Genomic DNA, 54327 nt, shown 5'->3' on the forward strand with positions numbered 1-54327 from the left:
GCGCGCTTCTACGACCACGGTGCGGTCGACCTCAAGGGCGTGCTGCGCGCGCTCAACCGGAACGCGCAGGAGGGCGGTGTCGCCCAGGGCGCGTCGACCCTCACCCAGCAGTACGTCAAGAACGTCTTCGTGGAGGAGGCCGGCGACGACCCCGACAAGGTCGCCCGGGCCACCCAGCAGACGCTCGGCCGCAAGGTCCGCGAGCTCAAGTACGCGATCCAGGTCGAGGAGGAACTCGGGAAGAAGAAGATCCTCGAGAACTACCTCAACATCACCTTCTTCGGTCAGCAGGCCTACGGCATCGAGGCGGCGTCCAAGCGCTACTTCTCCAAGTCCGCCAAGGACCTGAAGCTGGAGGAGGCGGCGCTGCTGGCCGGCATCGTCCAGTCGCCCAGCCGCTACGACCCGGTCAACGACAAGGAAGAGGCCACCAAGCGGCGCAACACCGTGCTGCAGCGCATGGCCGACGTCGGTGACGTCGCGCAGGAGACCGCGGACGAGGCGAAGGCCAAGCCGATCAAGCTGAACGTCAGCAGGCCGAAGAACGGTTGCATCACGGCGGTCGACGGCGCGGGCTTCTTCTGCGACTACGTACGCAAGACCGTCCTCTCCGACCCCACCTTCGGCAAGACGGCCGAGGAGCGGCAGGAGCTGTGGAACCTGGGCGGTCTGACCATCAGGACCACGCTCGACCCGCGCGCCCAGGAAGCCGCCAACGAGGCCGCCACCTCGAAGGTGAACAAGGACGACAAGGTCGCGGCGGCGGTGGTGCAGGTCGAGCCGGGCACGGGCAAGATCCTGGCGATGGGTCAGTCGCGCCCGTACGGCCTGGACCAGAAGCGCCACGAGACGGTGCTCAACCTCTCCGTCGACAACAAGATGGGCGGCACGACGTACGGCTTCCAGGTCGGCTCGACCTTCAAGCCGATCACGGCCGCGGCAGCGCTGGAGAAGGGCATCAGCCCGGCCCAGAGCTTCTCCACCGGCTCGAAGATCGTGCTCCCGATGAGCTCCTTCACGACCTGCTCGGGATCCCCCGCCGGCTCCGGCATCTGGGACCCGCAGAACGAGACGGAGGAGGAGACCGGCACCTGGGACATGACGAGCGCGCTCGGCAAGTCGATCAACACCTACTTCGCGAAGCTCGAGCAGATGACCGGGCTGTGCGAGACGGTCGAGATGGCGAAGAAGATGGGTTACGAGCGGGGCGACGGCAAGAAGCTCGGCGAGAATCCGTCGATCACGCTCGGCGGCGAGGAGAGCACTCCGCTCTCCATGGCCGCCAGCTACGCCACGTTCGCCAACCGCGGCACGTACTGCACGCCGGTCGCGATCTCGTCGATCACCACCGCGGACGGCGCCACCGTCAAGGTGCCCGAGTCCGAGTGCTCGCAGGCGATGAGCGAGCGGACCGCGGACACGATCAACCAGATGCTCAAGGGCGTGGTCGAGGACGGCACCGGCACCAGGGCCGGCCTGAGCGACCGGGACAACGCGGGCAAGACGGGTACGACGAACGACCGCAAGGACGCCTGGTTCGTGGGCTACACGCCCAACCTCTCCACGGCGGTGTGGGTCGGCGACGACATCGGTGAGAAGACGCCGATGTACAACATCAGAATCGGCGGCCAGTACTACGACAAGGTCTGCGGTGGCTGCCTCCCGGGCCCCATCTGGAGGATCGCGATGACGGGGGCGCTGGACGCCTCCGACACGGACTCCTTCTACCCCATCGACGTGCCGCGCGGAGAGCGGCCGGACGAGGACGAGGACGACGAGGACCGGGACAAGCCCGGCCACGACCGCGGCAACGACAACGGCGGCAACGACACGGAGGGCGACGCCGGTCAGCCGTTCCCCGGCATCTCGTTCCCGCCGGGCTTCGTCGGCGGAACGGACGGCGGACGGACCAACGGCGGCGGCGGGCGGAACTGACCTCGCCTCTACTGGCGCCTGGGCCGCCTGAAGCAGGGCAGCGCATCGGGCTGGACCGCGAAGGTCCTGACGGGAACGAACTGCACACGCACGCCGATGTACCACAACCCGTCGATGGACATGCTGGACGCGTGCCTCGAGTACAGGTCGGGCACGCCGAAGTGCACGCCGTGGTACTGAGCGGGCCCGTGAAGTGAGGAGTGCCGGCCACCTGGACCGAGCGTGGATCGGTCCGGGTGGCCGGCACTTGCCGGTTTTCGCCGGTTCTCGCGACTCTCGGCTTCGCGGGCCCGGTCGGCCTCGGACGGGGCCGGGCCACGGTCTGGCCCGGCCTGACCTGGCCTCAGCCCGCGAGCAGCTTCTTCACCGCCGCGGCGACGCGGCCGCCCTCGGCGCGCCCGGCCACCTTCGGGTTCACGATCTTCATGACCGCGCCCATCGCGCGCGGGCCCTCTGCGCCCGCCGCCCTGGCCTCCTCGACGGCCTGCGCCACGACGTCGTTCAGTTCGTCGTCCGACAACTGCTGGGGCAGGTAGGCGTCGAGGATCTCACCCTCCGCCTTCTCACGGTCGGCCTGCTCGGCGCGACCGCCCTGGGCGAAGGCCTCGGCCGCCTCGCGGCGCTTCTTCGCCTCCTTGGCGATCACCTTCTGCACTTCGTCGTCGGAGAGCTCGCGCGCCGCCTTGCCCGCGACCTCCTCCTTGGTGATCGCGGCGAGGGTCAGCCGGAGCGTCGAGGAGCGCAGCTCGTCGCGCGCCCTGATCGCCGCGGTGAGGTCTTCCTGCAGCTTGGACTTGAGCGTGGTCATGCCCTGATTGTGGCAGCTACGCGGCGCGCGCCGCCCGCGCATTTCGCTCGGGGCGCGCCCCGGCCGCGGCCCGAGCACGGTCCGCACCCACCCCGACCACTCGTTGATCCCCTCCAGCCGTAACGCTCCGGACACATCGTGGCCGTTCCGGAGTGGGGCCCATGTCGGCTTCCGGCCATCGTCCGTTGACAGCCTGCCCACATGCCGGCCATCCGCGTTCCCGTCGACACCCGCCACGTCCAGTTCCTCGGGCTGACCGGCTCGGCGGTGCTCGCCGCCTGCGGGGTGGCCGTGGGGGCCGTACCCGTACGAGAGGTGCTCGCACCGCGCTCGGAGGCGGCCGTGCTCGGGCTGGCCGGGGCGTATTTCGGCCTCGTTCTGCTGATCGCCGCCTGGGCACTGCTCGGGCGGGCGATACGCGGGCCCGAGCCACCGGCACCCCGCACACTGCTTCTCACGCTCGCGCTCTGGGCGGCGCCGCTGCTGGCGGCGCCGCCGCTGTTCAGCCGTGACGTGTACAGCTATCTCGCGCAGGGGGCGATGGTCGATGCGCGGATGGACGTGTACGCACAGGGCCCGGCCCATCTCGGCGGTCCGCTGACCTACGAGGTCGCACCGATCTGGCAGCACACCCCGACCCCGTACGGCCCGGTGTTCCTGGCCTGCGCGGCCGCGATAGCCGGGTTCGCACGGGCGGAGGTGTCCACCGGCATCCTCGGGATGCGGCTGGTGGCGCTGCTCGGGGTCGCCCTGATGGTGTTCTGCCTGCCGAGGCTGGCACGCCGCTGCGGCGCCGACCCTCGCACCGCGCTGTGGCTCGGCGCGCTCAACCCGCTCCTGCTGCTGCACCTCGTGGCGGGCGCCCACAACGACGCGGTGATGCTGGGCCTGCTGGGCGCGGGACTGGTCGCGGCACTGGGCTGGTGGCCGGTCGCCGGCGCCGTGCTCGTCACCCTCGCCGCGCTGGTGAAGGCCCCCGCCGCACTGGGGCTGCTCGCGGTCGCGCTGCTCTGGGCCCGACGGCTGGACGGACGGTTGCCGCGACTGCGGGCCGTCCTCGCCGTGACCGGCGTCTCGGCCGCCACCACGGCCGCCACGACCGCCCTCACCGGCACGGGCTACGGCTGGATCGCCGCGCTCGACACGCCCGTGTCGCCGCAGAACTGGTCACTGACCTCGTCACTCGGCAGGATGACGGGCGCCGCGCTGACAAGCCTCGGCAGCAGCCTCGCAGAATTCGCGCTTCCGGCCTGGCACACGGCCGGTATCGCGGCTACGGTGCTGGCCATGATCGCCTTCTGGCGGCGGCACCACCTACGCCGCCCGGTCTACGCGCTCGGTCTGAGCCTGACCGCAGTCGCCCTCCTCGGACCGGCGATACGTCCTTGGTACGTCCTGTGGGGCCTGTTCCTGATCGCCGCGGCGGCGCCGAGCGGCTCGATACGGCTGCGCCGGGCCGCAGCTGTGGCCAGTGGCATGCTCGCCCTGGCCGTACTGCCCAGCGGATTCGCCCCGGACGGAACCCAGTTGCTGCTCGCGGTGGGCGGAGGTGCTGCCGCGGTGCTCGTGCTGTGGTGTGCGTATCAACTGAATGCCCGCGGCTCCTCGTCGGGCCGCGGCCGCACGGAACCCCTGGGGAGCCCCGTGTGAGGCCCCCGACGACGACCCTGGGCAGAATCACCGTGACCACGGGACTGGTGGTCGCCGTCACGGCCTTCCTGATCTTCGTCCCGCTGCACCGCCACTGGTTCGACCTGCACGTGTACTACGGCACCGTCGGCTACTGGATGGACGGCGGCCGGATCTACGACTACCTCAAGCCGGGCACGCACTACGGCTTCACGTACCCGCCGTTCGCCGCGCTCGTCATGCTGCCGATGGCGATGGTCGGCTGGTACAGCGCCATAGCGATCAGCCAACTGCTGAACATCGTGGCCGCGGCAGCCATCCTCTATATCTGCGCCGATGCGACGATCCGCCGGGAGGGCTGGACCCGCTGGTTCGCGTACGCCGTGCTGGCCTGCCTCTTCGCCTGGCTGGAACCGGTACGGGACACGGCGAGCTTCGGCCAGGTCAATCTGCTCCTGCTGGCGCTGGTACTCGCCGACGCCTGGCTGCTGACGTCGGACACCGCACGGGCCCGGCGCCTGGACCGGATCGCGGGCCTCGGCATCGGCCTCGCCGCCGCGATCAAGCTCACTCCGGCGATCTTCATCGTCTATCTGCTGGTCACCCGGCGGCTGCGGGCGGCCGGGGTCGCCACCGCGGTCGCGGGCGGCGCGACCGTGATCGCCGTCTGGGCCGACCGGGAGGCGTCGCGTACGTACTGGACCGAGGCGATGTGGAACACGGACCGCGTCGGCTCGCTCGCCTACGTCTCCAACCAGTCCTGGCAGGGCCTGCTGGCCCGGCTCACCGAGCCCGCCGCCGAGCCGAGCCGCGCGGTGTGGGCCATCGGCGTCCTGCTGCTGCTCTGCGTCTGGGCCTGGCGGGCGCGTCGCGCCGTCGCCGCCGGTGACGAGCTCGCCGGCTTCGCCCTGACCGGCATCGCCGCCTGCCTGGTGAGCCCCGTGACCTGGGTGCACCACCTGGTGTGGCTCATCCCTGCCCTCGTGATCCTCGCCGACTCGGGACTGCGCTCGGCAGTGGGCGGGCAGCGGCGCAAACGGCTGCTCTTCTGGGCCGGGACGAGCTATGCCCTGCTGTGCAGCAGCATCGTCTGGCTGTGGCGGTGGAACGACGGGGGCGCACCCGGATTCCTCGGCAGCAACGCCTACGTGTGGATCTCGCTGGGGCTGCTTCTGCTGCTGCCCTTCCGCGGGGTTCGGGAGGAACGGGCAGGGGACGGGCCGTATGACCTCCCGGGCCCGTCTGCAACGATGGGCGCATGCGCGCACGCTACGGAGCCCCTCTCAAAATCGGTGCCGGCATCGCAGCCGTAGGCGCCGTCGGCATCGCCTACGCCGCCGGATTCGAAGCCCGCTCGTTCCGGCTCCGGCGGGTGACGGTCCCCGTCCTGCCGCGCGGGATGCGCCCGCTCCGCGTACTCCAGGTCTCCGACATCCACATGGTCCGCGGCCAGCGCAAGAAGCGCGCCTGGCTGCAGTCGCTGGCGGGTCTGCGCCCCGACTTCGTCGTCAACACCGGTGACAACCTCTCGGACCCGGAGGGGGTGCCCGAGGTGCTCGACGCGCTGGGCCCCCTCCTCGACCTCCCCGGCGTCTACGTCTTCGGCTCCAACGACTACTACGGCCCGAAGCTGCGCAACCCCGCCCTCTATCTGCTCGAGAAGACCCAGGGCCGCCACGGCCTCAACGGCAACGCCCCGGCGGTCGGCGTCGTCCACAACCCGTGGGAGGACATCCGCGACGCCTTCGACGCGGCCGGCTGGGTGGACCTCAACAACGCCCGCGGCCGGCTCAAGCTCGAAGGCCTCGACCTGGCCTTCACCGGCCTGGACGACCCCCACATCAAGCGCGACCGCTACGACGCGGTCGCGGGCGGCCCGGACTGCGATGCCGACTTCTCGATGGCCGTCGTCCACGCCCCCTACATCCGCTCCCTGGACGCCTTCACGGCCGAGGGCTACCCCCTCGTCCTGGCGGGCCACACCCACGGCGGCCAGCTGTGCATCCCCTTCTACGGCGCCCTGGTCACCAACTGCGACCTCGACACGGACCGCGTCAAGGGCCTGTCCACCCACGAGACCGCGGGCCGCGTCTCGTACCTCCACGTCTCCGCAGGATGCGGCACCAACCGCTACACCCCGGTCCGCTTCGCCTGCCCCCCGGAGGCGACGCTGCTCACACTGACGGCGCGGGACTGAGCGGGGGCCGGCTGCCCCTGGGGCCGGGGGCCGACTGCCTCTGGGGCGGGGACCGGCTGCCCCGGCGGTGAGGGCCGCCGAGCAGCGGCGAGACCTGCGGCGGCGGGGTCCGCGAGCCGCCGAAAACCGGATTTCGTCTCCGGGCGCGCGTGGGCTAAAGTAAACGACGTCGCCGCGAGAGCGGATGACATCGGGGTGTAGCGCAGCTTGGCAGCGCGCTTCGTTCGGGACGAAGAGGTCGTGGGTTCAAATCCCGCCACCCCGACAGCTGAAGCACCAGGTCAGGGCCGGTTTTCCCTCACGGGAGACCGGCCCTGACGCGTTCCTCGGGGCCTCTGGGGAGTGAACGGGGGAGTGGATCAAGGAAATCCACTCCCAGTCGTCACCGCTGACGCGCTCGGAGCAAAGCATCGAGAGCACGCACCGGCGACCGCGGATGCATGGCCAACCGTGTGTCCAGCGCCTCCTCCCACTGTTCGGTCAGTTCGTCCATGAGCCGATTCCTCATCCGTGCGGTGATGTGCGAGTAAACGCGCCTGCACCGAGCCGTCTTCGTGCCCCAAGCGCTCATCCGTGAGCTTGGGCGGGATCCCTGGCCGTCAGTGACGATCATGGATGCCACACTGCTGAGCGTGCTCGAAGATCACCTGGGCACACTGCTTACGGCTCGCCGCATTGGCCCACTCGCGCCCGAAGCCGCGGCAGAGATGGCTGCCATCTCTCAGACCCTGGCGAAAACAATGCCCCCACGCCTACCGTTCTGCGTACTGATGGCCGGGCTCCCCGGCTCTGGCAAGACCACGCTCTCCCGTGCTCTCACCGCTCGGGGGTTCGTGCGCCTCTGTCCGGATGAGGAGATGTGCACCGCCACGGCGTGTACGGGGTGGACTTCCCCCGGGGCACCTTCCCCGCTTGAGCAACGGTCCTTGAAGATGTGGCGGTTGAACTTCGGGAGCAACTCCAGGCCGGGCACGACGTCGTGGTTGACCATGGCTTCTGGACCCCGGACGACCGCACCCGATGGCGAGCCAAAGCAGGTTCAAGTAACCGAACCGCGAGGGGCGACGACCGAGGAGGCGTTCCACCTGCGATTCCTCGCCCAAAGCGCCGTGCCGGACGCCTACATGGCCACGGGGGTCCGATCACGCACTGAGCAGCGGACGGTGGGAGCGCCGGAGTCGGACTCCTGGGCGGGGCCCGGACGTCCACGCGCGCGTGGGCCCGACGGCAGCGCCGCTCGCGCTGCCGCCGGGCCCTTCCCCTTGCGCCTGCCCCGCCCCCACGGGCGGCGCGCCCGGGGTCCACCCCGCTCTCGGCGGACTCGGAGACCATGTGCCCTCAGTTGGTGAGGTGGACTACTCGTCCGCGTGGTGCAGGCGGATGTCGAAGCCGTCCACTCCGGCCCCGTTGACCTGCAGCGCGCTCGCCACCGGCGGGTAGCCGCTGGCGACGATCGAGTATTCACCGGCGACCAGGTCGGTGAAGGCGTACGCGCCGCCCTCACCGGTGGTGGCGGTGGCGACCACATGACCCGCCGCGTCCACCAGCGTGACCCGTGCATCCGGCAGCGGCCGGCTCTCCGCGCCCGAGCCCGCACACACGATGCCCCGCACCGACCCGCCCGCCGGACCGCTCGCCCCGGAGAGCACGATGTCGTGCAGCACCTCCTCGCCGACAGCGATCGTGGACGCGTGCGGCTGGTGCCCCTCGGCCGCCACGATCACCACGTAACTGCCGGACCCGGGGGCATTCACCGCGTACGAGCCGTCGGCCTGCGCCACAGAGCGGCCCAACTGCCGTCCACTCGGCGAGATCAGCGTCACTGCGGCACCCGCGACGGCCACACCGCTCGCGTTGCGGACAGTGCCGCGAATGCCAGAGCCGTTCGACCCGTAAGGCCCCTCACCCGAACCGGCTGCCGTACTGGCCAGGGCCTGCCCCTGGAGCTCCTGCACCGGCGCGAGCCCGGCATCGGATCCGGACACGGCCACCCCCACGGCCACCGGCTCGCGCACGGCGACGGGCACGGTGTCGCCGGAGGCCGGGAGGGCCGTGCCCATGGGCTCCGGGTCGGGGTTCTTCGAGGTGTCGTGGGTGTCGCGCAGGCCCTCGCCCTCCACGTCGACGTTCGGCAGCGCGCGGTCGAGCCACTTCGGCAGCCACCAGGCCGCCCTGCCGAGCAGCGCCAGGACCGCCGGGACGATGGCCATCCGCACGATGAACGCGTCGAAGAAAACGGCGATCGCGAGACCGAAGCCGATCATCTTGACCATCGACTCGCTGGAGCCGATGAAGCCGGCGAACACCGCGATCATGATGACGGCCGCGGCGGTGACCACCCGGGCCCCGTGCCGGAATCCGGTCACGATGGCCTGACCGGGCCGCTCCCCGTGCACGTACGCCTCTCGCATACGCGTGACCAGGAAGACCTCGTAGTCCATCGCCAGGCCGAAGACGACGCCCACCATGAAGATCGGCATCGTCGACATCACCGGGCCGGTCTCCTCGACGCCCATGAGGTCGGCGAGCCAGCCCCACTGGAAGACGGCGACGACGGCGCCGAGCGCGGCCATCACGGAGAGCAGGAAGCCGAGCGCGGCCTTGAGCGGCACCAGAATCGAGCGGAAGACGACGATCAGCAGCACGAAGGCCAGACCGACGACCAGCGCCAGATACGGGAGCAGCGCGTCGTTGAGCTTCTGCGAGATGTCGATGTTCATCGCGGTGGAGCCGGTGACCAGCACCTTCGCGTCGGTGTCGGCCTTGATGTCCGTGCCCGCGTCGCGGATGGCGTGCACCAGGTCCTCGGTCCCGGCCGAGGACGGCTTGGAGTCCGGCACCACGGTGATCATCGCGGTGTCGCCGGCCTTGTTGTACGTCGCCGGGGTCACCGCGGCCACGCCGTCGAGGCCCTTGATGGTCGTGGCCACTTCCTTGACGGCCGTCTTCGGGGCGTCGCTGGACTTCGCGTCAACGACGACCATCAGCGGCCCGTTGAAGCCGGGCCCGAACCCCTCGGAGAGCAGGTCGTACGCCTTGCGCCGTGTGGTGCTGGTCGGCTGCGAACCGTCGTCCGGCAGACCGAGCTCGAGCGAGGCGGCCGGGACCGCGGCGGCACCCAGGCCCACGACGCCGAGGAGCAGCACCGCGACGGGGCGGCGGACGACGAAGCGCGCCCACCGCGTGCCCATATTGGGCTTCTCCGCGCTGTGCCCGCCGGACTCGCCCTTGGCCTTCTTGCGGCCGCCGCCGAGCAGCTTGCTCTTCACGCCCGCGGGCCGCACCTTCCTGCCCGCGTATCCGAGGAGCGCCGGGATGAGGGTGAGCGCGATGAGGACCGCGATGACGACGGTGCCGGCGGCCGCGATGCCCATCTTGGTGAGCACGGGGATGTTGACGACGGAGAGGCCCACCAGCGCGATCACGACTGTGAGACCGGCGAAGACCACCGCGGAGCCCGCGGTGCCGACGGCCCGTCCCGCCGCCTCCTCGCGCTCACGGCCCTCGGCGAGCTCGGCGCGGTAGCGGGAGACGATGAAGAGGGCGTAGTCGATGCCGACGGCGAGGCCGATCATCATCGCGAGGGTGGAGGTGGTGGAGCCCAGCTCGAGCGTGTTCGCCAGCGCGGTGATCGTGGAGATACCGATGCCGACGCCGATCAGTGCGGTGAGCAGCGGAAGTCCAGCCGCGATCAGCGAACCGAAGGTGATCACCAGCACGACCGCGGCGACGCCGATGCCGATGACCTCGGTGGCGCCCGTCTCGGGGACCGTCTCGAGCGCGTCACCGCCGATCTCGACGGTCAGCCCCGCATCCCGCGCCTCCTGCACCGTGCCCTCGAGCGCGTCACGCGAGGAGTCCTCGAGCTCCCTGCCGGAGACCTTGTACGACGCCTGCGCATAAGCGGTCGTACCGTCCTGGCTGACGGCCTTGACCTGGAACGGGTCGGTGACGGCGGCGACCTCGGAGCCCGAGCCGAGCTCCTTGACGGCCTCCTTGACGACGGCCTTGTTGTCGGAGGAGGTGATCTTCTCGCCGTCTGGCGCCTTGAAGACGACGCGCGCGGTGGCTCCGTCGGCGCTGGCGCTGGGAAAACGATCCTCCAGTAGATCGAAGGCCTTCTGCGCCTCAGTTCCGGGGATCGAGAAGGAGGTGGAGCCCGCCGCGGGCGCCTGTGCGGCGCCCGCACCCGCAAGGGTCAGCAGAACCACCCAGACGAGGGCGATGAAATGTCGCCGCCGGAAGGAGAGCCGGCCCAGTTTGTAGAGCAATGTGGCCACGAGGAGGTACTCCCGGGTCAGGTCGTGGGGTCTTATGGGCAGGTGTCATCGGCGGACGACGTGAGCGGCCGCGTCAGGTGCTGCGAGAGGGGTGCGGGGCCCCCGGGTGTCAGGCGCCGAGGGCGGGGAGGACCACGGCGTCGATGTACGAGGTGAGGAAGGCCTTCGTGGGCGGCTGGTTGTCGATCAGCCCCCGGACGACAAGGGCGCCGACCAGCATGTGCGGTACGTACTCCAGCGCGGGGTTGTCCGCGCTGATCTCGCCCCGCTCCACGGCCCGCCTCAGCATCCGGTCGAGGCCGGTCATCTCCGGCTCGAACAGCAGCTCACGCAGGGCGCGCAGAAGATCGGCGTTCTCGTGCACCGCCATGGCCAGGCCCCGCATCAGCGAGGTGTCCCGGTCCATCTGGCAGTCGTCGGACTGCGAGACCATCTCGTGGAAGTCGCCGGGCAGGCTCCCGGTGTCGATCTCGCCTATAGTCACCGGCTTCTGGTGCCTGAGCGCCTTGACGACCAGCTCCGGCTTGCTCCCCCACTGGCGGTAGAGGGTGGCCTTACTGGACCGGGTGCGGGCGGCCACGGCATCCATGGTCAGGGCGTCGTAGCCGACCTCCCGAAGCAGATCGAGCACGGCCGCGTAGAGCTCGGCCTCGCGCTCGGGCGTGATCCGGCTGCGGCGCCCCGTTGCGGCATCAGCCATGCTCATCCACTCCCCGTCGAACGAAACGGTTTCGTACAGAGGCGAGCTTAGCCCGTAGATCTATCGAAACGAAACCGTTTCGTACGTGCCCTAGGTCACGCCTGCCCTCGAAGCCCCCGAATCACGCCCAGAAGTCCGCCCGACAACAACCCTCTCTCACCCCGTGGACGCAGGTCGTCCACTGGGTCCCTTGAGCGAAGTCCCCTACCGCCTGGTGGCCCGGCATGCGCCATCAACACCATGGCGAAGCGCGAGAGTTGAGACCAGGCGCTCACGCCTCACTCCCTGGGAAGTGACAGCCTGAGATGACTGCCACCGGGGGCCAAACAGGGGGCCAAACGAGGAGGCCGCGGCAAGACGGTCCCGGACCGTAACGGACGCTGCCGGGTCTGCGCCTGCTGGTCAGCGCCCCTGAGGTGAGGTCAGAAGAGGGTCTAATCGCGTTCGGGACAAAGAGGTCGTGGATTCAAATCCCGCCACCCCGACAGCAGCCTTTCCTGTCTGGTTTGCTCACGTCGGCCAGAGGCGCCTGTTCGGGCCGACTGAGCGCTCGGCTCAGGCGCTGTGGTCGGGTAGCCGGATCACTGTCCTGTCTCACTGAAGTTGGGTCACGTCTCATGAAGTTCGAGCGAGTACTCCTACTCAGGTGAGTACGCGTACTCAAGTGCAGGGGGCGGCTCGATCAGAGACTGTGTGCATGAGACGAATCCTTGCTCCGACCAGGCCGGTTGCCCCCTTCCCGCGCCGCCCGCGGCTCACCCTCGCGATAACAGCCCTCGCCGCTCTGGCGCTCGTCGCCTGCGGCACCGAGAAGACAAGCGCCGGCGGATCGCAGAGCAAGCCCGCGGACACCGCCGGAGCCCGGTCCGGCGCAGCCTTCACGGAGATGCTGGACAAGGTCGCGCAGTCGTGCCCCTCGGGCGCCCTGGGCGCCCTGCACTCAGGCCCCCCGCACGGACCGCAATCGAACACCCCGGCGGAGGAGCGGCCGACCGGTCCGGTGCAGACACCACCAAGCGACGCGATCAAGCCCATCGCCCCCACGACAGGACCGGAAGTGGAGTTGAACGCTCGCGACTGGTGCGCGAGCAAACACCATGAAGAGCGCATCACCCAGGCGCTCTGGGACCTGGCGGATCCCAACCCCACCAACGTCAGGAAGATCCTGAACGACCTCGGCTACGTCGACGAGCGCATCCACGACCTCAAGCGGTCCGGCGCGACCACGCGGTTCTTCCTTGACTTGCGTGACAGGGGCGGACGGCTCTGCCTGGAGGGCTCGGCGGAGGGCGAGAAGACCGTCGTCGAGTCTTTCGCAGGTCCCGAGACCGGCCCGTTCACGCCCGGAAAGCGGAACTACTGACCACCGGCTCGGCGTGATCGGAGGATCGGAGCCCGGCATCACTGGCCACTCGAACTTCGGTGAGACGAACCTACTGGTCATCAATCTCCGGTGACGACGATCAGCCTTCGTTGAGACGGGACAATCACAGCGGGAGGTCGAGCGGCGCGTCTACGTCCCCTCGAAATTCGAACAGGAGTACCATTCCGACCGTGGCCGATACCTTCCCTCCCGAGCTGATCGACGCCCAGCGGCGCCTCCACCAGGCCAACGCCGAGTACAAGGCCCTGTGCCAGGCCCTGCCCTGGTCGGTCGAGCCCTTGCAGGGCCGGCCCGGCGAAGAGCACCCCCACACCGGCGTCGTCACCGGCGGCCGGCCGGACAGCCCCGGCTACACCGACGAGCAGAAAGTGGAGGAGACCCATCTCTGGGCCCTGGTTCGGGAGCTGTCGATCGAGGTGTCGACGCACCCGCACTGGAACGGCCTCGAGGGCGAGGCGCGGGTGAAGGCCCGGATGGCCCTCAAGCACCACCCCGACGCCGTGCCGGCAACGGCCGAGTCTGTGCCCTAGGGACCAGGGGAGGACGTCGTGATGGATCACCTGAGCCCGAGGCAGGAGGCAGCCCTGGCCTGTGTCCGGGAGTGGATCGCCGAGACCGGTGAGGGACCCACCCTCCGGGAGATCGGGCACCGGGTCGGCCTGTCCAGCCCGTCGTCGGTCGCCTATCAGCTTGGACAACTGGAGGAGCACGGAGTTATCGCCCGCAGCGGCCGGCGCCGGCGTTCCTGCCGTCCGGCCTGAGCGAACGGGCCCGCCATGCGCGAACCGGTGGCGCAACCCGGAGGACGATCTGCCGCCGGACTTCGAGGACAACCGAGATGTGCACTACGACGCGATCCGCCGGCCGCAGGACCCGGAGAAGTTCATCGAAGCCCTGGAGAAGAGGCTGCGTGAGGCCCTGACCACTTCGATACCGCGCTGGAGCTGGGCACCACGGGCGGCGTGGACATCGTCCGACGGCACGGCGCGGGGTGATCCTCGGGAACCTTCGGGCGCAGGCCGCGAAGAGGGTCGGCGGTAGCTGCGGTCACGGGCCGCGGCGCCGCTCCTGGACGGCCTTCATGAGGCCCTCGATGGCGGACTGGGTGTCGCGGTCACGCGCGTCATCGATCGCTTCGAGAGCGGCGGCCGCGGCCTCACGAATGTGGTGGGGAAGCCCGTCGGCGGCCGTGAGGTGGTAGGCGGCTTTACGGCGCTGTTCCCTGCACACCGACGGCGAGGACGTCTTCGTCGTTGAGCGCTGGCTCCCCCCGAGGACCTCCCGGCCCTGACCCGTTGTGTGCAGCGGTACTGGCGCCTGCCGCCTCGCTGCCCAGACGCTCCTGCGAGAGGTCGTCGAGCACATTCACATGAGACCCTCGCACTCCGCGGCGAGCCCCGTCATCAGGTGATCGCGCATCGCCGTCAGGCGACCTTGAAGCTGATCGTGACGGGTGTTCCGGAGCGGCCGTAAACGTCGAGCGGGAACATGTCGACCCTGTAGTAGCCACTCATGGAGGGTGTCCAGGTGATGGTGTCTCCCATGACCTTCTGGTAGCCACTGTCCTGGCCACCACCGAAGATGCGCCACAGATAGCCTGCCGGCTTGCGGTCCGGTTCAGCCGCGTTGGGCAGCATGGTCAGCGTCACCGGGATCCTCGGCCCTCCGTGCGGCGTGCAGTCGTCTGCCGTGCACAGCGTGTACGGGGCCGCGATCCTGATCTGCGGGGCGAGCGGCGGGGTGGGGGTGGTCGGGGTGATGCGCTCGACGCTCACCACGGTCGAGGGTGCCGACTCCGCTCCTTCCCGGGTGACCGAGGCGACGTAGTAGTACGAGACTCCTGCGGGCGCCTCCGTATCGGCGAACTGGGTGGTGGAGACGACGTTCGTGGTGAGCCGGGTCCACGCCTCGTTGGTGCTGTGCTGGCGGTAGACGTAGTAGCCGTCCACTTCGGGGTCGCCCGGGTAGGCCCAGGAAACGGTGGTCTGGCCATCGCGGGGCTCGATGGTCACCCCACTCGGCACCGTGATCGGCGCGGGAACAGGACGGGTGGCTGAGGCGGTCGCGGCCGGCTGCGACACATTCCCGTACGCGTCGACGGCGTGGACCCGGTAGACGAAGGCGGTGTCCGTCGAGGCACCGGCATCGGTGAAGGAGTTGCCGGTCACGATGTCCGGTCCGTCGGCGTCACTCTGGCCCAAGGGCGACGCCCAAACCTCGTAGTGGACGGGCCACCGACAATGCTTCCGCGCACAGTGCTGACGAGCCGGCCGCGAGTTCCGGCAAGCCGAATTCCTCGGCGGGGCGTGGGTGCACGACGGGCGCTTGAGCCTCCGTGAACAGCCCACGCGGGGACAGGCAGCGCCAATGCCCCCTTCGCCGGCCGCACCCGCATCGGTGCGGGCCGGCAGATCTGCAACCGGATCCTCTGACACGGGACGGCACGGTGAGGGGACTCGGTACGGCGAAGCCCTGCCAAGCCCCTCACCGCTCCGAAGGCCCGGCCGCCGTCGACGCGCGCGCCGGCTACCCGTACCACCAGTCACCCTCCCCGGCGAGGGAGCGGTGCAGGTAGTCCTCCAGCTCACGTGCAGCCCACAGCCGACTGTCATTCTCGTGGTCCCAGACGAAGAGGTCCGGACGCTCGGGCGTGAGCACGAAGGCGAACTGGTCGCCCCCGCCGTTGTCGCCGAAGAACAGCAGCGGATCGAAGGGCATGTACAGGCCCGGGAACGTATCGGGAGACCAGAACAGCAGGTTCTGCTCCACAATCCGATCCAGGGACCACACGACGCCGGCCGCGTACGCACCGACCATCCCGTCGGTCTCCATCAGCAGAGCAGTCAGCTGCGCCGGCAAGCGTCGGCCGAGGCGCCGCTCCGCGTCGGCCAGGGCGGTCGCGTCGACGGGTGCCCTGAACTCGACGTCGGGCGAGGCGTCGGCAGCGGCTTCTCTCCACATGGGCGCAGCTTAGGCCGAAGGGCTGACAGCCGAATCATGTCGTTTGCGTCATCCGCACAGCGACAGCCCGCGGTGCCCTGATCGCATCACTGCGCCGCTGACCCCTGCGGGCCGGCCGCCGGCAGGTGGGCTCAGGATTGCACGGCCGATTGGTGCAGGATCCTTGCCAGTTCGCGTGGCTCGGAGAACATCGGCCAGTGACCGGTGTCCATCTCCACCAGCCGCCAGCGCTCGCTGGTCAGCAGCTTGGCCACGGCGTCGCTCGGCTCGGGGCCGTCGAGGAGGCACTTGATGTACGTCGCCGGGAGCTCGCCGAGCGGGCGGTGCAGGACGGCCGGCTCGGTAAGTGTGGTGCCCGGGTGGGGAGTCGAGCCGGAGACGATGCGGGCGATCTGGTCGTCGGTGAGGCCCTGGCCTGCGTAGTCGGGTGCGGTCAGGGGCGCCCAGAAGCCTCCGTTCCCGGCGATCGAAGCCTCGAACGCCGCCGGGCCCTCCCACCAGGCGGAGGCGAACGACTCGCCGTCCGCCGGGACGTTGGAGTCGACGAAGACCACGTGGAGCAGGCGGTCGCCGATGCGCTCGGCGGCCTGGCCGATCGGGATGCCCGAGTAGCTGTGGCCGACGAGGACGACGTCACGGAGGTCGTGGCGCTCCACCTCGTCCACGATGTCCTGGACGTGCGTCTGCCGGCCGGCCGGCAGACCCCGCTTGTCGGCGAGGCCGGTCAGTGTCATCGGGTGGGTGCCGTGCCCGGCCGCACGGAGGTGCGGCACCACGTCGGCCCACGCCCACGATCCGAGCCACGCGCCCGGTACCAAAACGAATTCCGCCATGGCGGCAACCTAGCGCGGCGGTCCGACAACCCGCCCGGTTTCAGGCTCGATCGTTCAGCTCTGTGGGGCAGCGGTCACGCCGACGGCTTCGTCGCCTTCAGCGAGTACATGAGCGGAATGCGCGGCCGCTCGGCCGGGAAGCGGTGGTAGCCGTCCTCGTGGCGCGTGAGCGAGCCCAAGCGCTCGAACAGCGAGACGTCGTGCTCGTGCAGGAACTCGATGCGCAGACCGGCCGCGGCGACGGCCGAGACGACCTCGCCGACCGGGCGCTGCCACTCGACGCTGCGGTTGTGGACGGTCGGCGCGTCGAAGTCGGCGTACGTCCCCGGCGTCTCGTCGACCCATGCGTCACGGGCGAAGTAGTCGTACGTGATCCGCGAGCCGGTCGCGTCGTCGAGGCCGTCGGTGAGCGGGTGGAACTCGGCGAGGTAGAGGAAACCGCCGGGCGCGACGAGGGCTGCGGCGGTCTCGGCCCAGCGGGTGAGGTCGGGGAGCCGGTTCAGCGCGCCGACGCCGGTGTAGACGATGTCGTACGAGGTGTCGGGTACGGCCTCGGCGGCGACGAACGCGGCCCGGTCGGGGCCGAGGCCGAGGTCGGCGGCGAGGGAGCGGGCGGCGTCGACGGCCGGTTCGGAGAAGTCGAGGCCGACGACGGAGGAGGCGCCGCGGCGGGACCACGAGAGTGTGTCCAGGCCTATGTGGCACTGGAGGTGGAGCAGGGAGCGGCCGGTGACGTCGCCGACCTCGGCGGTCTCGAAGTCGCGCAGCGAGTCCTTGCCGGCGCGGAAGGCGTCGAGGTCGTGGAAGTCGCCGGAGACGTGGATCGGGACACTCCCCCTTAGCCCTTCGGACATGGGAGGTGCCCCCACGTCCCAGCGGGAACGATGTGCCTCACGCCAGTCGGCCGGGGGCAGGGAGTACATGTCGCGGAGGTTATCCACAGGCTGCGGACGACGCGACCGGATTGTTGGCGGCGCAGCGCAGAATGGGGGGCATGACTGAGACCACCGAGTCCGCCACGGACTCCACCTCGGGCTCCGCGCCGGGCGCCGTGTCCGGCTCCGCGCCGGGCGCCGCCGCGGGCATGCCCGCCTGGGAGCAGCGCTTCCGGGCGCCCCGCGTCTCGCTGCCCGACTGGGCGGAGGACGCCCCGGACCGTTCGCTCTTCGTGTCGAACGCGACGGGGACGTACGAGCTGTACGCATGGGACCGCGCGACCGGCGAGCAGCGCCAGGTGACCAACCGGCCGAACGGGACGACGGACGGCGTGCTCACCCCCGACGGCGAGTGGATCTGGTGGTTCTCGGACCGGGACGGGGACGAGTTCGGGATCTGGATGCGCCAGCCCTTCGGCGGCGGCGCGGACGAGCCCGCAGCCCCTGGGCTGGACGCCTCGTACGGGGCGGGGCTGGCGCTCGGGCGGGACGGCACGGCGGTGGTGGGCCGCTCGACGGACGAGGACGGGACGACGATCCATGTCGTACGGCCGGGGGCGGATCCGGTCGAGATCTACCGCCACCGGGAGTCGGCCGGCGTCGGTGATCTCTCGCACGACGGCACGCTGATCGCTGTCGAGCACACGGAGCACGGTGACGCGATGCACTCGGCGCTGCGCGTCGTCCGGCTCGACGGGACGACGGTGGCCGAGCTGGACGACACCAAGGGCGGCTCGGTCGAGCTGGGCCTGGAGGTCCTCGGCTTCGCGCCAGTGGATGGGGACACCCGGCTGCTGGTGGGCCACCAGCGACGCGGCCGCTGGGAGCCGATGCTGTGGGACGTGGCGTCGGGCGAGGAGACCGACCTGGCGATCGACCTGCCCGGCGATGTCAGCGCCGAGTGGTATCCGGACGGCTCGGCCCTGCTGATCGCGCACAGCTTCGAGGCGCGGAGCGAGCTGTGGCGCTTCGACCCGGTGACGCATGAACTGACCCGGGTGGAGACCCCGGCCGGGACGGTCTCGGGCGCTTCGGCCCGGCCGGACGGGACCGTGGAGTATCTGTGGTCGTCCGCCGCGCACCCCCCGAAGGTCCGCTCCACGGCGGGCCGGGAGGTGCTGGACCCTCCGGGGATGGCGGCGCCCGGATCCGTGGGCGTGGAGGACGCGTGGGTGGACGGGCCCGGCGGCCGTGTCCACGCGCTGGTGCAGCGCCCGGAGGGCGAGGGCCCGTTCCCGACGGTCTTCGAGATCCACGGAGGCCCGACCTGGCACGACAGCGACGCCTTCGCGGCCGGGCCGGCGGCCTGGGTGGACCATGGCTATGCGGTGGTCCGGGTCAACTACCGGGGCTCGACGGGGTACGGGCGGGAGTGGACGGACGCCCTCAAGCACCGGGTCGGGCTGATCGAGCTGGAGGACATCGCGGCGGTCCGCGAATGGGCCGTGGCCTCCGGGCTCGCCGACCCGGCGAAGCTGGTCCTGGCGGGCGGCTCGTGGGGCGGCTATCTGACCCTGCTGGGGCTCGGCACCCAGCCGGACGCGTGGGCGCTGGGCCTGGCCGCGGTGCCGGTCGCTGACTACGTCACGGCGTACCACGACGAGATGGAGGCCCTGAAGGCGATGGACCGCACCCTGCTGGGCGGCACGCCGGAGGAGGTCCCCGAGCGGTACGCGGCGTCGTCGCCGCTGACGTACGTGGACGCGGTGAAGGCGCCGGTCTACATCTCGGCGGGGGTCAACGACCCGCGCTGCCCGATCCGCCAGGTCGAGAACTATGTGGACCGGCTCGCGGCCCGTAGCGCGGTCCATGAGGTGTACCGGTACGACGCGGGGCACGGCTCGCTCGTGGTGGAGGAGCGGATCAAGCAGGTGCGGCTGGAGCTGGCCTTCGCCGAGAGGCATCTGAGGGGAGGGGGAGCCCCGGGGGAGGAGTAAAGGGGGGCGTTCCGTACCGTGGAGGGGTGTACCGGTTCCTGCTGACTCCCCGCTGGTGGGGGATCAACGTCTTCGTCGCGCTGAGCATCCCCTTCTGCATCTTCATGGGCACCTGGCAGCTCGGCCGGTTCGAGGACCGCGTCGACACACACCGGGCCGCCGAGGCGCGGCCCGCCCCGGGCGGGCAGGCCTCCGCGCCGCTCGAGGAGCTGCTGCCCGTCGACAAGGAGACGTCGGGCCGGCAGGCATCGGCGAGCGGTCGGTACGGGGCGCAGTTCCTCGTGCCGGACCGCTGGCTGGACGGGAAGCGCGGTTCGTACGTGCTGACGCTGCTGCGCACCGACAGCGGCAAGGCGCTGCCCGTCGTCCGGGGCTGGCTGCCCGCCGGGGCGACGGCGCCCGCCGCGCCCGCCGGTGAGGTGACGGTGACCGGGGCCCTGCAGGCGTCGGAGACGTCGAGCACCGACGGGGTGAACACCGCGGGCGGGCTGCCGCGCGGCCAGGTGGGCATGATCAGCGCGGCGTCGCTGGTCAATCTGGTGCCGGACGACGTGTACGACGCGTGGATCACGCTCACCACCGCGTCGGACGGCATGAAGCCGGTGCCGGCCGCAGCGCCGCAGGGCAGCACGCTCGACCTGAAGGCGTTCCAGAACCTCGGCTACACGCTGGAGTGGTTCGCGTTCGCGGGCTTCGTGGTGTTCATGTGGTTCCGCTTCGTACGGCGTGAGGCGGAGGCGGCGAGGGACGAGGCGCTCGGCCTCGACCCGGCGTAACGCGCCACGCGCACACCGCGCCACACCGCGCACCCCACACACCGGGCCACACAGCGCTACCCCGCACACGCGCCGCACCCCGCGCCCACGTCGGACGCAGGTGCCAGTGCAGGTGCGGGTGCGGGTGCGGCTGTCCCGATGGCGGAAAACGGGCGGGCCGCATCGTCCGCGGCCCGCCCCACTTTGCTCTGTCCGGCGCCTAGGACGACGGGTTGAGGACGCTCGTGCGGTAGATCGTGCCCGCGCACGCGTTCGGGACGGTCGCCGATGCGGCCGGGGCACCGGCCTCCGGGGTGTGCGAGACCACGATGCTGCCGTCCGCCGTGCCATCCTCCGTGACGAGCTGGGTCTCGGTGGTGGTCGTTCCCGTGCCGTCGGTCGTGCCCGACGAACCGCCGTCCGTGGGCGACGGGTCGGGCGTCGGTCCGGTCGTGGGACATGTCTCCGACGGCACGAAGGCGAACTTCACCTCGTACGACGTCGACGGCTCCAGGAGCACCGCGCCGGCCTGGACACTCGGGTCGGGCAGTCCGGTCGCGGCGTCGCCCGTCGTGTGCTCGACCACGCTGATCTTCGCGGGGTCGGCGGCGCCCTGCGCCTGGAAGCCGACCGAACCGGAGCCGGTTACCGCACAGGCGGTGCCGGACACATTGGCGATGCGGAACGCGCCGTAGACCTTGCCCTCGGGGTCCGGAGCGCCGACCTCGGTCGCGTCCACGCCGAGCTGACTCGCCTCGCAGGTGGGCGTCGTGGCGGGGATGCTCTCGGCAGGATCGACCGGAGCGCCCGGCAAGTCGTCCGGGGCCTCGCTGCCCGGCTTCTCGGGCTTCTCCGACTCCTCGGACTTGCCCGGGGTGCCGGGCTCCTGGCCGGAGGGGTTGTCGCCGCCCTTCTGGCGCGCGTCGTCACCGGCCTTGGTGCCCGTGCCGCCCTGGGCCTGCTCGCCGTGTCCCGCGTTGACGGAGCGGTCGTCGGAGATGCCTCCGGAGTTCGCGACGTGGACGAAGGCGGGGATGGCGGTGCCGAGCAGGATCACCGATGCGGCCATGCCGACGAGGGCCTGGCGCTTACGGGCGCGCCGCGCGGGCACCGCCCTGCGGAGGTGGTCCAGAGCGCCTTCGGACGGTGCGAGGTCGTCGACGGCGTTGTGGAGCAGCCGTCGCAGAGCCAGCTCGTCACCGTCGAGCACCTCCGCAAGCGCGTCGCCGCCCAGCACGTCACCGCCCAGCACGTCACCGCCCAGGACGTCACCACCGAGGACCTCACCGCCCGGCGCGTCGCCGCTGAGCCCGCGGTCACGGCGGTGGTGCGTGTCCTGGTCCTTGCGGCCGTCCTCACGACCGTCCCTGCCCTGACGGCCGCTCAGGCCGTCGAGGCTGTTCCGGCCGTCGCGGCCGTCGCGGCCATCACGCCCGCCGCGTTCATCCGGCTTGTCGCGCTTGTCGCGCTTGTCGTGAAAGTCGTCAAGCGGCCCGTTGCTCACAATTCCGTTCCCAGTCCGGTCGTTCAACGGCCCGTCCGGCCCGTACAGCTCAGCTTCCTGCTCACGATCATGCCTGGGCTCGCGATCCGGCCCAAATCCGCGCCCGTGCTCATGCCTGTTCATGCCGAGGCCCCCATGGCGACACGCAGCGCCGCGATACCGCGCGAGCCGTACGCCTTCACCGAGCCCAGCGATATGCCCAGCGTCTCGGCGACCTGAGCCTCGGTCATGTCCGCGAAGTAGCGCAGGACCAGGACCTCTCGCTGGCGCCGCTGGAGCCCGCGCATCGCCTTGATCAGCGCGTCGCGCTCCAGCTGGTCGTACGCACCCTCCTCGGCGCTCGCCATGTCCGGCATCGGCTTGGAGAGCAGCTTCAGCCCGAGGATCCGGCGGCGCAGCGCGGAGCGCGACAGATTGACGACGGTCTGGCGGAGGTACGCCAGGGTCTTCTCCGGTTCCCGGACACGGTTGCGTGCCGAGTGGACGCGGATGAAGGCCTCCTGCACGACGTCCTCGCAGGACGCGGTGTCGTCGAGCAGCAGTGCCGCGAGACCGAGCAGCGACCGGTAGTGGGCGCGGTAGGTCTCGGTGAGGTGGTCAACGGTGGTGCCCGCGGCCGTCACGTCTTCAGCGCCTTGGCGCTGGGACGGTATGCGGGTGTTACGCGCGGCGGGCATGGGGGCGATCACCGGCATGCCGCCGGGCGTGCGGGGCCGCCGGAGCGGTCGCACCGCAGCGCCGCGCACCGGTGCCACGCCGACGGCGCGCACCGGAAGGCCGGCCGCGCCGATGCGGACCGGAACCACCGCTGTGATGTCGAGTACCTCTGCCACGCCTGTTGGACACGCTTCCCCCCGTCAGGGTTGTACGCGTGCGCCACGGCTTTTGACCGCGCACCGTATGCCCTCATGCGTACCCGCTCTTCCCCAATGCCCCATTTATCGCGGCACCGTGAAGGGGCGACCGCAAAGACGCCTACCGCCCGACCGCTGGTTGCAGGATGGCGGGAAAGCATCGTCGAACATGCCATCACCCCAGTTCAAGTGGTACATGCAGGCGACTTGACCACAGGGTGTTCACAGATCCTACAAAGATCTACGAAGTCCGGCGCTCAGAATTCCGCGACGACCCCGGTGAGGACTCCCGCAATGGACTCGGCGATCTGGGCGGTGTTCAGCGCGGCGCCCTTCCGGAGGTTGTCGCCGCACACGAAGAGCTCGAGCGACCGGGGGTCGTCCATGGACCGCCGGACCCGCCCCACCCATGTCGGATCGGTCCCCACCACATCGGCGGGCGTGGGGAATTCGCCCGCGGCGGGGTCGTCGAAGAGCACCACGCCCGGTGAGGTCGCGAGGATCTCGTGGGCCCGCTCGACGCTCACCTCGCGCTCGAAGCGGGCGTGCACCGAGACCGAGTGCGTTGTGACGACCGGCACACGGACACAGGTCGCGGAGACCCGGAGTTCGGGCAGATCGAGGACCTTGCGGGTCTCGGACCGGATCGCGAGCTCCTCGGAGGACCAGCCGTCCTCGCCGAGCGCCCCGGCCCACGGCACCACGTTGAGCGCCATCGGGGCGGGGAAGGGGCCCGTGCCGTCGCCGACGGCACGGCGCACGTCGCCGGGGCTCGTGCCCAGTTCCGTGTCCGCGACCAGCGCGAGCTGCGCGCGCAGCGCATCGACGCCGCCGTGCCCGGCCCCGCTGACGGCCTGGTACGCGGAGACGACGAGCTCGTCCAGGCCGAACTCGGCGTGGAGCGCGCCGACCGCGACGATCATGGCGAGCGTCGTACAGCCGGGGCTCGCGACGATGCCGCGCGAACGGACCCGCACGGCATGCGGATTGATCTCGGGGACGACGAGCGGAACGTCCGGATCCAGCCGGAAAGCAGCGGAATTGTCCACTACGACCGCGCCCTTGGCTGCGGCGATCGGTGCCCACTGGGCGGCCACGTCGGCCGGCACCAGGAACAGCGCGACGTCGACGCCCGTCAGCGCCTCCTCGGAGAGCGCGACGACCTCGGTCTCCACGCCGCGCACGGCCAGCTTGCGGCCGGCCGAACGCGGCGAGGCGACGAGTCGTATCTCGCCCCAGATGTCGGCGTGCTGCGACAGGATCTGGAGCATCACCGCGCCAACGGCCCCGGTCGCGCCGACGACCGCGAGCGCCGGCTTGCGGTTCATCGTGCGGCCGCCGGGGTCCCGGCGCTCCACGGTCACCGTCCGGTGCCTCCGTAGACGACGGCCTCGTCGGAGTCACTGTCCAGACCGAAGGCGGTGTGGACGGCCTGGACGGCCTCCTTGACGTCGTCCGCGCGCGTGACGACCGAGATGCGGATCTCGGAGGTGGAGATCAGCTCGATGTTCACGCCGGCGTCCGAGAGCGCCTCGAAGAACGAGGCCGTCACGCCCGGGTTGGTCTTCATGCCCGCACCGACGAGCGAGATCTTGGCGATCTGGTCGTCGTAGCGGAGCGACTCGAAGCCGATGGCGGCCTTGGTCTTCTCCAGCGCGTCGATCGCCTTCCGGCCCTCGGTCTTCGGGAGGGTGAAGGAGATGTCGGTGAGGCCCGTGGACGCGGCGGAGACGTTCTGCACCACCATGTCGATGTTGATGTCGTTGTCCGCGATGGTGCGGAAGATCGCGGCGGCCTCGCCCGGCTTGTCCGGCACGCCGACGACGGTGATCTTCGCCTCGGAGGTGTCGTGGGCGACACCGGAGATGATGGCCTGCTCCACCTTGCGGTCCCCTTGCGGCTCGTTGCTGACCCAGGTGCCCCGCAGTCCCGAGAAGGACGAGCGGACGTGGATCGGGATGTTGTAACGGCGTGCGTACTCGACGCAGCGGTGCAGCAGCACCTTGGAGCCGGAGCTGGCGAGCTCCAGCATGTCCTCGAAGGAGATCCAGTCGATCTTGCGGGCCTTCTTCACGACCCGCGGGTCGGCTGTGAAGACACCGTCCACATCGGTGTAGATCTCGCAGACCTCGGCGTCCAGGGCGGCGGCCAGCGCGACGGCGGTCGTGTCCGAGCCGCCGCGGCCGAGGGTGGTGATGTCCTTCTTGTCCTGGGACACGCCCTGGAAGCCGGCGACGATGGCGATGTTGCCCTCGTCCAGCGCCGTCCGGATCCGGCCCGGCGTGACATCGATGATGCGCGCTTTGTTGTGGACCGAGTCGGTGATGACGCCTGCCTGGCTGCCGGTGAACGACTGGGCCTCGTGGCCCAGGTTTTTGATCGCCATCGCCAGCAGGGCCATGGAGATCCGCTCTCCGGCGGTCAGCAGCATGTCGAACTCTCGCCCGGCAGGGATCGGGGATACCTGCTCGGCGAGATCGATCAGCTCGTCCGTCGTGTCGCCCATCGCCGAGACCACGACGACCACCTGGTGGCCGTTCTTCTTGGCATCGACGATTCGCTTGGCGACGCGCTTGATGCCTTCGGCATCGGCAACGGAGGAACCTCCGTACTTCTGCACGACAAGGCCCACGTGCGCTCCTCGCTCGGTCTCTGCCGCAGTTGTCACTGCGGTCGGCTCAGTTTAACGAGCGAGCCGGGAACGCCCCCGGCATATCACATCGTGAGATGTCCCGCTCACGACGTGATCATCCGCCCGGGTGGCGGCCCGCGCGGTGCGGGGCGCCCCTGGCCGCTCGGGCTGGCGCCTGCCCCCACGACGCGCGGGTACGCCGCATGTGGGGTGGCTCACAGCACCCGGCGCGCTGTCCAGGTCGCCTCGGCCGAGCCGGGTGGCGGATGGCCCTCGCCCGGAACGCGGACGCAGTCGGCCGGCGTCCGCTCGTACAGCGGTACGGCCCTGCCGGTGTCGCCCGCCGCTCGGTACGCCTCGGCGAGATCGCGACGGGACGCCAGGACACCGCGAGCCCCGGCCCGGCCACCGCAGGAACGGCGCCCACGACGCTCGCGATCCGGTCCGCTGTGCCCAGGTCCACGAGGGCGACGCCGATCAGCGCGACCGCGCCGGCGGCTCAGGTCCCAACTCCCGTCCATGTCAGGAGCTTGACCGAATCGCCATGCACACATCATTCCGGAGGGCGCGTCACTCCGCCGGGATGTACGCCATCCCGTGCCCCTGGCGAGGGCCCGGAACTTCTGCTGCGCCACGACTACCCCGGCGGGCGCGGCGCCGTCGCCCGGGACTCGACGTACACGTACACGTACACGGACGGGCCGGCCTGCACGCGCTGCTCGCCGACCGCACGGAACCTAGCGCCCCGCGCTGACCATGAGGGACGTACGGGCGGGGAAGGCGGTCTCGAACGTCGCGTCCTGCGGGGCGGCGGTGTCCACCAGCTTGATCATCAGGGGCGTGGAGCCGATCGGGCCCCGGGCGACGGCGCGCAGGCGGAAGCGTTCGACGCGGGCGGCGTCGCGGGCGAGCGGGGTGCCGGCGGGGGTGAGCCAATGGGGCTGGACGTCGTTGGCGACGCGGAGTTCGACGCGGGTCCAGCGGCCCGTGGCGGGGTTGCGGCGTTCGAGGACGAAACCGTTCTGCGCAGGAGCCGGGCCTTCGCCCGTGCTCTCCATGATCTCCATCTGGAAGTCCACGGCGATCTCGCTGTACGCGCGGGTGTTGCCGTTGTGGACGTGGACCGTGAACTCCTTGGCGGCGCCGTCCCGTACGAGGTCGATGCGGCCGCCGGCGGTGGAGGCGTACATGGCGACGACGGTCGGCCGAGCGGGAGGTGCCGGCTTACCGGCGGGCTTGGCAGCCGTGGCCGACGGCCCGGAGGTCTCCGGGGCCGGCGTAGTCGACATCGGTGACGGCGGCGGGGACGCCGGGAGCGGCAGCGCGGAAGTCGTGGCCGCGGAGGGCGAGGCGGTGGCCTTCGACGGGGCCGCGTCGTCCGTCGTCGGGCCGCAGGCCGTCAGCAGTGCCGCCGCCAGGGCGGCGGCGGGCAGGGGCATACGTCTCACGTGGTCCGCTCCCGCAGGCCCGTAGGGTCGAAGGGCCGTCAACGTAGCAGTGCGGCAGGCAGGACAGGACCACGCTGAGGTCTCACTTCCGCCACGGCCTCGCCGACCCGGCCGGCGCGCGGTCGCCCCATGGCCGGCGCGCGGTCGAAGCGGGCGGGATCAGCGCACCGTCCGGGCCCGCCCGAGCCCCAGCGGACCCGCGATCTCCTGCGCCATCACGCGCCCCGCCTCCTCCGCGAGGTCGTCCTCGGGAAGGTCCTCGTCCGTGTCCAGGCCGTCCAGCTCCTGGAGGGGCTGATCGAGACGGACGTGGGAGACGAGGGACTGCAGGGCGCGCAGCGTCGCGGACGCGGTGGGTCCCCAGTTGGAAAAGTAGGAGAACTGCCACCACCACAGCGCCTCGGTGGTGCGGCCCGCCCGGTAGTGGGCCAGGCCGTGGCCGAGGTCGGTGACGATGTCCGCGAGGTTGTCGGAGATCCGGCACGGCACCGGGGCCTTGCGGGGCTCGTACGGGTCGAAGACCTCCGAGAAGACGTCGACCGGGTCGAGCAGCACCGCGAACCGCTCGCGCAGCTCCTCGACCTCCAGGTCCGGGCCCGTGTCCGCCTCGTACGGCTCGTCGGGGACGATGTCCTCGTGGGCGCCCAGCCGGCCGCCCGCGAGCAGCAGCTGGGAGACCTCCAGGAGCAGGAAGGGCACCGCGCTGTCGGGCTCGTCGCCCCTCGCCACTTCCGTGGTGGCCACGATGAAGCTCTCGATCGAGTCGGCGATCTGGACCGCGAAGTCGTCCGGGTCCTGCGTGGCGGAGTGGAGCGTTGCGTCAGACATCGAGAAGTCGTCTCCCCTCGAAGGCACGCCCGAGCGTGACCTCGTCGGCGTATTCCAGATCGCCGCCAACGGGAAGTCCGCTGGCGAGGCGCGTCACTCTCAGCCCCATGGGCTTGATCATGCGCGCCAGGTACGTGGCAGTGGCCTCGCCCTCGAGATTGGGGTCGGTCGCCAGGATCAGCTCGGTGACCGCGCCGTCCGCGAGCCGCGCGAGCAGTTCACGGATCCGCAGGTCGTCCGGGCCGACGCCCTCGATCGGGCTGATCGCGCCGCCCAGGACGTGGTAGCGGCCGCGGAACTCACGCGTCCGCTCGATCGCCACGACGTCCTTGGGCTCCTCGACCACGCAGATGACCGCCGGGTCACGGCGCGTGTCCCGGCAGATGTTGCACTGCTCCTGCTGCGCGACGTTGCCGCACACGGCGCAGAAGCGGACCTTGTCCTTCACCTCGAGGAGGGCGTGGGCGAGGCGGCGGACGTCGGTCGGTTCGGCCTGGAGGATGTGGAAGGCGATCCGCTGCGCGCTCTTGGGACCGACGCCGGGCAGCCTGCCCAGTTCGTCGATGAGGTCCTGAACCACGCCTTCGTACAACGGAACGCCTCTCTGGGATTGCTTCGCTGGTTACGGTAGTAGCTGCCGGTGCGCCTTCGATAGGGCGGATCCCGGATGGGCCCGCCCCGCCGGAAAGGCGTACTGGTGGAAAGTCAGAAAGGCAGACCCGGGATCCCGCTGCCACCGGCACCACCCAGGCCCTGGGCGAGCGGGCCGAGCTTCTGCTGCTGCAGCTGCTGCGCGTTCTCGTTCGCGGCCTGGACCGCGGCGACGACGAGATCGGCGAGGGTCTCGGTGTCCTCGGGGTCCACCGCCTTGGGGTCGATCACGAGCGCGCGCAGCTCTCCCGAGCCGGTTACGGTCGCCTTGACGAGACCGCCGCCCGCCTGGCCGTCGACCTCGGTCGCCGCCAGCTCCTCCTGCGCCCGGGCGAGGTCCTGCTGCATCTTCTGGGCCTGCTGAAGCAACTGCTGCATATTGGGCTGACCACCACCGGGAATCACGGTCACTCCTGGCATTTCGACGACGAATGTTCGGTAAACCGAGCCTACGTGGTCGCGGGACGGCTCGCCCCGCCCAGTCGGCACCAACTCTTTCGAGTGAGAGCGACCGTCCTCCCTCTATCTGATCAAGACCCTCTTGCGGGCGGAAATACCGGGATTTCGCCCCCGGGGCCCACCATTCGGCGGTAGGAAGACCCTGCGCACCAGAACCCACGCGCGCATCGCACGTCACGCAGGGTTAGCAGGGTTACGTACGTAGTCATGCACGGCAGTCACGCACAGCAGTCGCGTAGAGCGCAGAGGAGTGCCCCGGTGAGTCAGCCGGAGATGCAGCCTGGGGGGTCGGCCCGGGAAGAGAGCGAGGTCTCCCACAAAGGGGGCGCCCCGGACCGGGACGCGACGCAGGGCGACCTGACGGGACGGCCGTTCCCGCTCGGCGACTGGGGCGAGCCGGCGGAGCGCCTCGACGAGCTCTACCGCTGGGTCGAGACGAACGCGCTGCGCACGGCGGAGTGGTATCTCTCCGACCGCGCCCGCAAGCGCCGCTGGGCCCGCGCGCTGCGCGTCGGTACGGCCGTGGGGGGCGTCATGGGCGCCGCGCTGCCGCTCCTCGACCTGACGGACGTGCTGGCGGGCGCCGCGGGCTGGGGCTATCTCTCGCTGCTGCTGGGCGCGGCCTGCCTGGCCTGCGACCGGTACTTCGGGCTGACGTCGGGCTGGATCAGGAGCGTCGCCACGGCCCAGGCGGTGCACCGCCGCCTTCAGGCCCTCCAGTTCGACTGGGCGTCGGAGAGCGTCCGCGAGGTGCTCGGCCCGACGGAGGGGACGGCGAGCGAGGCGGCCGAGCGGTGCCTCGGGGTGCTGCGGCGCTTCTCGGAGGACATCACCGAGCTCGTACGGGCGGAGACGGCGGACTGGATGGTCGAGTTCCGGTCGGGCCCGGCGCCGCTGGTCATGCAGTCGCTGGCGTCGCCGCCGGCCCGCCCGGAGACGGGCCACTCCGCGAGCCGCTTTCCCCTGCCCCCGTCGACCCGCCCCAACATGCCCCGCCAGCGCCCCCCGGAGCCGCGCTAGTGAGCTGCGGCGGACGGGCTCGCACGGAGCCCGTCCGCCTCTGCGGTGCAGCGGTCAGCTGAAGATGACCATGGAGCCCTGGCCGAGGCTGCGGGTGGCCGCGGCGTGCAGGCCCAGCCAGACATGGCGCTCGCGGGCGAACGGACTGTCGTCGTACGGGATCGGACCCGCCGGCTCCTCCAGGGAGGTGGGGCGGGCCGGAGGGGCCGGGGCGGACGGGGGGTTGGCGGGGTCGATGCCGATCACGGGGGCCACGAACTCGAGTTCGCGCAGGAGACCCTGCGAGGAGCCCAGCGGACCGCCGCCCGCGAGGAGTTCGTCGTTCGAGAGAGGGGCCTGGAAGTCGACGGGCACGTACGCGCCCGCGTGGTCGTAGTGCCAGACCAGATGCGACTGCTGGGCCGTCGACTCGAACATCTCCAGCAGCTGTTCGTAGTCGCCGCCCAGTTCGTCGACCGGCGTCACCGGCAGGCCGCAGAGCTGGAGCAGATACGCCCGGCGCAGGAAGTGCAGGGCGTCGTAGTCGAAGCCCGCGACGGGTGCGACATCGCCGGACAGGCCCGGCATGTAGGCGAAGACGGGAATGGTGGGCAGACCGGCCTCGGTGAGGGCCTTGTCGTACGACGCGATCTCTTCGGCGAACGGATTGTCGGGGCTGTGGCACAGCACATCGACGAGGGGGACCAGCCACAGGTCACAGGCCAAGACGGGCTCGCTCTCCATCGGAGTCGTGCAGGTTTGTGCGATGGTCGGGACAGCGTAGTGCTATGGGGCCGACCCGCACAGTCAGCAGTCGGGAGCGTGACCCTGAGCGCGGTCCCCGCCCGCGATCACGGAGCCCGCTGCTCCAGCCGGTCCGCCCACCGCAGGGCGTGCTCGTGGTGCGTCACGATCACGGCACGCGTCGCCTGCCCGTCGCCGAGGGTGATCGCGGCCACAAGGTCCCCGTGGCCGCTCCACAGCCAGGTCTTGAGGTCGGGTTCGGCGCGCAGATGCGGCACGGCGAAGGCCCAGGACTGCATGCGCAGCCGGTGCAGGAAGTCGGCGATGTACGGGTTGGCGACGAGGGCGCCGAGCTCCCGCCAGAACCGCAGGTCGTAGCCGATCAGGACGTCCAGCTCCCCGCAGCGGGCGGCCCGCGACGCCTCCTCCGCCCGGCGGCGTACGGAGACGAGGGCCGGGCCGTGCGCCGGGGTGGCGCGCGGGGCGCCGTCGTTGCGGAAGATGCCGTCCACGATCAGCGAGCGGGCCTCGACCATCCCCCGGTAGTCCTCCACCGAGAAGCGGTGCACCTGGAAGCCCCGGTGCTGGACGGAGTCGAGCAGCCCCTGCGCCGTGAGATCGACGAGCGCCTCCCTGACGGGGGTCGCGGACACCCCGTACGTGGCGGCGATCTCCTTCACCGTGAATTCCTGGCCGGGCTGCAGACGCCCCGCGAGGACCTCGTCACGCAGCGCGTCGGCGATCTGCTGCCGCAAGGTGTTGCGGGTCACAGTTCCGCTCGCGGGCATGATCTGGCCCCCTCCGTCCGGTTGCGCACACCTTAAGCCAGCCGGAGGGGTATTTGACGGCCTGTGGATGAGGTCTATGCCACTTGCCCGTCGGGGCCCGCGCGGGGAGCTCCCGGGGGCTCGTCCGCGGGCCCGTCGGGGCCTACGCCACGTGCTCGTCGGCGACGGCGAGCGCCGCGTCGAGGGCCGCGAGACCCTCCTTGGCCTCGGCCTCCGTGACGTTGCAGGCCGGGACGGCGTGGGTGCGGTTCATGTTGATGAAGGGCCAGAGGCCGTTCTTCTTGCACGCCGCGCCGAAGGCCGCCATCGGGGCGTTCGCCTCGCCCGCCGCGTTGTACGGGACGAGCGGCTCGCGCGTCTCCTTGTTCCGTACGAGGTCGAGGGCCCAGAAGGCGCCCAGGCCGCGCACCTCGCCGACCGACGGGTGGCGTTCGGCGAGCTCGCGCAGTCCGGGGCCGAGGACGGCCTCGCCGATGTGGGCGGCGTGCTCGACGACCTTCTCGTCCTCCATCACCTGGATGGTGGCGACGGCGGCGGCACAGGCCAGCGGGTGGCCGGAGTACGTGAGTCCGCCCGGGTACGGCCGCTTGTCGAAGGTCGCCGCGATCTCGGCCGAGATGGCGACGCCGCCGAGCGGCACGTACCCCGAGTTGACGCCCTTCGCGAAGGTCATCAGGTCGGGTACGACGTCGAAGTGTTCGGCGGCGAACCACTTGCCGGTGCGCCCGAAGCCGGCCATGACCTCGTCGAGGACGAAGACGATGCCGTACCGGTCGCAGATCTCGCGGACGCCCGCGAGGTAGCCGGGCGGCGGGGTCATGATGCCGGCGGTGCCAGGGACGGTCTCGAGGACGATCGCGGCGACGGTCGCGGGACCCTCGAACGCGATCGTGTCCTCCAGGTGCTGGAGGGCCCGCGCGCACTCCTCCGCCTCGGTCGTGGCGTAGAAGGGCGAGCGGTAGAGGAACGGCGCCCAGAAGTGGACGACGCCGGCGGACGCCGTGTCGGAGGCCCAGCGGCGCGGGTCGCCGGTCAGGTTGATCGCGGTGGAGGTGGCGCCGTGGTACGAGCGGTAGGCGGAGAGCACCTTCGTACGGCCCGTGTGCAGCCGGGCCATGCGGACGGCGTTCTCGACGGCCTCGGCGCCGCCGTTGGTGAAGAAGATCTTGTCGAGGTCGCCGGGGGTGCGCTCGGCGATGAGGCGTGCGGCCTCGGAGCGTACGTCGATGGCGAACGCGGGCGCGAAGGTGGCGAGGCGGCCGGCCTGCTCCTGGATCGCGGCGACGACCTTCGGGTGCTGGTAGCCGATGTTGGTGTAGACGAGGCCGCTGGTGAAGTCGAGGTAGCGGTTTCCGTCGTAGTCCCAGAAGTACGAACCCTCGGCGCCGGCGATGGCGAGCGGGTCGATCAGGCCCTGGGCGGACCATGAGTGGAAGACGTGCGCACGGTCGGCGGCCTTGACTGCCGCGCCGGTCTGCGGATCGGGTTCGACATGAGGGGTCATGCCGAACAGGTTAAGGACGCGCAGGTGGGAGTCGACATGGCCACCTTGTATGGCCTCGGCCACTTTGGTCGGCAAGGTGTCGGGGTCCTGCCGGAGTCCCCGTCGCGGTCTCGTCGGATCCCACGACGACGAACAGCATTGACAGTACGCTGTCGTCATGACAGTCTTCTGTCATCGAGCAATGGGGACGCAAGGGCTCAGGAGGCCACCATGAACGCCGCCGCGAACGCCGGCGCACATGCCACCCGCAGGACCGTCCATCTCGCCGTCTACGACACCTTCGCCGACTGGGAGACGGGCCACGCCACCGCCTGGCTCGCCCGCAGCGGGTACCCCGTCCGCACGGTCGGACCCGCCGCCGACAAGCCCGTCACCACCGTGGGCGGGCTGCGTATCCAGCCCGATCTCGCGCTCGACGAGCTGAGGCCGGAGGACAGCGCGCTGCTGATCCTCACCGGCGCCGATCTGTGGGACAGCGGGGACGACCTCGCGCCGTTCGCCCGCAAGGCCCGGGAGTTCCTTGAATCCGGCGTGCCCGTCGCCGCCATCTGCGGCGCGACGGCCGGGCTGGCGCGGGAGGGGCTGCTCGACGACCGGAAGCACACCAGCGCGGTCTCGTTCTACCTCGCGGCCACCGGCTACCGGGGCGGCGAGCACTACGTCGACGCGGACGCCGTCACCGACGGGGACCTGATCACGGCCGGGCCGACCGAGCCCGTCGCGTTCGCGCGCGAGGTGCTCGGCAAGCTGGGCGCGTTCGAGGGCAGCAAGCTGGACGCCTGGTACCGGCTGTTCCACGACTCGGACCCGGCCGCCTACGCAGAGCTCGGCTCATGAGCGGCACCGGCCGGCCGCGCGCACAGCAGGACATGCTCAGCACCACCGCGCTCGCCGTCTTCCGGCTGAACGGCCAGTTCCTCTCCGTCGCCGAGGAACTGGCCCGCCCGGCCGGACTGACCGCCGCCTGGTGGCAGGTCCTGGGCGCGGTGCTCGGCGAGCCCCTGCCCGTCGCCGGGATCGCCCGCGCGATGGGCATCACCCGGCAGAGCGTGCAGCGGATCGCGGACCTCCTGGTCGACAAGGGCCTCGCCGAGTACGTACCGAACCCGGCGCACCGCCGCGCCAAGCTGCTCCGCCCCACCGCCGAGGGCCGGGCCGCGATCGAGAAGATCGACCCCGGCCACGCGGACCTCGCGGCCCGGCTCGCGGAGCAGCTGGGCGAGGACGGATTCGCCGAGACGGTACGGGTGCTGGAGCGGCTCAGCGCGGCGATGGAGTCGCTGCCGTCGCCCGGCTCAGGGTGACTGCGGGAAGCTCCGCGCCAGCGACCTGATGGCGTAGGCCATCGCCTCCGAGTACGCCGGGTCGGTGAGACGGCGCTGCTGCTCCGCCTCGTCCACGTCCTCGACGTGCGTCATGATCCACCAGATGTTGCCGTACGGGTCGCGGACGCGGGCGAGCCGTCCTCCATGACGAAGCGGGCGACCTCCTCGGCGCCGAAGGCGCGCTGGGCGTAGTCGATGAGACCCGCCGTGTCGTGGCCGATGATCCACGGCGTGATGGTGGTGTAGCCCTCGGGCACCGGCTGAACCGTCATGACGATCTCCCTCAGTGGTGGGTGGCGATCGGACCGGTTCCACCGTAGGAAGGGAGTAGGACAGCTCCTGTCCTACAAGCGCCACAGAGCTCCCCGGCCTGTGAGCGGCGAGCGTTTCAGTTCCGCCTCGACCAGCGCAGCGTCAGGTATCCGTCCCCGCCCAGCTCCGGCTCCACGTACGTCCCGAACGCCCTCCCCGCCCTGCTCAGCACCTCGGACAGCCATGCCGCGTCCGCCTCCGACGCGTGCTCCAGCCGCATCTGCCGCGCCTGCATCGGCGCGATCCGCAGCGCAGCCAGCTCACCCGTGGCCGCGTCCAGCACGGGGAAGTACATGAGCCGCAGGTCGTCGCGGTAGCGCTCGTAGCCCGAGATGCCCTCGTAGTCGTCGATGAGGTCGCCGCAGCCGTAGAGGATGAGCTTGTCCCGGTACACCTGGATGGGGCGCGGATGGTGCGAGGAGTGCCCGTGGACGACGTCCACGCCGCCGTCGACGAGCCGCCGCGCGAAGGTGATCTGGCTCTGCGAGACGTCGTACCCCCAGTTCGACCCCCAGTGGATCGAGACGACCGCCAGGTCCCCTTCTCTCCGCACGGCCGCCAGCCTCCGTACGAGGGCGTCGGCGCTGCGCACCGACAGATCGGGCACGAAGTCCACTCCGGGCCGCCCCTCCCCCGCCGCCCAGCGCGACGGGACCCCGGCGGACGCCATCCCGCACGACAGCACCAGGACCCGCCCCTGCCCCTCCCGCGTGGCCACCGCCACCGGCCGCCGCGCCTCCTCCGCGTCCCGCCCCGCCCCCGCCGGGCCGAGACCGGCGGCGCGCAGCACCGCCAGGGTCTCCTCCAGTCCGCGGCGCCCGAAGTCGAGCACATGGTTGTTCGCCAGCGCGCAGACGTCGGGGTGCGCGGCGGTCAGGCACGGCACGTTGTCGGGGTGCATCCGGTACGTCACGGCCTTGCCGGGCGCGAAGTCGTCGCTCGTCGTGACGCTGCTCTCCAGGTCGATGACGCGTACGTCGGGTGCGACCTCGTCGAGCACGTCCAGGGCCGCCCCCCATGGCCAGGCGAAGTCCACAGGCTGGGCGATCTTCCCGTTCACGGCCTCCGCGAGAGCCACGTAGTCGCGGGCGTCGCGGATGTACCCCTCCCGCAGCTCGGGGCGACCGGGGTGCGGGAGGATCTGGTCGACGCCCCGTCCCGGCATCACGTCGCCGCTGAGGAACAGTGTTACGAGGGCCTGGCCCATGCCGGTCATTTTCCCACCAGTGGTCATTCTTGGCGGGCCTCGCCCGTCCGGGACCGCGACGGCCACGTGACGACGGTCAGATGAGGACGCTCAGGTGACGGTGACACGCAGGACGTACGGCCGGCCGGTACTGATCGCCTCCGCCTGCTCGCGCAGATCGGCGTGGGTGAACCCCAGCAGCGCCTCATCGGCCGCCCGGCGCAGCAGCGGCAGGATCTCGGTCACCGGCCGGCCGCGGTGCGTCTCGGCGAGCCGCGCGAACGCCTGCTGGTAGGGAACTCCGTACGTGCCCGACGTGCCCGGCGTACTCGCCGTACCCGCACTGTCGGCCAGCAGCCGGTCCAGGTGCTGCCTGCCCACACTGATCTCGCCCATGACGGCTCCCGTGCCCGATGGGACCCGGCCGGTCCAGGCCCTCACCCACGACGCTACGAGCAGGGTCTGACAATTCGGTCCGGGCGCTGCCCGGGCTCGGTCGAGGCCCCGCCACCCGAGGAAGCTCCAGCGACGGGACGACCACGAGAGCAGCTCGACGGCGCTGAAAGCGATGGTCAGGAGTGGTGGCGCCCGTCGGGGCGGGCTTCATCGCAACGCCCTCCTCGCGTCATCGAGGGAGATCGTCACCAGCCTGCCCCGCTCAGCAGTTCGATGGCCGCCCACCGCAGCAGCAGCGGGTGCACGAAGCGGTCGGCGCCCTCGGGCGGGAAGCGCCAGGCGAGCGGCCAGGTACGGCCCTGGAGAGCCGGTACGGGTACGTAGCCGGCATGGCCGGTGGTGGAGTTGAACCGCGTCACCCCGCGCGGCCAGCAGCGGCGGGCCGTGCTGCCCGCCGGGAGCAGGAAGTAGACGCCGCGGCGGCCGTTCGCCTCGGTCACGATCGGGCCGGGGTCGCCGCCCGTCATGCGCTCCATGAGGTCGGCGAGCCGGCGGCCGTCGTCGCCGTCGACGCGTACGGCGTCGAATTGCACACCGGCCTTTCTCAGCCGGAAACCGGATTCGGGGATCCAGTCGAGGTTTACTTGGCGACTTTCCGCATTCATAAGTCCAGTCTGGCCGCCCATGATTAGCGTTTTCCATGACCTGGGCGGGGCGTCGCATGTCAGTTGACCTGCGTCAACGCAGCTTGATCCGGGTCGAATTCGGCGGGGTCGGGTTGTGACCGGTTGAGACCGGTTGAGGCGAAACGGTGATCGCGATGGCGCGAGCGGAAAACAAGGAAGCGGAGGGTCCGGCGACGCGGCTGGTGGCGGATATCGCGCGCAAGATGCGCGTACGGAAGGGGCTGACGCAGGATCAGCTCGGCAGGCAGATCGGCTTCACGGCGGCCGCGGTGAGCGCGATGGAGACGTGCGCACAGCCGGCGAGCGACGAGATGCTCGTGAAGCTGGAGGAGGTGCTCGGGGACGGGATGGGCATCTTCGAGCAGGCGCGGGAGTACGTACGGCTGGACAAGTACCCTCCGCAGTTCAAGAACTACGCGCTGCTGGAGCAGAAGGCGCTGGCGCTGCACCTGTATGCGACGCTCGTGGTGCACGGCCTCTTCCAGACGGAGGAGTACGCGCGGGCGCTGATCGGGGGCGGGTATCCGCCGCTGCCGGAGCAGAGGGTGGAGGAGTTGGTCGAGGCGCGGATGGCGCGCAAGGCGCTGTTCGAGCGGGAGCCGGTGGCGCTGATCGAGGTGGTGCTGGAGGAGTCGGTCTTACGGCGGACGATCGGCGGCGAGGAGATCATGCGCGGCCAGATGCGGCACCTTGCGGAGTGTGCCCGGCGGCGTAACGCGACGGTTCAGGTGCTGCCGCTGGACTGCGGCCTCAGCGGCGAGTACGCGGGCGCATACGGCGAGATGAATCTGGTGGAGACCCCGGAACATGACCGCCTGGTCTACATGGAGGTGCAGGACGAGAGCCTGCTGATCAAGGAGCCAGGAAAGGTGAGTACATACGCGCAGCGGTATGCGAGGATCCGAGCACAGGCCCTGGATCCCCGTGAATCGCTGGGTCTCATCGAGCAGTTGGCAGGAGAGCAGAGATGAGCAGCACCCTGCGGTGGTTCAAGTCCAGCTATAGCAGCCCCAGCGGTGGCGACTGCATCGAAGTGGCCTTCGACTGGCGCAAGTCGTCGTACAGCGACGACAGCGGCGGTAGCTGCGTCGAGGTCGCCGCCTGCCCCCACACCATCCACATCCGCGACTCCAAGGTCACCGACGGCCCCACCTTCGCCGTCGCGCCCGCCGCCTGGACGACCTTCCTCGCCTGGGCGGAGTGACCCCACGACGGCAGAATGGGACCGATGAACGACAACGAACTCCTGGCCGAACGCTTCGAGGCCCATCGGTCCCACCTCCGCTCGGTGGCGTACCGCATGCTCGGCTCGCTCGCCGAGGCGGAGGACGCCGTCCAGGAGGCGTGGCTGCGGCTCAGCCGCTCGGACACGAGCGACGTCGAGAACCTGGGTGGCTGGCTGACGACGGTCGTCGGGCGCGTATGCCTGGACATGCTGCGTTCCCGCACGTCACGGCGTGAGGACCCGCTGGACGTCCACGTACCGGACCCCATCGTCGGCAGCATCGAGGGCACCGACCCCGAGCACGAGGCGATGGTCACGGACTCGGTCGGGCTGGCGATGCTCGTCGTCCTGGACACGCTGGCGCCCGCCGAGAGGCTCGCCTTCGTCCTGCACGACATGTTCGCCGTGTCCTTCGACGAGATCGCGCCCATCGTGGGACGCACCCCGGCGACGGCACGGCAGCTCGCGAGCCGCGCCCGGCGACGGGTGGGCGCGGCGCCGGTGCCGGACCCCGATCTGGCGAGGCAGCGCGAGGTCGTGGACGCGTGGGTCGCCGCCACGCGGGGCGGCGAATTCGACGCCCTGCTCTCGCTCCTCGACCCGGACGTGGTCCTGCGCGTGGACGGCGGCGTCCTGGCCGCGGGCGCGACGAAGCTGGTCCGCGGTGCGGAGTCGGTGGCCGGGCAGGCGCTCATGTACCAGCGCTTCGCGCCGTACGGACGGGTCGCCCTCGTCAACGGGCTGCCGGGCCTCGTGTCCCTGCCCGAGGGCAAGCCCACCGCGGTCATGTCCTTCACCGTCTCCGGCGGCAAGGTCGTCCAGCTCGACATCCTGGCCGACCCGGAGCGACTGCGGGAGCTGGACCTTTCGGTCCTGGGGGACTGAGGGAATTGCGGGTGCGGGGCCCGGGCACGATCCGGGCCCCGCACCGTTCACGGTTAGTCGACGATCCTGATCGTCCGGACCCCCGTACCCCGGTACCGCGAAGGTGACCGCGTCAGGACCGGGCGCCCCCGGGGCCACTCGACGGACGGCCGCGCGAGGTGCAGCGCGTGCGCGCTGCTCCAGTCGTCGTCGGCTTTCTCCGGGTCGTCGTGCTCCGCGGTGGTGCGCAGTCGTTTGCCGACTGCCAGCACTCCGGCGAAATCGAGCGCGGTGATGTCCACGGACGGCAGAGCGCCGATGTGCTCAGCGACACCCGCGCGATCGACCTCGGCGGCGGCGAGGCACAGGGCCGGGATGCAGACCCGCCGCGCGGGATCCTTCTCTGCCCATGTCACCAGCCGCGAGGCCATCCGGTTGCCCGCGCCGAGCGCGAGAGCGGCGGTGTCGTCGAAGACAACGGCACGCGGCAGCGGGTACTTCTCCTTGTCCGTCACTGGACTTCCCCGATCCGCCCCGCCTCCAGATCGGCCCAGAGCTTCTCGGCGGCCTTCTCGTCCTCTTCCGTGAAGGGACCGCCGAGGAAGTGCTCCTCGCAGTACGCCTTCGTCTCCTCGTACCGCCTCTGGAGCTCCGCCTTGGTGGGCGTGGCACCCGCCAGCTCCGCGACCAGGTCGCGCATGGTCATACCACGCTCCCGGGCCAGCTCCAGCAGGCGGTCGCGAACGGCGGAGTCGACCTTGATCGTGGTGTCGGCCATAGGCGGAGTATACCGACGGTATACCTTCTCGGGGCGTTCGAGTGCGATGGTCATCGGCAGCCCGTTCTCTTGAAGGACCTGGCCCGGAGCCGGGCCAGGGATCTACGAGCCGGCCGTCAGGCCGGACACGGCGGCGCACCGCGCAGCAGGGCCCGTGCCGCTGCCCCGCCTCGTCGCGCGGCCGCGACGAAGCCGCCGACCGCGCGGTCCTGTCCGGCATCCGGCACGGGTGCGCAGTTCCGGCACGCCCCGCCCGCCGCGACGGGCGCGCGGCACTCCTCGCACTCCGCCGGCGCGGGCGGCGGCGGTGGGGGCGGAGCGGGCAGTTTGCGGATCAGGCGGTCGGCGAGCAGCGCGGCCGGGGCGTGCACGGGACGCGGCAGCCCTTCGGTCAGCGCGGCCCGGATCGTCGCGTCACTCGCACCGACGGCCCACCACTGCTCGACCAGAGGCGCCAGCCGCTCCGCCTCCGCCGCGCCGAGGGCGAGGCGCGGCTCGCGCCGTGCCAGCGACGTGAGCAGCGCGGCGGCCGGGGTCGGCGGTGCGGCAGGGACCGGCGGGGGCACCGGCGCCGGGGAGGGAGGTTCTTGTTCCCTGGTCTTTTCTCCCGAAGGGAGCGGGCCTGGGGCGCCGTTGTCCGGTTCACCGGAGGCCAGGTTTCGGTCAACTTCCTGTGCCCCGGCCTCCGGCCGCTCCTCGGACACGTCGTGAGGCGCGTCGTACACCTCGTAGACGGTGGCGAGCGTCCCCGTCTCGGGGTTCTGCCTCAGCACGCGGCGCAGATACCCGGACACCTCCAGCTCACGGAGGGCCGCGGAGATCCGGTCCCGGCCCTCCGTGCGCTTGGCCGCGAGGCTGCGGATCGACGCCTTCGCACCATCCGGAAGGCTCAGTAGGTACATCAGCACGCCTGACGCGCACCACGAGATGCTGTCGTCGCGCAACAGCGCATTGGTGAACGTGGTGAAGGAACGCGTAGGGGTAGTACGGTGGATGCGCATCGGGAGTTTGGGCTCCTGGTGTCGGGCCCCCGGGTGTTGGCGCACCGCGGGGGCATTCTTGTGCGTCTGTGCAGGTGGTGACCGTACACCCACACAAAGTCGCCGGCGCAAGTGCCAACAGCATTGGCCAGAGCCGGAGTTCGGGACACCGGAGCCCGGGAATCGGACCGGGCCCGACCTGCGGTTTTGTCTGGATCGGCACCTGAAGGGCCCCAGCTGTCCACCCGCTCGCCCGGAACACAGATCACCCGTCCGAGTGAGCGGGGGCGGTACGGCCGCCGCCGTACCGCCCCCGCGCCCGTCCCTGGCGGACGGGAGTCAGCAGTACAGGTTGCCGCCCGTCGGCACACCCAGGATCTGGGTGAAGCGGGTGTAGTTGTCAACGCGGCTCTGGACCTGCGCCGGGTTCTTGCCGTCGCACTCCAGGGAGCCGTTGATCGAGCGGATGGTGTGGCCGAAGCCCGCCTGGTTGACCATGGCGTTGTGGCCGGTCATCGTGCCCGGGCCGTTCTGCGTGTTCCAGTACCAGAGGCCGGTCTTCCAGGCGACGGCCGACTCGCGCTCGACGCGCCAGGGGTTGCCCAGCAGGTCGATGCCGAGGGCGTCGCCCGCGGCCTTGTAGTTGAAGTTCCAGCTGAGCTGGATCGGGCCGCGGCCGTAGTACGCGGCCTGGCCGGCCGGACAGCCGTAGGGCTGGCTCGCGTCGCAGTAGTGGGGGTAGTTGGCGGTGTTCTGCTCGACGATGTGGACCAGGCCGCCCGTCTCGTGCGAGACATTGGCGAGGAAGGCCGCGGCCTCCTGCTTCTTGACCGTGTCGCTTCCGGTGTTCGCGAAGGCGGGGTAGGCGCTCATCGCCGCGGTCAGTCCGCTGTACGTGTAGAAGGCGTTCCGGTTCGGGAACATCTGGTTGAACTGCGCCTCGCTGACGACGAAGCCGGACGGGGACGGGCCGGGGCCGGGATCGCCGCCGCCGGTTCCGCACGTGCCCTGGTCGGCCCAGACGCCCCACTCACCGGTCGTGCCGGGAGTCTCACCCTGGGTCCACCACTTGGCCTGCCAGTTGTGGCCGTTGTGGGAGGCGATCATGCCGTTGGTGTACACGGCGGAGGAGTTCCAGGCGGCGGCACAGTCGGCCGCCGCGGCCGTCGAGCCGGGCAGGAACACCGCGAATCCGAGGATCGCCGCGAAGGCGGCGACCAGGCTCACCATGCGTCGTGACAACGTTATCTGCCTTTCCCTGTGGGGGGTTTGGAGTCGTGGGGGATGCAAAGGGTGGTGCTGTCACACGTGTTGAGCACTGAACCTGAATGGTCTGGACCTGTCAAGGGTCTAGACCATGATTGTCACGGCAGGGGCGGTCGGCTCGCGCCGGGGACGGCCGGCGCCCGGTGTGCGAGGATCCGGCCGTGGACCCGCTGACGCCCGAAGACCCCACCCGTATGGGCCCGTTCCGCCTCCTCGGCCGGCTCGGCACCGGCGGAATGGGCCGTGTGTATCTCGCCCGGTCCGAGGGCGGACGTACGGTCGCCGTGAAGGTCGTACACGCGGAGCTGGCCGCGCAGCGGGAGTTCCGGCTGCGGTTCGCACGCGAGGTCGCCGCGCTGGAGCGGGTCGGCGGCACCGGCACCGCGGCGCTGATCGCCTCCGACACCGCGGCCGACGCGCCATGGGTGGCGGTCGCGTACGTACCCGGCCCGTCCCTGCGGACCGTCGTGGACGACCACGGTCCGCTGCCCACCGATTCGGTGCGGACGCTCGCGGCCGGACTCGGGCGGGCCCTGGACCACATCCACGCCGCCGGACTCGTGCACCGCGATCTGAAGCCCTCCAACATCCTGCTGGCCGTGGAGGGTCCGAGGATCATCGACTTCGGTATCGCGCGGGCGGTGGACACGGTCACGGACGGCGGGCTCACCAGCACGGGCGCCGTCGTCGGTTCACCCGGCTTCATGTCCCCCGAGCAGGTGCGGGGCGAGAAGATCACCCCGGCGTCGGACGTCTTCTGCGTGGGTGCGGTGCTCGCGTACGCGGCCACGGGACGGCAGCCGTTCGGGTCGACCGAGAGCGGCGTCCACGCCGTCATGTTCCGGATCGCGCACGACGAGCCGGATCTGCAGGGGCTGCCGGAGGCGCTCGCCCCGCTCGTACGGGCGTGTCTGGACAAGGACCCGGCCCGGCGGCCCACCGCCGCCGAACTGGCGCGTACGTCACCGGACCCCGGTGACGCCTGGCTGCCCCCCGAGCTGCTGGCCCGGCTCGGCGCGCAGGCGGCCCGGCTGCTGGACGCGGACACACCAGTGCCCGGTGAGGCCACACCGGTGCCCGGCGAGGAGCCCCGGTCGAAGGCGACGCGGCGCCGGGGGCGTACCGTCCTCGCCGCCGTCTGTGCGGTGGCGGTGCTCGGGGGCGGCGGCGCACTGGCCGCGACGTACTGGCCGGACCGGGCTCCCGAGTCGTACGAGAAGGAGCCCGGGAGCACCACCGGGACGGGAGATGCCGCCGGGGCCGAGGCCGGTGATGTGCCGGACGTCTTCATCGGCGCCTGGGAAGGCGTGCTGAAAGGCGCCGACGACAATCCCAAGTCGACCGGCCGCATCGAGATCAGCCAGGGCCGGAAGGGCCGCAAGACCGCGGTCTACGTCCAGGTCACCGGCGAACGGCTGTGCATGGGACGGTCCGTCCTCGTCTCGGCGGACGACGACAGGATCGTCTTCGGCGAGAGCGACGTGACCACGAGCGTCCCGGCGAAGGAGTGCCTGCCCGCCGCGCACCAGACGCTCACCATGCGCTCCCAGGACGTCATGGAGTGGACGTCCGGCGCCGTGACGGCCACGTTCCGCAGGACGAAGACGGGCCCCCAGGTCGTCCCCGCGGCCTTCGTGGGCACATGGAAGCAGCACTTCGACGAACTCGCCGGCGGCGAGCAGAACGACCTGTTCGACAACACCGTCACCATCACCCAGGGCCCGGTCGGCGCACCGCTCGTCCGCTTCGAGGATGCGTACCCGAAGACCGACCCGGCGACCGGCGAGCCCCTCGACGCGACCGTCCACTGCGCCGCCACGGCGGTGCTGGGCGGCATCAACAACCTGCTCGTCATCGGCCCGCGCGTGCCCGACGCCGGCGCCTTTGACCCCGACTGCTCGCCCGACGGCGCGTCGCAGAGTCTGCGTATCGACCTCTTCGAGGGCAGGCAGCGCCTGCTCATGTACGGGATGGGGCCGGACGGGGAGCCCGGGGAGTACTTCCGGGACCGCTGAACCGGCTCCGATCGCCGCGGCGGGCCGCGGGACCACGGGAGCCTTTCTCTCCGTCAATGACGCGTGGTGGATTTCGGGTCCCGCCCTCGGCGGGACCACCGTCACCATCACCGGCAGCAACCTGACCTACGCCGACGAAGTGCGCTTCGGGGGTGTTCCGGTGCCCTTCACGGTGGTCTCCGGCACGCAGGTCGTCGCCGTCGCCCCCGGAGGGACACCGGGGACCGCGACGGTCGTCGTGCACACCCCAGCAGGCACCAGCTCTGGCGTCCCGTACGTGTACGTCACCTGAGCCACACCCCCTTCCCCGGAGGCAAGGGGAGACGCCGGCAGGACCGACGGCGGCCGCCACGCCGTTGCTCCGGCATGGTGACGGCCATTCAGGTCGAAGCGGAGCGGGCGTCGCAGCGGTCCGGAACGTCCCCGCGCGGCGCTCTGCGGGCGAACGGCGCAGGCCGGCCGGCCCGGACGCCATCCAGTCCCGAGCAATACGCCCGGTCTTTGCCATTTGATGATGATATGCAGTGAGTGTGGCTTGTCGAGTGCCGGCCGCGGGACCCGTGCCCGCGGCCGGTCCCGTCCCTCCCGCATGCCTGATGCGACGTCTGCCGGCGGGGCTGTCAAGAGAGGTGAACCAGGCATGACTCCTGGGATTCGGACGAACCGTTCCCCGCGCGCGGTACGGGGCGGGCGGGTGGCAGCCCGCACCGCATTCGGCCCCGCGGGCCGCGCCGCCTCCGCGCTGCTCGCCCTGGTCCTCGCCGTTCTCTCCCCGGCCCTGCTCCCCCAGGTCCCGGCGACGGCGGCCCAGGCCGTCCCCGCCGGGACCTATGCCTACGTCACCAACGAAGGCAGCAGCACCGTGTCCGTGATCGACGTCGCGAAACCGGCCGCTCCCGTGGCCGGCAGTCCCGTCCCTGTCGGCTCAGGACCGGTCAGAGTGGCGGTCACCCCCGACGGCGCCAAGGCCTACGTCACCAACCAGAACAGCAACACGGTGTCGGTGATCGACACTGCGGCCAACACGGTCGGCGCCACCATCCCGGTCGGCACGCTCCCTGTCGGTGTCGCGGTCTCGCCCGACGGCGCCAAGGTCTACGTCACCAACGCGGCCGGCAACTCCGTGTCCGTCATCAGCACCACGACCGACAAGGTCACGGCCACCATCCCGGTCGGCGCCGCACCGCTCGCGGTCGTCGTCTCGCCCAATGGCACGAAGGCCTACGTCGTCAACAGCAACGACGACTCCGTCTCGGTGATCAACACCGACACCGACAAGGTCACCACCACCTTCAATGTCGGCATCGGACCGTTCGGGGCCGGAATCACGCCCGACGGCAAGAAGCTCTACGTCACCAACGCGATCGACAACTCCGTGTCCGTCATCAACGCCGCGACCGACAAGGTCACGACTGCCATCCCGGTCGGCACCGGACCGCTCGACGTCGCGATCGCCCCCGACGGCACGAAGGCCTACGTCACCAACGGCAACGGCAACACGGTGTCGGTGATCAACACCGCCACCGACCAGGTCGCCCTCACCGTCCAGGCCGGCACCGGACCACTGGACGTCGCCTTCGGCACCCTGCGCAACGGGGCCACCACGACGTCGATCGCCTCTTCCCCACGCCCGTCCACATGCCGTCAGGAAGTGACCCTCACCGCGACCGTGTCAGCCGACGGCGGCGGGACGCCCGCCGACGGCAGCGTCACCTTCCGCAACGGCACGACGGCCCTGGGCACCGTCCCCCTCGACAACGGCAGTGCGGTCCTCGTCATCCCCGCTCTGCCCCTCGGGGACCACTCCCTCACCGCCCACTACAGCGGCGGCGCGACGTACGCCGAATCCGCGTCGCCCGTCCTCATCCACACCGTCGCGCCAGGCTACGACTGGAGCGGCCCCGGCCGCTGCCAGGACCGTCCGGACGACCCGGACCACGATCACGGCCACCGCCCGGACCACCCGGAGCGTCCGGACCACGACGCCGACCACGACGCCGACCACGACACGGGACACCGTCCGGCAGGCCGACTCCACAGCGTCTGAACGGGCGGAGAACATCGGTCGACGGAACGGCCTTCCGGACGGAACTCACGCCGTATGCACGTACGGTGACGATCCGTGGAATGGGTGAGCGCCGAGAACCTCGTGGCCGTGGGCACCGCTGTGCTCGGCGTCCTGGCCTCCGTCGCCGTGCTCTGGTACGAGCGCCGCGTGCCGAGCCGTAAGCGCATCGGCTACCGCATCCAGCTGGACACGCCGATAGGCAGCAACGTACGCAACGGCCGCCCCAACATCCGGCTCGGGCTGTTCAACGACACGCCCGACATGTCCGACGGGACGCTCGTCCTCCTGCGCATCGAGAACGACGGCTCGCAGAGCATCGCCGACAACGACTACACCGGCCGTGAACTCCACGGCCTCACGGTCGATTTCACCGACCGCTTCGTGCGCGGCCTCGCCGTCACCCACCCCAGCGACACGGAACACCTCGTCGAGCACTTCACCCCGGCCGCCGGCCTGCGGTTCGTCGGAAACACCCTCTACATCCCGCGCGTCCCCCTCAACCGCGGCGAGCACTTCAAGCTGCTCGTACTGCTCTCCGGCGGCCCGGTCGGCTGCGAGGTCCGGATCACCGGCGGCATCCGGGACGGCGAGGTGATGCCCAACCGCGCCGTCCTGCCCGACGACAAGCCCCCGCTCTTCAGCAGAGCGGCCCGCAACATCACCGTGCTGCTGACCCTCTGCGTGGTCGCGCTCGCCACGATCATCGTCGTACGGGACGACACCCGGCCGCCGATCGGCTGCGCCAAGGGCGAGCTGACCATCACGGGCTCGACGGCCTTCGCACCCGTCGTACGCGAGCTGGCGAAGAAGTACGAGAAGGACTGCGAGGGCTCGAAGGTCACCGTGGACGCCCACGGCAGCGCGGCCGGGATACGGTCGCTCGCCGCGGCGGGCGAGAAGGCGACGAAGGGCTCCCCGGCCCTGATCGCCCTCTCCGACGGACCCAAGCCGGGCGGCTTCCCGCAACTGCGCGAGAACCGGATCGCCGTCTCCGCCTTCGCCCTCGTCGTCAACGAGAAGGTGCCGGTGCGGAACCTCTCCGTCGACCAGATCCGCGGCATCTACCGCGGCGAGATCACCAACTGGAAGCAGCTCGACGGCAGGACGAACCTGCGCATCCTGCTGGTCAGCCGCGACGCCAACTCCGGCACCCGCGAGGTCTTCCAGCGCCGCGTCCTCAGCCGCAACGAGCCCGCCAACTCCTCCCGCGACTGCGTGCGCACCGACGACCCGGAATCGAAGGTCATCCGCTGCGAACTCGACAGCACGGAGCAGGTACTGAGCACCGTGGCCAAGCTTCCGGGCGCCATCGGCTACAGCGAACTGCGCGCCGGTTCCGGTCTGAAGGGAGTCCACCGCCTCGACATCGACGGCGAACCCCCTTCGGTGGAGACCATCGGCACCAGCGCGTATCCGTACCGCGAGATCGAGTACGCGTACACCTACGGCCAGCCGCCCGCGGACTCCCTCGCCTCCAGCTTCCTCGGCTACATGCGGCAGGGCGGGGGCCAGGACGTCGTCACCACCCACGGCCATCTGTCGTGCGCGACGCCGAAGGGGCTGCGGGTCTGCGGGGAGCAGCAGCCAGGACCGCTGACGGATGCGGGCGACTGACACCCGCCAGGCAAAAGCCAACGACATCGTCGGCAGCTCCACGGCGGACGACGGCACCCGCGACCCGCACACGATCCGGCTCTTCGCGGAGGGCGTGCCCAGCTCCGACCGCGGCACGGAGCCGGACCTGGCGGGGTACGAGGGGCCGGACAGGCCTAGGCGTCCGCGAGTTCCGCGATCACCTCGGCGTGGCAGCGCTCCGGGACACACCAGCAGCCGAGCCGGCGGCCGCGCAGGGCGGGGAGCCGGGCCAGCAGCTCGGGGCGCTGCAGCAGATGGGCGCGGTACTTCTCGACCACTTCGTCCCGCGTGCCGTCGCGGCCCGGGCGGAACGGGCCGGCGAGCGGTGAGGCGTCGAGGTGCCGGCCGCCCCGGTGCACGGCACGGCCGACGTACACGACGTCCGCGTACTCGGGGTCGTCGCGGTGTCCCTTGAGGTTGACCACGGTCGTCCTGTGCATGGGCAGATCCTCGCTGCTCGGCCCGGCGGACCCTCAGGGCAGTTTGACCGCGAGGAGGTCGACGGGACGGATGTCGGGCGCCGAGGCCAGCATGGTCTCCGCCGCCTCCATCAGGGCGGCGGCGATCCGGCCCCGCAGATGTCCCGCCCGGCCCTCCTCGTTCTCGAAGGTGTCGAAGACGCCGAAGGTCGTGGCGTTCTCCCGGAAGGCGAACCAGGAGACGGTGTGCTCCTCCTCCTCGGCGAGCTGCAGCGCGCTCCGCAGCAGGTCCGCCACCTGGTCGGCGTACTCGGGCTTGGCCTCGATACGGGCCAGCAGGCCGATGTCCATCGTCGCTCCATGAGTTCGGTGTCGTGCCCCGTTCTTCGGGGACGTCACTCAGCCTAGGAAGCCGAACCAACCGACCCCAGTGTCGTAAACGACTCATCCGATATCGTTTACGACATGGATGTCTCGGTGCTTGTCTACGACGGCGTGTTCGACTCCGGGCTGTGTGCGGCACTGGATGTCCTGGACGCGGCCAACGCGATGCGCGGCGAACTGCCGCAGCCGCCCCCGGCCTGGAACGTCACGAAGATCGGCTTCCGGCGGCAGGTGCGCACCGGCGCGGGACACCTCGTCACGACCGAGCCGGTCGCCGCGGCCGCGGCCACGGATCTGCTGCTGGCGCCCGCCCTGGCCGAACGGCGGCCCGATGCGCTCCTCGACCGGGTGTCGAGCAGCACGATGGCAGCGGCCCGGGAGCTGGTCGCCGACGTGCGCGGGCGGGGCACGCCCGTCGCCTCGGCGTGCACGGGCTCGTTCCTCCTGGCCGAGTCGGGAGTGCTCGACGGGCGGCAGGCGACCACCACCTGGTGGCTGGCGCCGGTGTTCCGCAAGCGGTACCCCGCCGTCGTGCTGGACGAGTCCCGGATGGTGACCACATCGGACGGTGTGACCACGGCCGGCGCGGCGTTCGGGCACGTCGACCTCGCGCTCGCCGTCGTGCGGATGACCAGCCCGGCCCTCGCGGATCTCGTCGCCCGCTACCTGGTCGTCGACGAACGGCCCTCGCAGTCCGCGTACACGATCCCGAGCGCGCTGGCGCAGAGCGATCCCCTGGTCGCCGCGTTCGAGCGGTGGGCGCGGCTGCATCTCGACGAGCCGATCGGCCTGGCCGATGCGGCGCGCTCCCTCGGCGTCAGCGAGCGCACGCTCCAGCGCACCGTCCGCCGCGTCCTGGGCACCACGCCCGTGCGCTTCGTCCAGGACCTGCGCGTCGAACAGGCCACGCATCTGCTGCGGACCACGGACCTGTCGCTGGACTCCATCGCCCGCAAGGTCGGCTACGAGCACGCGAACACCCTGCGGATCCTGCTGCGCGAACGCACCGGCACCACGGCGGGGACCCTGCGCGCCCGCTGACAAGGAGCGCACAGGGAAGCGGCCCGCGGGAACGGTGTCCCGCGGGCCGCTTCGTACGCCTTGCCTTGCCTTGGCTTGCCTGCGCTTACAGGAAGGAGTTGATCTCGATCGTCTCGGTGCGGCCGGGGCCGACGCCGATCGCCGAGATCGGGGCGCCCGACATCTCCTCCAGCGCCTTCACGTACCCCTGCGCGTTCTTCGGCAGATCGGAGAAGGTCTTCGCCTTGGTGATGTCCTCGGACCAGCCCGGCAGGTACTCGTACACCGGCTTCGCGTGGTGGAAGTCGCTCTGCGAGTACGGCAGTTCCTCGACGCGCTTGCCGTCGATCTCGTACGCGACGCAGACCGGGATCTGCTCCCAGCCGGTCAGCACGTCCAGCTTGGTGAGGAAGAAGTCGGTCAGGCCGTTGACGCGGGTGGCGTAGCGGGCGATGACCGCGTCGAACCAGCCGCAGCGGCGGTCGCGGCCGGTGGTCACACCGCGCTCGCCGCCGATGCGGCGCAGGGCCTCGCCGTCGTCGTCGAAGAGCTCGGTCGGGAACGGGCCGGCGCCGACGCGGGTCGTGTACGCCTTGAGGATGCCGATGACGCGGCTGATCTTCGTCGGGCCGACACCGGCACCGGTGCAGGCACCGCCGGCGGTCGGGTTGGAGGAGGTGACGAAGGGGTACGTGCCGTGGTCGACGTCCAGGAGGGTGCCCTGCCCGCCCTCGAAGAGGACGACCTTGCCCTCGTCGATGGCGTTGTTCAGGATCAGCGTCGTGTCGGCGACGTACGGCTTGATCTGCTCGGCGTAGCCCAGCATCTCCTCGACGATCTTGTCCGCCTCGATCGCGCGGCGGTTGAAGACCTTGGCGAGCAGCTGGTTCTTGTTCTCCAGCGCCGCCTCGACCTTCTGCGCCAGGATCGACTCGTCGTAGAGGTCCTGGACGCGGATGCCGACGCGGTTGATCTTGTCGGCGTACGTCGGGCCGATGCCGCGGCCGGTGGTGCCGATCTTGCGCTTGCCGAGGAACCGTTCCGTCACCTTGTCGAGGGTGACGTTGTACGGGGTGATCAGATGGGCGTTACCGCTGATCAGGAGCTTGGACGTGTCGACGCCGCGCTCGTTCAGCCCGCTCAGCTCGGAGAGCAGGACAGCCGGGTCGACGACGACTCCGTTGCCGATGACCGGGGTGCACCCCGGCGAGAGGATTCCGGAAGGGAGGAGGTGGAGCGCATACTTCTGGTCGCCGACGACGACCGTGTGGCCGGCGTTGTTGCCACCCTGGTAACGCACCACATAATCCACGGATCCACCGAGGAGGTCGGTGGCCTTTCCCTTGCCTTCGTCACCCCACTGAGCACCGAGCAGCACAAGTGCGGGCACAGGCGTACACCCCTTCCGGGCGGGGCATGTCCAAGGTCAGGGGGCCTGAGCCGCCAACCGGTGTGCCCCGGAATAGACGAAGCCCCTGGCGCAATAGCGCAAGGGGCTCTTGCACAAAGATGCTACCCGAGGAAGGACCGAGGTGTCGGCTCACGACCAGCTCCTGGTGGTCATCGACCCGGTCGCCCGCCGTATTGACGGCGAGTCCGTTCGGATCGTGAAGGATGTGTTGTGTGCCGGGTCGGCGGCGAAAATCTGCCTGCCCGACGGGCCCGAGGAATTTTGCCGGGCACTGGCCCGAAGGGGTGCCAGGCGGCCTGTCGTGGTCGGTGACGACCGTGCCCTGCTGCGCGCGGTCGCCGCTCTGCACCGGGGGCGCGAGCTCGCGGACGAGGCGCTGTCGCTCGTACCGGTGGGGGCCGGCGCGTCGGTGGAACTGGCGCGGGCCCTGGGGGTGCCGACGGGGCCGGTGGCCGCGGCGCGCTCAGTGCTGGACGGGGTGGCGCAGTCGCTGGACCTGCTGGTGGACGACAGCGACGGCGTGGTGCTGGGGGATCTGCGGATCCCGGCCTCGCCCGGATCGGCACCGTCCTCCGCCGCACACCCCGCGTCGGTCTGGGACACCTGCCGCTCCCTCGTCCGCACGCTGGTCCGCCCGGCTTCGCCCGCCGCCCCGCCGGCCGCGCAGACGCACCGGCTGCGGGTCGAGGCGGACGGGGTGCTGCTCAGCGACCTGAACGAGCCGGTCGAGAACGTACGGGTGCGCACGGCCGAGGGCGCCGCGGAGGTGATCGTGAAGCGCCGGTCGGGCGCGGAGCCCCTGCGGACCCTGGCCAAGGTCGTCACGGTCTCGGGCCCCAGCTTCCGCTATCGCGCGGACGCCCTGATCACGGGCCCGGTCCGGCACCGGACCTGGACGCTGCGGCCGAACGCGTGGGCGTTGACCCTCCCGGCAGCGGCGCCGCCGGAGTAGCTTCACGCCGACGAGGGCGGGGCGGGGCGGGGGCGCGATTCATGGGCGGCGGGCTCCGGCTCGCGTGGCCGGAGGACGTGGCGCCGATCACGAAGGCAGGGCGAGCCCGTGGTCGTCGTCCCATGGATCGACGGGCGCGCCTACTGGCCGCGGCATCCGTACGCGGAGCCGAACCCGCGCGATCCGGAGACCCGGGAGCACCTGGGGCGGCCGGTGGCCGGGGCCCCGTCGGCCTGAGCCGCCGTCAGGCCACGGGGGGCACAGCCCTTCACGAGCCGAAGAGCTCCTGCCGGCGCACCTGCCAGCGCTCCATCATGTCGACGAGCTCGTCCTGGACGAAGTCGAAGAACGCGAGGGTCTCCGCCAGCCGCCGCCCGGCCGGGGTGTCCGGGCCGAGGCTGGCCACGCCCTCGCGCAGGGCGTCGGACCACCGCTTGATGACCGCGTCGCGGTTCGTCAGCGCCTCGTACCACTGGTTGCTGTGGACGCGGTAGCGCTCGCGTCGCGATCCGGGCTCGCGCTCCCGCGAGACCATGTGCTGCTGCGAGAGGTAGCGCACGGCGCCGGAGACCGCGGCGGGGCTGACCTGGAGCTGTTCGCCGAGCTCGGCCGAGGTCAGCGTGCCGGTGTCGGACGCGAGCAGGGCGGCGAAGACCCGGGCGGGCATGCGCGTCATGCCCGCCTCGACGAGCTGCGCCGCGAAGCGTTCGACGAAGTCGGACACCGCCGCTTCGTCCCGCTCGCCCGGCTTCTTCTCGGTCTGTTCAGTCACCACCGGATCATCTCCCCTGCTCACGCCCCTGCGCCGAGTTTATACGCTTCCTTAACTTCACAAATTTGTGAACCCAGCGTACGTTCTGAATCATGACGAAGGCAATCACGGTCGCCGGACTGCACAAGTCGTTCGGGCGCACACACGCACTGGACGGCCTCGACCTCGCGGTCGAGACCGGTGAGGTCCACGGCTTCCTCGGCCCCAACGGCTCCGGGAAGTCCACCACCATCCGAGTCCTCCTGGGCCTGCTGCACGCCGACTCCGGCGCCGCCCGGCTGCTCGGCAGGGACCCCTGGAAGGACGCGGTCGAGCTGCACCGGCGGCTCGCGTACGTCCCCGGCGACGTGACGCTCTGGCGCAACCTCTCCGGCGGTGAGGTCATCGACCTCTACGGCCGGCTCCGCGGCGGCCTCGACAAGGCGCGCCGCGACCGGCTGGTCGAGCGGTTCGAACTGGACCCGACCAAGAAGGGGCGTACGTACTCGAAGGGCAACCGGCAGAAGGTCGCCCTCGTCGCCGCCTTCGCGTCCGATGTCGAGCTGCTCATCCTCGACGAGCCGACGAGCGGCCTCGACCCCCTGATGGAAGAGGTCTTCCAGCAGTGCGTGGCCGAGGAGCGCGACCGCGGCAGGACGGTCCTGCTCTCCAGCCATGTGCTGAGCGAGGTCGAGGCGCTCTGCGACCGGGTCAGCATCATCCGCAAGGGGCGGACCGTCGAGAGCGGCTCGCTCGCGGATCTGCGGCATCTGACCCGTACGAGCGTGAGCGCGGAGCTCGCGGGCGCACCCAACGGGCTCACCCATCTGCCCGGTGTGCACGACCTGGACATCCAGGGCAGGCGCGTCAAGCTCCAGGTCGACACGGACAAGCTGGACGCGGTGCTGCGTTCGCTCACCGAGTCGGGCGTGCGGTCGCTGACCAGCACCCCGCCCACGCTGGAGGAGCTGTTCCTGCGCCATTACCAGGACGACGTACGCGACGCAGGCGGCGACGTACGCGACGCGGGCACGGAAGAGGCGATGTCACGATGACCGCCGTCGCACAGACCGCGGGGTTCACCCGGCGCTCGGGCGGCTCACGCCCCATGGCCGGCACGGGAGCGCTCCTGCGGCTCGCGCTGCGCCGCGACCGGATCATGCTGCCCCTCTGGGTGCTCGTGACCGGCGGTGTGATCAGCAGCGCCCCGAACTCCCTCAGGACGCTGTACGCCACGGCCGCCGACCGGGCCGGCGTCGTCAGCACCATGTCGGGCAACGGCTCGCTGCGCGCCCTGTACGGTCCGGCCTTCAGCGACTCGGTCGGCGGCATCGTCGCCTGGCGCTACGTCACCTTCGGCGCACTGCTGGCCGGGATCATGAGCCTGATCATCGTGATCCGGCACACCCGCGAGGAGGAGGAGACGGGCCGTCAGGAGCTGCTGTCCTCGGCGGTGGTGGGGCGGCGCGCCCCGCTGACCGCGGCGCTGCTCACCGCGCTCGTCGCCAACGCGGCGCTGGCCCTGATCATCGCGGCCGGCCTCCAGGGCGAGGGAGGGGAGGGCGCGCTGGCGCTCGGGGTCGCCATCGGCGGCGTCGGCATGCTCTTCGCCACCATGGCGGGGATCACCGCACAGCTCACCGAGAGCGCGCGCCTCGCCAAGGGGCTGACCGCGGCCGTGCTCGGGTTCGCGTTCGTACTGCGGGCCGCGGGCGACGCCGGGTCCAACGACGGCTCGTCCGTGCTGACCTGGGTGTCGCCGGTCGGCTGGGCCGAGAACATGCGGGCCTTCGCCGACGAGCGCTGGTGGATCCTGCTGATGTTCGCCGGGGCGATCGCGGTGCAGGCCGTCGTCGCGTTCAACCTGGCGGGGCGGCGCGACATCGGCA

Annotated in this window: 56 protein-coding genes, 1 tRNA gene and 3 pseudogenes (2 of these 60 running past the window's edge); 26 read left to right on the forward strand and 34 right to left on the reverse strand. The window is 70.8% G+C overall.

Features of this window, described 5'->3' with window-relative positions; all coding sequences use genetic code 11:
- Positions 1–1935, forward strand: partial view of a transglycosylase domain-containing protein gene (locus tag ACFV9O_RS12040; protein ID WP_385415823.1) — the 3' portion only. The gene continues 321 nt to the left of window position 1, outside the view; the window shows 1935 of its 2256 coding nt (coding positions 322–2256); the start codon falls outside the window, past its left edge; its stop codon occupies positions 1933–1935.
- Positions 1936–2278: 343 nt separating this feature from the next.
- Here ACFV9O_RS12040 and ACFV9O_RS12045 read toward each other — a convergent pair whose 3' ends face one another.
- Positions 2279–2743, reverse strand: coding sequence for a GatB/YqeY domain-containing protein (locus tag ACFV9O_RS12045; protein WP_385415825.1), 465 nt, complete (start codon positions 2741–2743; stop codon positions 2279–2281).
- Positions 2744–2953: 210 nt separating this feature from the next.
- Between ACFV9O_RS12045 and mptB the strand changes: the two genes are divergently transcribed.
- From mptB to ACFV9O_RS12065, 4 genes are all read left to right on the forward strand, one after another.
- Positions 2954–4393 (forward strand): polyprenol phosphomannose-dependent alpha 1,6 mannosyltransferase MptB, encoded by a 1440-nt coding sequence (gene mptB / locus ACFV9O_RS12050; protein WP_385416013.1) that lies wholly within the window; start codon positions 2954–2956, stop codon positions 4391–4393.
- Between the two features lie 32 nt (positions 4394–4425).
- The gene (locus tag ACFV9O_RS12055; RefSeq protein WP_385415827.1) at positions 4426–5685 is read left to right on the forward strand and encodes a glycosyltransferase 87 family protein; all 1260 of its coding nucleotides are present in this window, start codon (positions 4426–4428) and stop codon (positions 5683–5685) included.
- Positions 5631–6569 (forward strand): metallophosphoesterase, encoded by a 939-nt coding sequence (locus tag ACFV9O_RS12060; protein ID WP_385415830.1) that lies wholly within the window; start codon positions 5631–5633, stop codon positions 6567–6569. The genes ACFV9O_RS12055 and ACFV9O_RS12060 overlap by 55 nt, the downstream gene beginning before the upstream one ends.
- Positions 6570–6760: 191 nt before the next feature.
- Positions 6761–6834 (forward strand) — tRNA-Pro (locus ACFV9O_RS12065).
- Between the two features lie 117 nt (positions 6835–6951).
- Here the strand turns inward: ACFV9O_RS12065 and ACFV9O_RS12070 are convergent.
- The 4 genes and pseudogenes from ACFV9O_RS12070 to ACFV9O_RS12085 all read right to left on the reverse strand — a co-directional run.
- A pseudogene (locus tag ACFV9O_RS12070) lies at positions 6952–7147 on the reverse strand (LacI family transcriptional regulator); the annotation flags it as partial.
- Between the two features lie 777 nt (positions 7148–7924).
- A complete protein-coding gene (locus ACFV9O_RS12075; protein WP_385416016.1) occupies positions 7925–8629 on the reverse strand; it encodes a collagen binding domain-containing protein in 705 nt (234 codons plus the stop codon).
- A gap of 3 nt (positions 8630–8632) precedes the next feature.
- A pseudogene (locus tag ACFV9O_RS12080) lies at positions 8633–10849 on the reverse strand (MMPL family transporter); the annotation flags it as partial.
- A 109-nt stretch (positions 10850–10958) separates the two neighbouring features.
- Entirely contained in the window at positions 10959–11549 is a 591-nt protein-coding gene (locus tag ACFV9O_RS12085; RefSeq protein ID WP_385415832.1) for a TetR/AcrR family transcriptional regulator, read from the reverse strand.
- 697 nt (positions 11550–12246) lie between these two features.
- Here ACFV9O_RS12085 and ACFV9O_RS12090 point away from each other — a divergent pair.
- The 3 genes from ACFV9O_RS12090 (at position 12247) to ACFV9O_RS12100 (ending at position 13694) form a co-directional block, all read left to right on the forward strand.
- Positions 12247–12912, forward strand: a complete 666-nt coding sequence (locus ACFV9O_RS12090) for a hypothetical protein (RefSeq protein WP_385415835.1) — start codon at positions 12247–12249, stop codon at positions 12910–12912.
- Positions 12913–13103: 191 nt separating this feature from the next.
- Positions 13104–13463, forward strand: coding sequence for a hypothetical protein (locus ACFV9O_RS12095; protein WP_385415838.1), 360 nt, complete (start codon positions 13104–13106; stop codon positions 13461–13463).
- A gap of 21 nt (positions 13464–13484) precedes the next feature.
- The gene (locus ACFV9O_RS12100; protein ID WP_385415841.1) at positions 13485–13694 is read left to right on the forward strand and encodes a LexA family protein; all 210 of its coding nucleotides are present in this window, start codon (positions 13485–13487) and stop codon (positions 13692–13694) included.
- A 286-nt stretch (positions 13695–13980) separates the two neighbouring features.
- Here the strand turns inward: ACFV9O_RS12100 and ACFV9O_RS12105 are convergent, their stop codons facing one another.
- The 5 genes from ACFV9O_RS12105 to ACFV9O_RS12125 form a co-directional block, all read right to left on the reverse strand.
- Positions 13981–14163: a hypothetical protein gene (locus tag ACFV9O_RS12105; RefSeq protein WP_385415844.1), complete on the reverse strand. Its 183-nt coding sequence runs from the start codon at positions 14161–14163 to the stop codon at positions 13981–13983.
- Between the two features lie 194 nt (positions 14164–14357).
- A complete protein-coding gene (locus ACFV9O_RS12110; protein ID WP_385415846.1) occupies positions 14358–15134 on the reverse strand; it encodes a hypothetical protein in 777 nt (258 codons plus the stop codon).
- A gap of 325 nt (positions 15135–15459) precedes the next feature.
- Positions 15460–15894, reverse strand: coding sequence for an SMI1/KNR4 family protein (locus tag ACFV9O_RS12115; RefSeq protein WP_385415848.1), 435 nt, complete (start codon positions 15892–15894; stop codon positions 15460–15462).
- Positions 15895–16025: 131 nt separating this feature from the next.
- Complete coding sequence (locus ACFV9O_RS12120; RefSeq protein WP_385415851.1) at positions 16026–16727, reverse strand: alpha/beta fold hydrolase; 702 nt, start codon at positions 16725–16727, stop codon at positions 16026–16028.
- A gap of 74 nt (positions 16728–16801) precedes the next feature.
- Positions 16802–17650 carry a class I SAM-dependent methyltransferase gene (locus ACFV9O_RS12125; protein ID WP_385415853.1) on the reverse strand — a complete coding sequence of 283 codons (849 nt, stop codon included), beginning with the start codon at positions 17648–17650 and terminating at the stop codon, positions 16802–16804.
- 62 nt (positions 17651–17712) lie between these two features.
- Here ACFV9O_RS12125 and ACFV9O_RS12130 point away from each other — a divergent pair, with 62 nt between their 5' ends.
- Both ACFV9O_RS12130 and ACFV9O_RS12135 read left to right on the forward strand, forming a co-directional pair.
- Complete coding sequence (locus ACFV9O_RS12130) at positions 17713–19599, forward strand: prolyl oligopeptidase family serine peptidase (RefSeq protein ID WP_385415855.1); 1887 nt, start codon at positions 17713–17715, stop codon at positions 19597–19599.
- 26 nt (positions 19600–19625) lie between these two features.
- The gene (locus ACFV9O_RS12135; RefSeq protein WP_385415858.1) at positions 19626–20375 is read left to right on the forward strand and encodes an SURF1 family protein; all 750 of its coding nucleotides are present in this window, start codon (positions 19626–19628) and stop codon (positions 20373–20375) included.
- Between the two features lie 199 nt (positions 20376–20574).
- On the opposite strand, the gene ACFV9O_RS12140 is transcribed toward ACFV9O_RS12135, so the two are convergent.
- The 4 genes from ACFV9O_RS12140 to ACFV9O_RS12155 form a co-directional block, all read right to left on the reverse strand.
- Complete coding sequence (locus tag ACFV9O_RS12140) at positions 20575–21858, reverse strand: hypothetical protein (RefSeq protein ID WP_385415860.1); 1284 nt, start codon at positions 21856–21858, stop codon at positions 20575–20577.
- A 119-nt stretch (positions 21859–21977) separates the two neighbouring features.
- Entirely contained in the window at positions 21978–22691 is a 714-nt protein-coding gene (locus ACFV9O_RS12145) for a SigE family RNA polymerase sigma factor (RefSeq protein WP_385415863.1), read from the reverse strand.
- Between the two features lie 278 nt (positions 22692–22969).
- Positions 22970–24040 carry an aspartate-semialdehyde dehydrogenase gene (locus ACFV9O_RS12150; protein WP_385416018.1) on the reverse strand — a complete coding sequence of 357 codons (1071 nt, stop codon included), beginning with the start codon at positions 24038–24040 and terminating at the stop codon, positions 22970–22972.
- A gap of 32 nt (positions 24041–24072) precedes the next feature.
- The gene (locus tag ACFV9O_RS12155) at positions 24073–25344 is read right to left on the reverse strand and encodes an aspartate kinase (RefSeq protein ID WP_385415865.1); all 1272 of its coding nucleotides are present in this window, start codon (positions 25342–25344) and stop codon (positions 24073–24075) included.
- Positions 25345–25934: 590 nt separating this feature from the next.
- Between ACFV9O_RS12155 and ACFV9O_RS12160 the strand changes: the two are divergent.
- Positions 25935–26051 (forward strand): annotated as a pseudogene (locus tag ACFV9O_RS12160) (SAM-dependent methyltransferase); the annotation flags it as partial.
- Positions 26052–26081: 30 nt separating this feature from the next.
- Here the strand turns inward: ACFV9O_RS12160 and ACFV9O_RS12165 are convergent.
- From ACFV9O_RS12165 to ACFV9O_RS12180, 4 genes are all read right to left on the reverse strand, one after another.
- Complete coding sequence (locus tag ACFV9O_RS12165) at positions 26082–26792, reverse strand: hypothetical protein (RefSeq protein WP_385416032.1); 711 nt, start codon at positions 26790–26792, stop codon at positions 26082–26084.
- Positions 26793–26951: 159 nt separating this feature from the next.
- Positions 26952–27620: a DUF5063 domain-containing protein gene (locus ACFV9O_RS12170; RefSeq protein ID WP_385415866.1), complete on the reverse strand. Its 669-nt coding sequence runs from the start codon at positions 27618–27620 to the stop codon at positions 26952–26954.
- Positions 27613–28212, reverse strand: coding sequence for a recombination mediator RecR (recR, locus tag ACFV9O_RS12175; RefSeq protein WP_385415868.1), 600 nt, complete (start codon positions 28210–28212; stop codon positions 27613–27615). The genes ACFV9O_RS12170 and recR overlap by 8 nt, the downstream gene beginning before the upstream one ends.
- A gap of 113 nt (positions 28213–28325) precedes the next feature.
- Positions 28326–28676 (reverse strand): YbaB/EbfC family nucleoid-associated protein, encoded by a 351-nt coding sequence (locus ACFV9O_RS12180; protein WP_385416021.1) that lies wholly within the window; start codon positions 28674–28676, stop codon positions 28326–28328.
- 312 nt (positions 28677–28988) lie between these two features.
- Here ACFV9O_RS12180 and ACFV9O_RS12185 point away from each other — a divergent pair, with 312 nt between their 5' ends.
- Entirely contained in the window at positions 28989–29750 is a 762-nt protein-coding gene (locus ACFV9O_RS12185; protein WP_385415870.1) for an SLATT domain-containing protein, read from the forward strand.
- Between the two features lie 54 nt (positions 29751–29804).
- Here ACFV9O_RS12185 and ACFV9O_RS12190 read toward each other — a convergent pair whose 3' ends face one another.
- The 3 genes from ACFV9O_RS12190 to ACFV9O_RS12200 form a co-directional block, all read right to left on the reverse strand.
- Positions 29805–30455: a hypothetical protein gene (locus ACFV9O_RS12190; RefSeq protein ID WP_385415873.1), complete on the reverse strand. Its 651-nt coding sequence runs from the start codon at positions 30453–30455 to the stop codon at positions 29805–29807.
- A gap of 125 nt (positions 30456–30580) precedes the next feature.
- Positions 30581–31261: a GntR family transcriptional regulator gene (locus tag ACFV9O_RS12195; protein ID WP_385415875.1), complete on the reverse strand. Its 681-nt coding sequence runs from the start codon at positions 31259–31261 to the stop codon at positions 30581–30583.
- A gap of 142 nt (positions 31262–31403) precedes the next feature.
- Complete coding sequence (locus ACFV9O_RS12200; protein WP_385415878.1) at positions 31404–32765, reverse strand: aspartate aminotransferase family protein; 1362 nt, start codon at positions 32763–32765, stop codon at positions 31404–31406.
- Positions 32766–32975: 210 nt separating this feature from the next.
- Here ACFV9O_RS12200 and ACFV9O_RS12205 point away from each other — a divergent pair, with 210 nt between their 5' ends.
- Both ACFV9O_RS12205 and ACFV9O_RS12210 read left to right on the forward strand, forming a co-directional pair.
- Entirely contained in the window at positions 32976–33602 is a 627-nt protein-coding gene (locus ACFV9O_RS12205; RefSeq protein ID WP_385415881.1) for a type 1 glutamine amidotransferase family protein, read from the forward strand.
- On the forward strand, positions 33599–34069 hold the full coding sequence (locus ACFV9O_RS12210) for a MarR family winged helix-turn-helix transcriptional regulator (protein WP_385415883.1): 471 nt from the start codon (positions 33599–33601) through the stop codon (positions 34067–34069). Before ACFV9O_RS12205 ends, ACFV9O_RS12210 begins: the two co-directional genes overlap by 4 nt.
- Here the strand turns inward: ACFV9O_RS12210 and ACFV9O_RS12215 are convergent.
- From ACFV9O_RS12215 to ACFV9O_RS12235, 5 genes are all read right to left on the reverse strand, one after another.
- A complete protein-coding gene (locus ACFV9O_RS12215; RefSeq protein ID WP_385415886.1) occupies positions 34061–34183 on the reverse strand; it encodes a hypothetical protein in 123 nt (40 codons plus the stop codon). The genes ACFV9O_RS12210 and ACFV9O_RS12215 overlap by 9 nt on opposite strands.
- Complete coding sequence (locus ACFV9O_RS12220; protein WP_385415888.1) at positions 34180–34362, reverse strand: hypothetical protein; 183 nt, start codon at positions 34360–34362, stop codon at positions 34180–34182. Before ACFV9O_RS12220 ends, ACFV9O_RS12215 begins: the two co-directional genes overlap by 4 nt.
- A gap of 116 nt (positions 34363–34478) precedes the next feature.
- Entirely contained in the window at positions 34479–35609 is a 1131-nt protein-coding gene (locus ACFV9O_RS12225; RefSeq protein ID WP_385415891.1) for a CapA family protein, read from the reverse strand.
- Between the two features lie 90 nt (positions 35610–35699).
- Positions 35700–35984, reverse strand: coding sequence for a hypothetical protein (locus ACFV9O_RS12230; RefSeq protein WP_385415894.1), 285 nt, complete (start codon positions 35982–35984; stop codon positions 35700–35702).
- A gap of 245 nt (positions 35985–36229) precedes the next feature.
- The gene (locus ACFV9O_RS12235) at positions 36230–36649 is read right to left on the reverse strand and encodes a hypothetical protein (RefSeq protein WP_385415896.1); all 420 of its coding nucleotides are present in this window, start codon (positions 36647–36649) and stop codon (positions 36230–36232) included.
- Positions 36650–36804: 155 nt separating this feature from the next.
- Here ACFV9O_RS12235 and ACFV9O_RS12240 point away from each other — a divergent pair, with 155 nt between their 5' ends.
- From ACFV9O_RS12240 to sigJ, 3 genes are read left to right on the forward strand one after another with little or no spacing between them, the layout of a single operon-like run.
- Entirely contained in the window at positions 36805–37641 is an 837-nt protein-coding gene (locus ACFV9O_RS12240; protein WP_385415899.1) for a Scr1 family TA system antitoxin-like transcriptional regulator, read from the forward strand.
- Positions 37638–37874 carry a DUF397 domain-containing protein gene (locus ACFV9O_RS12245; RefSeq protein WP_385415902.1) on the forward strand — a complete coding sequence of 79 codons (237 nt, stop codon included), beginning with the start codon at positions 37638–37640 and terminating at the stop codon, positions 37872–37874. The genes ACFV9O_RS12240 and ACFV9O_RS12245 overlap by 4 nt, the downstream gene beginning before the upstream one ends.
- Before the next feature lie 24 nt (positions 37875–37898).
- The gene (gene sigJ, locus ACFV9O_RS12250) at positions 37899–38780 is read left to right on the forward strand and encodes an RNA polymerase sigma factor SigJ (RefSeq protein WP_385415904.1); all 882 of its coding nucleotides are present in this window, start codon (positions 37899–37901) and stop codon (positions 38778–38780) included.
- A gap of 53 nt (positions 38781–38833) precedes the next feature.
- Here sigJ and ACFV9O_RS12255 read toward each other — a convergent pair whose 3' ends face one another.
- The 4 genes from ACFV9O_RS12255 to ACFV9O_RS12270 form a co-directional block, all read right to left on the reverse strand.
- On the reverse strand, positions 38834–39274 hold the full coding sequence (locus tag ACFV9O_RS12255) for a hypothetical protein (protein ID WP_385415906.1): 441 nt from the start codon (positions 39272–39274) through the stop codon (positions 38834–38836).
- Positions 39271–39537, reverse strand: a complete 267-nt coding sequence (locus tag ACFV9O_RS12260; RefSeq protein ID WP_385415908.1) for a hypothetical protein — start codon at positions 39535–39537, stop codon at positions 39271–39273. Before ACFV9O_RS12260 ends, ACFV9O_RS12255 begins: the two co-directional genes overlap by 4 nt.
- Before the next feature lie 116 nt (positions 39538–39653).
- Positions 39654–40538 carry a hypothetical protein gene (locus tag ACFV9O_RS12265; RefSeq protein ID WP_385415910.1) on the reverse strand — a complete coding sequence of 295 codons (885 nt, stop codon included), beginning with the start codon at positions 40536–40538 and terminating at the stop codon, positions 39654–39656.
- Positions 40539–40856: 318 nt separating this feature from the next.
- Positions 40857–41747: a glycoside hydrolase family 19 protein gene (locus ACFV9O_RS12270; RefSeq protein WP_385415911.1), complete on the reverse strand. Its 891-nt coding sequence runs from the start codon at positions 41745–41747 to the stop codon at positions 40857–40859.
- 197 nt (positions 41748–41944) lie between these two features.
- On the opposite strand from ACFV9O_RS12270, the gene ACFV9O_RS12275 reads away from it, so the two are divergent.
- From ACFV9O_RS12275 to ACFV9O_RS12290, 4 genes are all read left to right on the forward strand, one after another.
- Entirely contained in the window at positions 41945–43798 is a 1854-nt protein-coding gene (locus ACFV9O_RS12275) for a serine/threonine-protein kinase (RefSeq protein ID WP_385415913.1), read from the forward strand.
- Between the two features lie 70 nt (positions 43799–43868).
- Positions 43869–44090 carry an IPT/TIG domain-containing protein gene (locus ACFV9O_RS12280; protein WP_385416024.1) on the forward strand — a complete coding sequence of 74 codons (222 nt, stop codon included), beginning with the start codon at positions 43869–43871 and terminating at the stop codon, positions 44088–44090.
- 348 nt (positions 44091–44438) lie between these two features.
- A complete protein-coding gene (locus tag ACFV9O_RS12285) occupies positions 44439–45845 on the forward strand; it encodes an Ig-like domain repeat protein (RefSeq protein WP_385415915.1) in 1407 nt (468 codons plus the stop codon).
- Between the two features lie 75 nt (positions 45846–45920).
- Positions 45921–47480, forward strand: coding sequence for a substrate-binding domain-containing protein (locus ACFV9O_RS12290; protein WP_385415917.1), 1560 nt, complete (start codon positions 45921–45923; stop codon positions 47478–47480).
- Between the two features lie 155 nt (positions 47481–47635).
- Here the strand turns inward: ACFV9O_RS12290 and ACFV9O_RS12295 are convergent, their stop codons facing one another.
- Together ACFV9O_RS12295 and ACFV9O_RS12300 are read right to left on the reverse strand one after the other, a co-directional pair.
- Positions 47636–47941: a DUF4326 domain-containing protein gene (locus ACFV9O_RS12295; RefSeq protein ID WP_385415919.1), complete on the reverse strand. Its 306-nt coding sequence runs from the start codon at positions 47939–47941 to the stop codon at positions 47636–47638.
- A gap of 33 nt (positions 47942–47974) precedes the next feature.
- Entirely contained in the window at positions 47975–48271 is a 297-nt protein-coding gene (locus ACFV9O_RS12300; protein ID WP_385415922.1) for a putative quinol monooxygenase, read from the reverse strand.
- Between the two features lie 114 nt (positions 48272–48385).
- Here ACFV9O_RS12300 and ACFV9O_RS12305 point away from each other — a divergent pair, with 114 nt between their 5' ends.
- Positions 48386–49345, forward strand: coding sequence for a GlxA family transcriptional regulator (locus ACFV9O_RS12305; protein ID WP_385415924.1), 960 nt, complete (start codon positions 48386–48388; stop codon positions 49343–49345).
- Between the two features lie 85 nt (positions 49346–49430).
- On the opposite strand, the gene ACFV9O_RS12310 is transcribed toward ACFV9O_RS12305, so the two are convergent.
- Positions 49431–50714: an adenylosuccinate synthase gene (locus ACFV9O_RS12310; protein ID WP_385415925.1), complete on the reverse strand. Its 1284-nt coding sequence runs from the start codon at positions 50712–50714 to the stop codon at positions 49431–49433.
- Positions 50715–50856: 142 nt separating this feature from the next.
- Here ACFV9O_RS12310 and ACFV9O_RS12315 point away from each other — a divergent pair, with 142 nt between their 5' ends.
- Together ACFV9O_RS12315 and ACFV9O_RS12320 are read left to right on the forward strand one after the other, a co-directional pair.
- Complete coding sequence (locus tag ACFV9O_RS12315; RefSeq protein WP_385415928.1) at positions 50857–51687, forward strand: diacylglycerol kinase; 831 nt, start codon at positions 50857–50859, stop codon at positions 51685–51687.
- Positions 51688–51795: 108 nt separating this feature from the next.
- The gene (locus tag ACFV9O_RS12320) at positions 51796–51924 is read left to right on the forward strand and encodes a hypothetical protein (RefSeq protein WP_385415931.1); all 129 of its coding nucleotides are present in this window, start codon (positions 51796–51798) and stop codon (positions 51922–51924) included.
- A gap of 31 nt (positions 51925–51955) precedes the next feature.
- Here the strand turns inward: ACFV9O_RS12320 and ACFV9O_RS12325 are convergent, their stop codons facing one another.
- On the reverse strand, positions 51956–52411 hold the full coding sequence (locus ACFV9O_RS12325) for a GbsR/MarR family transcriptional regulator (protein WP_385416027.1): 456 nt from the start codon (positions 52409–52411) through the stop codon (positions 51956–51958).
- Between the two features lie 140 nt (positions 52412–52551).
- Here ACFV9O_RS12325 and ACFV9O_RS12330 point away from each other — a divergent pair, with 140 nt between their 5' ends.
- Both ACFV9O_RS12330 and ACFV9O_RS12335 read left to right on the forward strand, forming a co-directional pair.
- The gene (locus ACFV9O_RS12330) at positions 52552–53493 is read left to right on the forward strand and encodes an ATP-binding cassette domain-containing protein (RefSeq protein ID WP_385415933.1); all 942 of its coding nucleotides are present in this window, start codon (positions 52552–52554) and stop codon (positions 53491–53493) included.
- Positions 53490–54327 carry the 5' portion of an ABC transporter permease gene (locus tag ACFV9O_RS12335; RefSeq protein ID WP_385415936.1) on the forward strand. Its footprint extends 779 nt past the window's final position, so only the first 838 of its 1617 coding nucleotides appear in the window; the start codon lies at positions 53490–53492; the stop codon falls past the right edge of the window. The genes ACFV9O_RS12330 and ACFV9O_RS12335 overlap by 4 nt, the downstream gene beginning before the upstream one ends.

The organism is Streptomyces sp. NPDC059909 (genome assembly GCF_042730885.1).
Taxonomy (GTDB): domain Bacteria; phylum Actinomycetota; class Actinomycetes; order Streptomycetales; family Streptomycetaceae; genus Streptomyces.

What these genes read in the sequence shown, in the direction of transcription:
- ACFV9O_RS12045 (WP_385415825.1), bottom strand. Translation starts at nt 2,743, where the DNA reads ATGACCACGCTCAAGTCCAAGCTGCAGGAAGACCTCACCGCGGCGATC.
- ACFV9O_RS12060 (WP_385415830.1), top strand. Translation starts at nt 5,631, where the DNA reads ATGCGCGCACGCTACGGAGCCCCTCTCAAAATCGGTGCCGGCATCGCA.
- ACFV9O_RS12075 (WP_385416016.1), bottom strand. Translation starts at nt 8,629, where the DNA reads ATGGGCACGGCCCTCCCGGCCTCCGGCGACACCGTGCCCGTCGCCGTG.
- ACFV9O_RS12085 (WP_385415832.1), bottom strand. Translation starts at nt 11,549, where the DNA reads ATGGCTGATGCCGCAACGGGGCGCCGCAGCCGGATCACGCCCGAGCGC.
- ACFV9O_RS12090 (WP_385415835.1), top strand. Translation starts at nt 12,247, where the DNA reads ATGAGACGAATCCTTGCTCCGACCAGGCCGGTTGCCCCCTTCCCGCGC.
- ACFV9O_RS12100 (WP_385415841.1), top strand. Translation starts at nt 13,485, where the DNA reads ATGGATCACCTGAGCCCGAGGCAGGAGGCAGCCCTGGCCTGTGTCCGG.
- ACFV9O_RS12115 (WP_385415848.1), bottom strand. Translation starts at nt 15,894, where the DNA reads ATGTGGAGAGAAGCCGCTGCCGACGCCTCGCCCGACGTCGAGTTCAGG.
- ACFV9O_RS12120 (WP_385415851.1), bottom strand. Translation starts at nt 16,727, where the DNA reads ATGGCGGAATTCGTTTTGGTACCGGGCGCGTGGCTCGGATCGTGGGCG.
- ACFV9O_RS12125 (WP_385415853.1), bottom strand. Translation starts at nt 17,650, where the DNA reads ATGTACTCCCTGCCCCCGGCCGACTGGCGTGAGGCACATCGTTCCCGC.
- ACFV9O_RS12130 (WP_385415855.1), top strand. Translation starts at nt 17,713, where the DNA reads ATGGGGGGCATGACTGAGACCACCGAGTCCGCCACGGACTCCACCTCG.
- ACFV9O_RS12150 (WP_385416018.1), bottom strand. Translation starts at nt 24,040, where the DNA reads ATGAACCGCAAGCCGGCGCTCGCGGTCGTCGGCGCGACCGGGGCCGTT.
- ACFV9O_RS12170 (WP_385415866.1), bottom strand. Translation starts at nt 27,620, where the DNA reads ATGTCTGACGCAACGCTCCACTCCGCCACGCAGGACCCGGACGACTTC.
- ACFV9O_RS12195 (WP_385415875.1), bottom strand. Translation starts at nt 31,261, where the DNA reads ATGCCCGCGAGCGGAACTGTGACCCGCAACACCTTGCGGCAGCAGATC.
- ACFV9O_RS12200 (WP_385415878.1), bottom strand. Translation starts at nt 32,765, where the DNA reads ATGACCCCTCATGTCGAACCCGATCCGCAGACCGGCGCGGCAGTCAAG.
- ACFV9O_RS12205 (WP_385415881.1), top strand. Translation starts at nt 32,976, where the DNA reads ATGAACGCCGCCGCGAACGCCGGCGCACATGCCACCCGCAGGACCGTC.
- ACFV9O_RS12210 (WP_385415883.1), top strand. Translation starts at nt 33,599, where the DNA reads ATGAGCGGCACCGGCCGGCCGCGCGCACAGCAGGACATGCTCAGCACC.
- ACFV9O_RS12215 (WP_385415886.1), bottom strand. Translation starts at nt 34,183, where the DNA reads ATGACGCACGTCGAGGACGTGGACGAGGCGGAGCAGCAGCGCCGTCTC.
- ACFV9O_RS12220 (WP_385415888.1), bottom strand. Translation starts at nt 34,362, where the DNA reads ATGACGGTTCAGCCGGTGCCCGAGGGCTACACCACCATCACGCCGTGG.
- ACFV9O_RS12225 (WP_385415891.1), bottom strand. Translation starts at nt 35,609, where the DNA reads ATGGGCCAGGCCCTCGTAACACTGTTCCTCAGCGGCGACGTGATGCCG.
- ACFV9O_RS12230 (WP_385415894.1), bottom strand. Translation starts at nt 35,984, where the DNA reads ATGGGCGAGATCAGTGTGGGCAGGCAGCACCTGGACCGGCTGCTGGCC.
- ACFV9O_RS12235 (WP_385415896.1), bottom strand. Translation starts at nt 36,649, where the DNA reads ATGAATGCGGAAAGTCGCCAAGTAAACCTCGACTGGATCCCCGAATCC.
- ACFV9O_RS12240 (WP_385415899.1), top strand. Translation starts at nt 36,805, where the DNA reads ATGGCGCGAGCGGAAAACAAGGAAGCGGAGGGTCCGGCGACGCGGCTG.
- ACFV9O_RS12245 (WP_385415902.1), top strand. Translation starts at nt 37,638, where the DNA reads ATGAGCAGCACCCTGCGGTGGTTCAAGTCCAGCTATAGCAGCCCCAGC.
- sigJ (WP_385415904.1), top strand. Translation starts at nt 37,899, where the DNA reads ATGAACGACAACGAACTCCTGGCCGAACGCTTCGAGGCCCATCGGTCC.
- ACFV9O_RS12260 (WP_385415908.1), bottom strand. Translation starts at nt 39,537, where the DNA reads ATGGCCGACACCACGATCAAGGTCGACTCCGCCGTTCGCGACCGCCTG.
- ACFV9O_RS12265 (WP_385415910.1), bottom strand. Translation starts at nt 40,538, where the DNA reads ATGCGCATCCACCGTACTACCCCTACGCGTTCCTTCACCACGTTCACC.
- ACFV9O_RS12270 (WP_385415911.1), bottom strand. Translation starts at nt 41,747, where the DNA reads ATGGTGAGCCTGGTCGCCGCCTTCGCGGCGATCCTCGGATTCGCGGTG.
- ACFV9O_RS12285 (WP_385415915.1), top strand. Translation starts at nt 44,439, where the DNA reads ATGACTCCTGGGATTCGGACGAACCGTTCCCCGCGCGCGGTACGGGGC.
- ACFV9O_RS12295 (WP_385415919.1), bottom strand. Translation starts at nt 47,941, where the DNA reads ATGCACAGGACGACCGTGGTCAACCTCAAGGGACACCGCGACGACCCC.
- ACFV9O_RS12300 (WP_385415922.1), bottom strand. Translation starts at nt 48,271, where the DNA reads ATGGACATCGGCCTGCTGGCCCGTATCGAGGCCAAGCCCGAGTACGCC.
- ACFV9O_RS12305 (WP_385415924.1), top strand. Translation starts at nt 48,386, where the DNA reads ATGGATGTCTCGGTGCTTGTCTACGACGGCGTGTTCGACTCCGGGCTG.
- ACFV9O_RS12330 (WP_385415933.1), top strand. Translation starts at nt 52,552, where the DNA reads ATGACGAAGGCAATCACGGTCGCCGGACTGCACAAGTCGTTCGGGCGC.